Origin of the sequence: Rhodococcus sp. JVH1, assembly GCF_000280725.2 — a bacterium.
Classification (GTDB): Bacteria; Actinomycetota; Actinomycetes; order Mycobacteriales; family Mycobacteriaceae; genus Rhodococcus_F; species Rhodococcus_F jostii_A.
Genome location: NZ_CP166289.1, coordinates 6,180,919 through 6,238,589, shown reverse-complemented (window position 1 = coordinate 6,238,589; position 57,671 = coordinate 6,180,919). Strand labels below are relative to the sequence as shown.

The following is a 57,671-nucleotide window of genomic DNA, read 5'->3' as shown; positions in this document are numbered from 1 at the left end:
TCTATACAATAACGACATCATTCCCGTATCTGCGGTTAGACGGGAACCGGAGGCCCCGCCACTACCTGATTTTGATTCCCTAAAGCCCTGGATTGCTAAGGCAATTGGGAGAATCATGGAGCATAACAAGAATCCGGTCTTGGTGGTGAACAGCGACAAGGAGATCCAGCAGCAGCAGCAGCTGCTCGACTTCGACCGCTATAGCACGTGGAGGGTGTTGGTCGGTGGCGCAAAGTTGAGCCGTGGGTTCACTGTCGAGGGTCTGACAATTACTTACTTCAGGCGAGCCGTCACGATGAGCGATTCCCTCACTCAGATGGGCCGCTGGTTCGGGTTTCGTAAGGGGTATCGGGATCTGGTGCGCCTGTTCATTGATCGAGATGCAAAGTTCGGCGCAAGACGTGTGGACCTGTACAAGGCATTCGAGGCGGTTGCGCTCGACGAAGCGGCCTTCCGCGAGCAACTCAGCGTCTATGCCGAATGGGATGGTGACAAGCCCCGAGTCCTGCCATCCCAAATTCCACCACTGGTATCGCAGCACCTCCCGTGGCTCAAGCCGACGGCTAGAAACAAAATGTTTAATGCGGCACTCGAAGAGCAGAGCGACCAGATACTCAGCCCTGCTGGCTATCCGAACCACATCGATGATCAGATTGCGAACCTAGAGCTCTGGCGTAAACTCCTAGCCAAGAGTGACACCAACATTGCATTCCCTGCAGCCGGACAGACCAGCCTCCGCGCATTTATTGGGGTCGTCGACGCTGCGGCGTTTGTGGACCTCATCGAAAAGATGACTTGGATGTATTTCTACGGCGCTCGATCAGTGACACCAAAATTGAAGTATTATCGACGCCTCCTCGAAATGGCATCCCCGCCTTTGAGGGATTTCTTGATCGTCATGCCACAACCAGGCGACAAGGTCGAGAATATCGCTGGAGTCGGGAATCGGAAAATCATCAACCGCGACCGGCGAGCCCGCGGTGGCGATGTAGTCCCGAAGTTCGGTGAAATCACAGACCCGAAACACCGGACTCTCATAAAACCTCTTCTTGGGTCGAAGGCGCCCGTCGGCAGACCGCTTGCCGACCAGTGGGCAGACGGTCGTGGAGTTGTTCTGGCGTATCTCGTCAGAGAACAACATCCGAAGTTCGATGCCACACCCAAGGCCACCCTCGCAACTTCAGCACCCGAGCGTGGACTCATCATTGCCTTCTCCATGTACCTGCCAGACGCAGCTGTCGGGAACGACACCGTCTTACGGTTCCGAGTCCTGCATGGCGACGATCCGTCGATTGTTTCTGTCGACGTTGATTCCGATTCGGAACTCCGACATCCTAGGGGGATTATGCCAATGAACCTGCCCGCATAGAAGCAGGCCTATGTAAGCAACTGCGGGAGTACAGACCGGACGACTTCGAACTGACAGTCATCCGAACTGGCCAGATCGCGCGCAGTTGAGGTTCGCCCGTCAGCCTCGAATGTAATGGTTGATGGGACCTCACGACGAGTCGGTCCGCCAGTTGCTGTTTGAGCAGTACGCAGGAGGATGCCAGATCTGCAGTGCCACCATTCCGAGGCGGAACGGTGAACCTTACCTTCACTTCGCCGAGCGGAACCTCAGTCAGCTCGCGGATCCCCTGGTGCATGGGATGCTAACTACGTGTACCCACGCTTCGGTGACAGCAGACGTTACTCGACCCACGTCGCGTCACGGTGCGCCCAGTCTGAGGGAGGCATTGACGAGGACGCTTTGACTTTCAAACGCTGCGGTTACGCCGCTATTTCCACCCAAACCACAAAGCACTTCTTGGACCTGCAAGTTCTACTCAAGTCAGACGGTATTTGGACAATCGAGATCCGGCAATTTGACGGCGCTCCCGATGTCAATATTCGCTGATAGGATTTTCGATCGTTAACCTGGACATCCCACGAACGGACCACCGCGAATGATTGCACAAGGAGAAGCGTTCGGCCCCTGGTTAGGTCGGCAGCTTCGACGAGCAGGCAAATCCCAGGCTCAGTTGGCGGGCGACTTGGGTATCACTCGTGCAGCGGTATCCGCCTGGATCACGAACCGCGCCGAGCCCCGGGACGAGATGAAGACCAAGATCGCGACGGTCCTTGGCACCGACGCGTCCTCGGTTGCGAACCGGACCACCGATGTTGACGCTGAGCTTCGACTGCGATGGCATCATCGCCCGGCTCATGCAGACGGCGGACGCGAGTACGGTAACGCTGCCGCGTTCGCCTTCCAGGCAGACCTATCAGTCCTTGCCCGTGAGGCCACCCAAAACTCTCTCGACGAACGCTTCGACGCCACAAGTCCAGTCCGTGTCGATTACACGTTGCACGAACTGACCGGCGAGCATTTGACCTCGTTCCTCGCGGCGATTCAGTGGGGTGAGTTGGAAGCCCATCTAACGAGCGCCGCATCAGCCGAGCAGAAGGTCTCACGAAGTCTGCGAGCTGCGCTGGACGATCTCGAGGAACAACAAACGCTCTTGCTCCTCCGCATCGAGGATTACAACGCGTCAGGGCTCACCGGGCCCGAGTACAGCGACGGTCGATTCGCTGCCGTTGTGCGCCGCCAACTCGACAGCCACAAACAGTCCGGACTGCGGGCCGGCGGGTCCTACGGCCTTGGTAAGGCGACACTATGGGCCACCAGCCGATTCGGTTTGGTCCTCATGAACTCGACGCTCTCAACGCCGCACGAAGGCCGCACGGAGCGACGACTAGTTGGACGCCTCGACCTCCCTTGGCACGAGGTCGACGGAACTCCCTTCGCGGGGCCAGCGTGGTTTGGTGAGCCGGACACGGAACCTGATCACCGCGGCACCTCCCGATCGTGGTGGGCGGCTGAGGAATCCGTTCGCCGCCTTGGCCTTGATCGGACATCGACTGAACCCGGTACGTCTTTCCTCATCGTGGGTGCCCACGATGCATCAGGCGATGCCGGCACGCTCGAAGAAATGCACGACAAACTCGTGCGATCGCTGGCCGACGGATTCTGGGCAGCGATGGTCGGCGGACTTACGGCGGGCCCGTTGATGCAAGCCAGCGTCACAACGCGGCGCGACGGCAAGGTGATCGTCGCCAAAGAGACTGTCGACCCGAATAGCCACCACCCGGCCCTGAGCCGCGCCATGCGCGCTTACCTCGACAATTCAACAGTCAGCGAGCTGACTGCGGCCGATCAGGTGGCGCGCGCCGAAGTTCCGCTCGTTGTAACGCCACTGAAGGGCCAGGGGCGCAGAAACGGGAAAGGCGTACTTCACAATTCGGTCCTCCTTGTAACCCCTGCGGCGGAAAGCGCGGAGTCCACGAACCGCGTGACGTTCATGCGCGGCAACCGCATGACAATCGTTGAACATCGGCCTCGGGAGATCCCGTTAGGTACTCCTCCATTTCAAGCCGTCCTTCTCGCTGGCTACGCCACCGGTAGAGAGGACGACGACGTTTCTGTTGCCGAGGCGTTCCTTCGCGCATCAGAACCGCCTGAACACGACAAGTGGGATCGCACTGAAGAACTCACATCCTCGTATCAGAAGGGCGCAATCACCAGGCTGAGGGAGTTCCGCGCCGAGATCGACAAGGCCGTGCGGGGACTGGTCGGGGAGCGCGAGGTCGAGCGCGGCGGTGGCCCCAAGGCCCTCCGTGAACTCCTACGTTTGGACGCTCCACACCCATCATTCATCCGCAAGTCACTAGGGGCACCAACGGTCCGAGGAGTGACTGGACAGATCGATCACGCGGGGGCCTGGCATGTCGCTGTAACCCTTAGAGTACCGGAATCAGACAGTGAACGGCTCCTTACTCCTGTCGCCAAATTCGACGTCAGATCAGGAGGACGCCCGATGATCCGGTGGCAGGAATTGGACGCAAGTGAAGGCTGCCGGATCGAGGGAGGTAATCTTGTCATCGAGGCGGGCGTGCGGTCAGCGACGTTCGTCGGCGTCACCGATCCTTCCACACACCCCGTCCACGGACGTCATGCGCGTCTGGTCGTCGAGGCCCAGGCTGCCCGCGGTGGCGCTTCATGAAACCGGTCTTCTCGTACCCCACACTATTCGGTGACGCCGATCTGGAAGTCCTGTCCGTGTCTATCGACGGTACTCAATTGCCGTACAAGCAGATTTCAAGACCCCAGCGGACGGTTGCCCTGCACGAAGCAGGGAGGGCCAATTGGGACATCGCGACTCTCAAGCTGACGGCGTCGTTGCCTGAATCGGAACTCGCTGACCGAGACTGGACTGAAGTCGTCTGTCTTGCAGTCCTGTCTGAGAAATCGACTAACAGCCGTTCGTCCGTGCGTCTGAGCCGACACCCTGATGGAAGCTGGCAGGGGACCATCGATCTTTCGCGCTCGCGGCATATCCGACGCGCGACACTCGCCCTCACGGTTACCGCTGAGGTCGAAGGAGTGGCGGGGCGTGTTGTCGGTGGCACTCAGGAGCCTTGGTTCATCGACCTGACATCGACCAAACCAATCCGCCAACGTGATGTCGACATCGTCGAAGAAGACTTCCGCGATGGCAGCCAGACCTGGCTGAGGCCGTTCAAGGATTCAGCGTGGATCGTTGACACATCCACTGACACACCTCGGGTGTACCTCAACACGACCGCAGTTGAAGGACTCACCGATATTCTCGGCGCCACGGGTGGCTCGACTGAGGAGAAGTTATTGCGGGACATGGCTGCAAGCCAAATCGCTCAGGACGCATGGATCGCGATGTTCCACTCCGCGGTGAGCGCCTTGGAAGTCGATGATGATGGGACTCCGATAATGCCCACCGGATGGCGCGAATCCGTACTCAGAATGATGCTCCCCGACGTCATTCCTGATCGACAGCTGACCGACGCGCTGTATGAGATCGAGCGCCAACGAGTCGATGGCGGAGGATGGGCCGACGTTCAGACGAGGATCCACTTCGCGGCGGGCCGCCGAAGCCAGATCGCGAGAAAACTATCCTCAGCTGTGCGTAACATCCACCAAGGCGGACGGAGCAGCCCCTAATGCATCACGCTATCCCTGAGATGCTCGGATTCCTGTCCAACGGATCAGCAGCCAAGCACCTCAGCCGAGGGATCCAAGCGGGACTGGAGCGACCTCCCATCGCTAGTCTTACGAAGGACGCCGCCTACAACGACGGAACTGGATCACGTTGGCGGGCCGAACCAGTGCGTGAACTGCTCGTCGAGGCAATGGACCGCTTCGAGTCAAAGAGGGCAAGTGCAGATGGTTGGCTTGCGCCGCGCCTCCACGCCACATTGCGCCTGACAAGGGCAGAGGCAGCCGAGATGGAGCTGTGGAATTACATCGCCCTCGTTGTTGCTCCTGACTACGTCGTCTGGCGCCACAAGGGAACCGACGTGGCATTGCCTGTTCGATTCAGCGGCCCCCACTACACCCAGGCGTTCGCCCGTTTATGGTGGGCCGCCGAACTCTTCAGGAACGGTGAGGACTACCGCCCGGTGGAGGTCGCGTGTCAAGTTCAAGATGTCCTGAACACGACGATGCGCCTTGATGTCATCGATCACCGGCCAACGGCACTCGCCATCATTCACATCCTCGAAGACTTGATACAAAATGAAACAACACATCTCGGCGACCACATCAATGCCCTCTCATCCGCGGTTAATACCGCGGGCAGCACAGTGGTTTACGACGTGTTGGCTCCCGACCTTCCTGCTGATGACGACGCCGTCCGCGAATGGATATCGGAAGCTGAAGGCATGTCATCGGTACCGTGGGACCGGCTGCCTGACGGACCGGCGGACGGAACTATAACCGCGGGCGCACTTCACGCAATCGTTCCATTGTTCGAAAACCTCCTCGCCGAGGCGCCGAGGCGGAAGCGACCGCGACACGCCGCGGGCGATGATGGGGACACAGCGTCCGCGTAATTGGGCCAGCTATTCATCCGGTCGATTGCGAGGACAAGGCGGGAATCCCAGCGTTGCCGCGAAGCCACAGTCGTCGTACTGCCGCATCGAAGAATGTCTCGTCTAGATCCAGATGCAAGGCGGCCGCGAGTACATGGGCCGCGAGACGGGGGGGAATGGCATTGCCGATCTGCTGAGCAATGCCATTGCCCGACCACGGGTAGTCCTTTGGGAACGTCTGCAACCGGCCGGCCTCGGAGTGGGAAAATCGCTCGAGTTCCGAGTTGCTAGGGGTCACCACACGATTGCGCGATACTTTCCCCGTAACCGTTGCAGAAGGTTCATCAGAGGTACGGCGCCCGCGCGCTTTTGGATCTCCGCCGGAGCCATAGTTTGAGATCACGACAAACGGTTCGCGACGGTCCAGAGCTGTACCCATCGTTTCCCACGCGAGGCGCGTCTGGTCGCCTGCGAGCCTCGGGATTCCCTTCCGGTATTCGCGATGTGTCGGCACCGGTAGCGATGGGGCGTCGTGACGATTCGCGATGAGGATCGCGCGACGCCGTGTTTGCGGAACACCGAATTCCTCCGTGCGAAGGACGCCACAGTCGACCTTGTAGCCGAGGCCCTCGAGCGCCTCCCCGACAGCTTCCCAGACAGGCAGCACCGCTGGGACCTGTTCGAGCACGACCGCATCATAAGGAATGCCTAATTCGTGAGCCTCAAGTACCCACCGCAGCGGCTGCAATACCAGACCCGTACGCTCGTCCTCCAGGCGAGCGACGCTGGACGCGATATCAAACCCAGCAGCCATCTGCTTGACGAATGAGAGCACCTCGTCCAGCGCTCGGCGACCAGTGCCGGAGCCGGCCAGGGTGTACGTCTGGCAGGGTGGGCCGCCCGCGAGAACGGTGGCGTCAGGGAAGTCGCGTGGGCCGACACTCCGCACGTCGCCCTCTTCGGTGCTGAGCCCGGCCGCGCGGCGAGTGGCGCAAGCGTCCGCGTCCCATTCCACGCCATGAACAGGTATCCCGAGCCAATGGGCAGCTACATCGAGGCCGCCCGGCCCGGCAAACAAGTCCACCATGCGAGGCTGCGATGAGTGCGCTGGACGTGACTGATCGGGGGCCATGAGGATGGAGCATATTACGACCCACCGACGATCTCTTAAGCCCAGTATGTGTCGGCATTCACACGGGTTTGACACTCGCCCCCAAAGTTCCCGCTATGGCCGTTCCGAGTGCACGCGCCAGAGGTGGTGGTACCGCGTTCGCGACCTGGCGATATCGCGCTGTCTTCCGCCCCGCAAAGTGCCAGCTCGTGGGAAACCCCTGGAGTAGAGCCGCTTGGTCGACGGTCAACCTGATCATCCCGCTACGGCCGCCACTCGGTATCCACTGAAAATCGACCGGGGGCACTTCGTCGTCAATAGTGCCGCCATCAACGCCGATCCTTGCCCAAGCTTTCTTCGACCCAGTTGGCCCTAGATCTGCTCCCCCACGTTCCCATGATCCTCCGACCAATGTCGGAGCTAGTCGGTCAGCTTGCCTCGCCCATTCTCTGGCACCATGCCAGCCGCGGGAGGCCATCGAGTCGTGGAGTGTGCACCCCACCGTCAGGTGCGATGCCTGCACTGCGGGCGGCTCGTCGAAAGTGCGCACCAGACCCCCCTTGAATGCAACAAGGAATCCGTGCTTACGGTCCTGAGGAACCCCATAGTCAGCAGCATTGAGGACGAGCCATCGACAGGCGTACCCCAGGTGCGTGAGCTCGTCCTCGATGAAGCTCCGCAGATGCATGTAACTGTCGCTCGTCACCAAATCCGGCACGTTATCGACAAGCAGTGCTCTCGGTTGCACCCCGTGCATCAACATGATGGTCGCCTTCACCAAGTCCACCTCGGTGTTGCTGTCCCGGGTGCGAGCGACCGCCGCTGCCGCCTTCAGACGAGGAAGGCCTGCTGAAAGCAAGTCGACGTCGTAAACCTGCTGATCATCAACCGGATCGAAGTCGAGAAGGTCGGTTTCGCGAACATCCCAGCCAGGACGGTTCTCTCGCAAGGTTGCGCAGGCGACTGGTCTGTTGTCGAGTAGGAGCACCGGATCGAATCCGGCCTGCTCCAGCCCTAGGGCGAGCCCTCCCCCGCCCGCACAGATCTCCAACGACGTGAATCGCTTCCCCGGCTGGTCCCGTTCCAAGCGCCGGCCGTTTCCTTCTGGCAACACCAATTCCCCGCTTACGTCTCTCGAACTACCGACAACTCTTCCGAGCGCTTTCGAGGTTAGTCGACGTACTGACCCACATGATGACGACTCGGCCGACTTTCGTCGACGCGCCGGACTGATTCACGTCTTTCGACTTGTATATTGTTCGATCGACAAGAGCCGCATCATCTTGCATCTACCCCACTCTGCCCGCCGTTGGTGTCGGGGTCCTCCGCTATCGTCTGCCGTGTTCAGATAAAGATCACAGAATTTCAGGGACGGGTATGGCAGGCGACTGGAAGTTCGAAGTCCCAACGGCAGGCACAAAGCACTTACCACCGGACGCACGGTACATGGAAGCGTTGAGCAGCCAGGGTTACGGCTTCGAGGTTGCCATTGCGGATTTGGTCGACAATTCGATCGACGCAGGGGCGAAGGACGTCGTCATTCACTTCCTTAGGGATGGCGACCAGTTGGTCAGTCTCCTCGTCATCGACGACGGCGACGGTATGACGGACGAAGACCTCGATGTGGCGATGACGGTAGGCGGTCAGAGGAACTACGGCGCACAAGCGCTCGGAATGTTTGGCACAGGTTTGAAATCTGCATCCCTGAGCCACGCGTCTTCCGTGACGGTCGTCAGTAAGACGAAGCGCACGCGGCCAGCAGGTCGACGGTGGCTCATGGAACGCGCCATGGCAGATTTCCAATGCGACATTGTCGAGCCCGATTATTCTCAACTATTGATGGACCGTTATGCCAATTGTCCTATTGTCTGGTCTGGCACCGTCATTAGATGGGATGCAGTCAAGAACTTTCCCCAGCACGGCGGCGGCGGCCAGACCGATCGATACCTGCACCGAACGATTAACAAGGTCGGTTTTCATCTGGGCCTCAATTTCCACCGATTCTTGACTCGCGAAAACTTTAATATCACAATTGCAGTAGAAGATGTTGCAACTGGTGTCGAGTACATGAACTTCGGTGTCGTACCGCTAAATCCCTTCGCTTACCCCGTATCCGGTCACCCCGACTACCCGCGCCCATTCGTCGCGGAACTCCCATCGGCGGGGTCCGTGGGCTTCGACGCTCACATCTGGCCGCCGAAATCCACACTCGACGAATACAAGGCAGTCGGGTCCGTCATGGAACGCCAAGGCTTCTACTTCTACCGACACAATCGTCTTGTTCAGGCCGGCGGATGGAACAATTTTCGGCAACCCGACCAACACCTCGCCTTGGCCCGCATCTCCATCGATCTTCCTGACGACTCACGGAATGTTTTCCGACTGAGTGTCAAGAAAGAGGGCGTAGAGATGTCTCCAGAGGTCGTGGCGGCGCTCGAGGATGCACGAGATGGCGACGGCCGGCTCTTCACCGAGTACTTGAAGGATGGCGAGACGGCATATCGCGAGGCTCGCAAGACCTCAGGAACCATCCGCAAACCGGTCATACCACCCGGAAAGGGTATTGACGCCTCGGTGCGCGAGACCATCGAAGAAGAGCTGCCTCTAATTCCCGGAGAAGACCCGATCTCCGTCCGATGGCAGACCCTCGACAACAGCACCTTTTTTGAGCTAGATCGCGAGAATCGAACGATCCACCTGAATCAAAATTACCGAGCGGCAATTCTGGGTGGACGAAAAGGCACGCTCAATGACGCACCCTTGCTCAAATCGCTCATGTACCTGCTCCTACACCCACTCTTCGAGAAGGAGTACAGCGGCAAGCGGGAGAAAGACAACCTGCAATTGTGGCAAGCCGTGATGGTGTCGGCGGCCCGAGCCGAACTCGAGCGTGTAGCAGACGGTGAGTAGTACGAAATCAGCATGAGCTGATGGCCGTGACCGAGCCGGCTGGCACCTTATTACAGCCTTTGCCCCGTAGACCGCTCCGGGAATATAACGATGAGGAACCTCGAATGACCAACGCCGATGCACTGCGGCTCGATCTGCATGGCGCCGCCCTCGCAGACATGCACGGCAGCAAGCCCAAGAGGCTTGTCCGTGCACTCTCTTACCAAGCTGAGGACTTGCCGGCCGAGGCGGCGGAGTACGCCACAGAGAAGGACTTCCAGCAGTACCTGGAATCGGCGCCGACCACCGACCCGCTCATAGAAGCGTGGAGGAAACAGCTCGCTCGGTGGGATTTTGCTGAAACTCCAGTCTGGACATCGGCCGAGGCTCACTCTGACGAACGCCGTCGAAATGTTTACGATCTTCTCGGACTAGAGCCGCGAACCTGCGAGCTACTCACTTCAATCGTGCCCGTATATAAGGTTGCCCCACCGGTCGTCATCAGCACGAAGTTCACGCCGTGGTACACCTCACAGTCACAGCACGGCCGACCTTGGTACTGGCCCGCGTACCGCAAGCTACTTGCCGAAAAGGGCTGGCCGGAACACGCCGTGGCTGGGCTTGACATCGCCTCCGACCGAGTTGTGGAGCGCCTGGCGGACCCCTCCAGTCCGTCTATGTACCAGTCCAAGGGCCTCGTTGTTGGTTACGTCCAGTCGGGCAAGACCGCAAACTTCACAGGCGTAATCGCGAAAGCAGTCGATGCGGGCTATCGACTTGTGATCGTCCTTGGCGGCACTCTCAACCTGCTGCGTGGACAGACCCAAAGACGTCTCGACATGGAGCTCGTTGGCCGAGAGAACATCCTGCGTGGAGCAAGCGAGGATGAGTCCGACTACGCCGACGATCCGGCGTGGGGACAAGGCAAGTTCCTCAAATTCGGGGGCCTACCCTCCGCGTTGGGCGCATTCGATATCGTTCGAATGACCACCCGGGACAACGACTACAAGAGCCTGCTTCAGGGAATTGTGGCCCTCGAATTCGAGAAGCAAGAGCCCGCGCTCCCCCTATACGACGCACGAAATCTCCACCGCTCATCTGCGCGTCTTATGGTTGTCAAGAAGAACAAGACGGTGCTGACCAAATTGGTCAAAGACCTCAACAAGATCAAGACTCCTCTGTCCGAGATTCCGGTCCTGATCATTGATGACGAGTCGGACGAGGCCTCGGTCAACACCGCTGTCCTTGCGAAGCCGGACGCCGAACGTACCGCGATCAATCAGAAGATTTCAGACTTGCTGAAGATGCTGCCCCGCGCGCAGTACGTCGGGTATACGGCGACACCATTCGCGAATGTATTCGTGGACCCCAGCGACACCGAAGACATCTTTCCCAAGGACTTCATCATCTCGCTTCCACGGCCAGACGGCTATATGGGTGCTCCCGACTTCCACGACATGGATTCGGTTGTTCCTGACGATGAACGGAATCCAGCCAACTCCAATGAGAAGGCTCACGTCCGCGACATTCTGGTCGACGGCGACGATGACGACAGATGTTTGCAGCATGCGATGGACATGTTCGTTCTCACTGCCGCCATCAAGCTCTACCGCGAGGACAAGGGAGGCCTAGGCGACCGTCACTTCCAACACCACACCATGCTCATCCATGAGTCCATGCGAACCGACGCGCACCGCGAACTGTTGGGTCGAGTTACGCGGCTGTGGTGGAATGCAGGCTACATGGGTTCGCGTGGGCACGATCGATTGCGTCATCTGTTCGACACGGACGTCGCGCCCGTCTCCGCCGTGCGTGCGGATGGATATTCTGTACCCACCTCCTACGACGAGCTCATACCTTACGTGGGTCCCGCTGCGATACGCATCAGCGGCGACGACCGTCCCATCATCGTCGTCAACGGTGACAAGGACCTCGAAACCGGCGAAGCGGACTTTGACAAACGATCAATTTGGAAGATTCTTATCGGCGGCCAAAAGCTCTCCCGGGGATTCACGGTGGAGGGATTGACCGTCACCTACTTTCGACGCCGTGCCGGAAACGTTTCGACCTTGATGCAGATGGGACGTTGGTTGGGGTTCCGGGATGGATATCGAGATCTCGTGCGGCTCTATCTCGGCCGTTCGGAGACAACCAGCAGCAAAGAGGTCGATCTGTACGAGGCGTTCGAGGCGATCTGCATGGACGAAGAGAGCTTTCGTTCCGAACTGGCTCGATACTCGGTGATGGTCGATGGCCAGCCTCAGATTCTTCCGGCCCAGATCCCTCCCCTCGTGTCGCAGCACCTGGCGTGGCTCAAACCGACGAGTCCGAACAAGATGTTCAACGCGCGCTTGGTAGAGATCGGATCCGCCGGCGAGTGGCGGGAGCCGACCGCATATCCGACCAAAATCGCTGATCTCCGGCACAATACCGCGCTCTGGACACCTCTTCTTGAATCCCTGTCCGAAGTCCCCACCACATTCGCCTATCCATCCGAGAAGGACGGGGCGCGCGGACCACACCTACTCAAGGCGCTCGCCGGTCGCATCTTGGCACCCGAATTCTTCGACCTCGTCATAAAGATGAAATGGCAGGAACCCACCCAGGTCGCGCCCTATCTGACCTATCTCCGTGAGATCACTGCCGAGCGACGGGTTGAGGACTGGATCGTGCTTGCTCCGCAGCATGGTAGTGGCGTCGGCCAGACTGTTGAAATATCCGGCGGTCGGTCGTTCTCGTGGTTCAGTCGAGATCGCCGACGCGGAAACCTGTTTGGCGCGATCAGTGATCCCAAGCACCGGGCTGTCCCGCTGCGCATCGCGACACCCCCGGCTCGGACGGGGAGTGAAGGTGATTTCGAAGCTGATCGGGCCAAGAACTTGCGAGCAATGTCTGACGAGATTAGGCATGCGGTGGGAGAAACGGAGAAACTTGCCGCGGACCGGCGGGGGGTCATTGTAATCTATCCTCTCATTGAGACAGCCGTTCAGAAGAAGTACGATGCCAAGAACCTGACCGGAGTCGAAAGTCTCGTAGTCGATCGAGGCGAGATGGTAATGGCCTTCGCCTTCGTAGCTCCCGCTTCTGCGCGACGTGGTGACAATCGGGTTATTCGATTTACAACCATCGACTCGTCGCTCGAGAATATTCCGATTATCGACGTAATTAGGCGACGATCTGAAATGAAATAGTTCCAAAATCACGTTGATGGTCTGTATTCGAGCACCACCGGGATCAGTTAGATGAGGCCGATCGGGTTCGACGACTGCGCCAAGCAAGGACCTACCAACGCCTGGGCCTTTCGAGACGACACAGCCCGAATGCGGCTATTGTTATGGCGAGCTAAGCAATACGCGGCGGCGACGATCGGTCTCCGTTCGCAGTCTCGAAAGGACTAACCATGGGCGTCACCCTGGCCAAAGGCGGAAACGTTTCGCTGTCGAAGGCGGCACCGAACCTGACAACGGTGTCTGTGGGACTCGGGTGGGATGCGCGTAGCACCACCGGCGCACCCTTCGACCTCGACGCAAGCGCCCTAGCCACCGGCCAGGACCGCAAGGTGCTCTCCGACCTTCACTTCGTGTTCTACAACAACCTCCGCTCCCCCGACGGTTCGATCGAGCACACTGGTGACAACCTCACCGGTGAGGGAGATGGCGACGACGAATCGATCAACGTCGATCTCTCCGCCGTTCCCCCGAATGTCACCAACATCTTTTTCCCCGTATCTATCCATGACGCTGACAGCCGTGGCCAGTCCTTCGGGCAGGTCACCAATGCCTTCATCCGCGTCGTCGACAGCACCACAGGCATTGAACTCGCTCGCTACGACCTCACCGAAGACGCGTCCAGCGAAACCGCGATGCTCTTCGGCGAGGTCTACCGCCACAACGGCGAATGGAAGTTCCGAGCCATCGGTCAGGGCTACGCCTCCGGACTCGCCGGCATCGCACGCGACTACGGCGTCAACATCTGACAACTCCGTCGAGCGCCGGGTTCATCACGCCCGAACGGGCCCCAGCGAGAGGGTGCAACCAAGTGGGCACCTGACTCGCTGGGGCGCTGCGGCCCGAACGCATTCGCGTCGATGCGAGCGTCGTACCATCGGGCAATATCGCTCAGCTGGTCGACAGAGTTAGGCGGGCCTCTTCGCCGTCGCTAATCGACTCGTCGTCGTCCGGCCCGAACTCGGCTTCGAATTCTGCGTCGAGGTCGCCGCGTAAAATATCGTCACTGACTACGTCATCGACAGGTATCGACTTACCGGTCGCTTCCTCGATGAGGGATACAAGCTGACGCTGCCGATCAGCCATGAACGCTTCGAATTCGTCTGACCGAAGCATGTTCGGATTGATCAGGTGACTCGAGAGATACCCATCCATCGTCTCGGCAGCGATGACCGGCGCGTTCCCCTTGCCTCGTTCGAGACCTGCCAGGTAATGCGACGGAGCCTCGCCGCCAATGATTCTGTTGGTCCTGAAAGACAGCGGGGCCTTGTTGATGATCGAGTCATACACGGAAGGCTGGATCCCGTTCGTTTCACACCACTTCTTTGGAAAAATGTGGTGGATGTCCACCTTCTCGCCGAAGAACACCGTGTGGTCGAACTCCTGACCTGATCGAAAGTCCTTCGCGCCCTTCAACATAAGCAGAGCATTCACACCCTTGTACGCCGAGGACAAACGCATCCTCATCGTCTTCAGCCGCTCCGCGCGGAACGATGCATCGAGCACTGTCGGCTCCGGACCTCCGCGCATCCACTCAGCAACCTCGATAAAGTCCTTAGCTGGGACCGGTGCGTTCTGGGTGCCGTGATGCTCTCCAGCTGTCTTGCCGTCGCCTAAGCAGGTAAACGGGAAGCCCTTCGGGCGCTGGGACCAGCGGCTATCCTTCGTCTCTCGCCGTACGCCACATATCTTCCTCAGCCTGCTTGCGGGTCTCAGCCTCCCTCTCCCGCCATCCTGGGTCAGTTTCGTCGAGCGCTTTCGCGTCCTTGCCGGATTCGACCATCACCAATGCCATCCAGACGACGAAGGCAAGTAGCAACCCGAGAAAGAACGCCACGTGGACGAAGATTCCAAGGATCACCGACAACACAGCGATGAACATGGGTGGTGCCGTGACCGAGGTGTCAGAACTTCCGTCACGGCGAGAGGACGGATGCAGGGGAAGGGAGCCGAACGCCGTCACCAGAGGCCACTTCCGCGTTGCCGCCGACTGGAGTCTGTCAGCGAAGAATCGAACCTGCTTCTCGTTGGCAGTCGGCAGGCTCTTGGTGACAACTTCACCATCTGGAGTGACGACCGAGATGTAGATCTTCGACGTGTCCGTCGACTTCTTGGCAGCCCCACCGAGGAGTGCTCCGCCCACACCGGCGACGAGACCGCCGCCGACTACCCTAGTGATCGTGGTGCGCGACGTACTCGTCTGGGCGCCCGTGATCACCTCGGCAGTGATCATGTTGATCGGGTACTCCTTGCCCCTCACCTTGAAGACCGGACCGTCGATCTCGAAGCCCATGTACTTCATGTTGTACTTGTTGACGATGCTCGCCTCCGCGCGGCGCTGGGCATCGCTACGACGGTCGTTCTCTGACATTGTGAGTCCTACTTTCCTTGCGCCCGCGGTGAGGCGTGTGACGGTTCCTCGGCGTATCAAATCAGACAGAAGACGTAGCGATGCAGTGGATCCCGCAACTGCGAGACAAATGTCGGCTATTTGAATGACACTTGGTGTGGTCGACACCTGCCGACTCCCGCAAGGGAACCTGGCCCATGCGGCGTCTTGATGACGCCCTGATCGCTGTGATCAGGAAGAAATTACTCAAAGGAACTCAGGCTCATGGCTTCGCGACCGGGGTGTGGACCCTGGGCCGGGTCGCGATTGTGATCGAGCGGCTCACCGCGTGACCTACGGCCCCACTCAGACGTGGACGACGATCCGAGAAAGAATGGGACGAACGCCAACTCGACGGTCTCATCGGGCAGGTTGAACAGCAAGAACGGCGAATCGTCTGCGTTGTTTGTATCCATGTCGTCTCCCACCACTACACCCACACCCCCCGCTGCGCGAGGATCCAGCGAACCGGGTCGAGGCACCGGAAGGGTGAGATCCCGCTGTCGTGGAGTCGATCTCCGACCGGTGATTCGCCGAGTGCCGAGACGGCGAAGAACCGGCTCGGCAGGGCGTTGCCGGTGGCCGGTTGATCCACCGACATCACCATCGACCGCGCCTCGAGCTTGTCGAGGAGGCTGCGCACCTCTTCGTGCAGCAGCTGGCCGTCGACCTCGTGGTAGGGCGCGCGCTGGAGGCTGGGGTCACGCAGGAAGGCCGCGCCCCGCTGGGACATGATCTCGCTCCAGTCGCTGCCTTCGACGCGCTCGAGTGCTTGCAGCGCATCGAACTTCGACAGCACCACGGCCAGGTTCGGGGTCCCGGATCCGATGATCGACAGCACGGTGCGCAGCACGGACCGCGGGTCGCCGCCCACCCGCTCCTGCGCCGGCACCAGGTCGTGCAGCTGCTGCCGCACCGATTCGACCTTCAGCGGATCGAACATGAACACCACACCGTCGGCCTGCGCGAAGAACTGCATATGCGTCGCATCCACGTTGCCGGGGTTCTCGAGGTCCTCCCCCGCCACATCCCGGATCACGAGGTACTGCCGGGTGTCGTCCCGCAGGCCGGGTCCGAGGCTGAAGATCAGCGGCTCACGCTGATACGGGTTACCCGTGTGTGACGCCGGCGTCGACTCGAGAATGCCCCGCTCCTCGAACAGCGGCCGCTCGTAGTGCTCACGGAAGTTCACCTCGGTCCCACCCGTGGCAGGCTCGACCACCCGGTTCAGCCGCTCCCCCAGCAACTGCAGGGTCTTCACCAAAGCCGCGATGTACACGGTCTTTCCGGTGGCCCGGGCGCCGGCCATCGCGATGCACGCAGCCCGGCCGTCACGCCAGCCGACGGGCAACCGGAAATGGCACTGCGGGCACACCTCCACTACGGGGCCGCCGGCTTTCCCCGTCGCGTAGTCGTCCTCGGGGGCCCAGTCGTCGGCGGCGTCGGCCGGGCGTTGGAGTTCGATGATCTTCCCGGACCGCACGGGGCTGCCGTGGTACTTGGTGGCGACGTCGTCGACCTCGACGTCATTGGGGGCGACAGCCGTCCACGCAAACCGGTCGCCGGTCAGGGCCGTGAAACACCGGGGGCACTTCGTCATCGTCGTACGCCTTCCGAAAACAAGCTCGCCGACACATCGGCCAGAAGCGAGGTCACTATTGCAGAGAGATTCGACAGCTCGGGCTGCGAGCCGGACACGGCAGTCGACGGCACCGCGGTGACGCCGGGCCCACCCTCGGCCGTCTCGCCGACGAGCACGAGGTGACGGATCACCGTGTCGGTGCATTCGCCGGACCAGTCGGCGGGCACCGCGTCGGTCACCGTGAACGCCAGGGTGCGGGTGTCGCGTTCACTCCGGTCGACCGCCGCCGACCGGAACCCCATCCCGAGGGCGGCCGAGTCGAGCTCGGCCTGAACCTGATTCGCGACGTCCCGCAGCTCGGTGACGGGCAGGGTGGTCACCGAATGCCCGATCAGCTGGACCGCCAGCTCCTCGCGGGCGCCCACCACCGCCGCGACCCCGGCGAGGACGTCGATCACCGTGCGGATGCTGCCGTCGTCGATACGCGCCAGCATCGACATGGTGGTGTCGACGTCGACCTCCACATCGAAGCGGCGCGGTTCGGGCAAACGGTCGAGGGCGAGGGCACTGCGCGCGGCCGACCGCGCCCGGGAACCCACGTCGCTGAGCGACACATCCACGGCGGTGCGGCGGGCGGTGATCGCGACCCGCGGCCCCGCCGGGGCGATCGTCGCCAACTCCACCTGGTGCAGCCCCGACACGTCGACGGGGGTGAGCTCGGCACGCTCGGAGTCGAGGTCGCGACTGCTGTCGACGCCGATCGTCACCTGCAGCACCGTCCCGTCGGGGAACGCGGCGCTCTCGCCGTCCGGCCGCGCCACGACGACGATCTCGGAGTCGACCCGCGGCAGGATCAGCAGCCCGACCCGCGGATACAGCGCCGGTTCCGCCGGCCTGCCGTCGGGCAGCGTAGCGCGCACCGCGACGGCCGTCGTGGCCGCGGCCACGGTGACCGCGAGCGGCCGATTGGGCAGTTCGACGCGGCCCGCACCGTTCAGCACATATCCCGACATCAGTTCGATCCCTTTCCCCTGCATGCGTTGCGCATGCGTACTGTCGTCCCGCTCATCGCCGGCCCGACCGTTCGTGAGCGAGCAGCACGAACCCTGATTCGACGTCCTCGAGCCAGCTCGACGCGAACCGCGCATACGCGTCACCGGCCCGGAATCGGTCGCCGACATCGTGGCGTTCCCGCATCTCGGCGCGCAGCGCGGCAGACACCTCGTAGGAGCCGACGGGACCGCGGTAGTCACCGTCACCCATGATGATCGACGCGACCTGCTCGAGCAGCGACCGCCGCGCCTGCGCCGGCCCGACCTGCAGTCGGCACAGCAGGTCGTCACGGCTCAACACCGATTCGATGTGCGGGGCCACCGGCGAGCTGAGGACCGCCGACCGGACCACCCAGTGCTCGTTCAGGGCACCACTTCTCACCAAATCGACCAGAGCGGTGATCGCGAAATCCGAGTCCGCGTCCACCGCGCGCGCCAGAGCGTCGACGTGTTCGGCGGGCATCGTGGGCATGTAGGTGCCGTTGTGCGGCGGGAAGAACTGGAACCCGGCGACAGCGACCACGGCGAGCCGGACGAGCAGATCCGGCGGAAGCTGCGCGGGGCAGGCATCGCCGTAGTCCTTGAGCACCGGCCAGCCGTGCCGTTCGAGTGCGCGTCGGAGCCTCGGGTCGTCGATGCTGTCCCACTGATCCTGTGCCCGGATGAGCGCCCACGACACCGCCAATGCGTCGACCGGGTGCGTGTCGCCGGAGACCGACGTGCCGCCGCGATTCGCGTCGATGTGCTTGACGAGCATCTCCACCTCGGGGCCCCACGGCTCGAGCACGAGAACAGGCAACAGGAAGCGGGGTGCGACGTGATCGGGGAACGCGCCGACGAGTTCGCACCACTGCGCGAGAGTCCAGGGGTAGGCGTCGACGAGCGCATCGATGTCGCTCGACGCCCAGCCGCCCGCACTCGCTTCGTGGAGCGCCCGCCAGAGGGCCAGCAGGGCATAGCCTTCCCACGCCCGCTTGTGGTCCTCGCTGCCGCTCTTCACCACCGAGAACACCGCGTCGGCGACGATGGCACACAGCGGTTCGGCGCTGCGTGACGGTGCGGCGGTCAGTTCGTCGGAGGTCGGTACGCGCACCTCGTCGACGAGCCAGCGCAACACCTCGGGTGCGAGCCGGGCGCCGAGCGGGCGTCCGGCGAAATCCGGGTGCCCTGCCACGGCCGACTGCATCAGCCGATACGTGTCGGTTCCGACGGCGCCGAGCCCGATGACCAGAGCCGGGCCCGCCACGTGATCACACAGGATCGGGACGACGACGCGGTCGAGCAGCTGGGCGGCAAGGTCGTGCCTGGAGTCGCCGACGAGGTGTGCGTGCAGGAGCAGATCGAGCGTCTTCACCGCATCGTGCGCGGCAGCGGCGGGGTCGGCCACCTGACTCAGCTGGAGCGCCGAGAGGATCTTCTCGGCTTCCCGCTCGAGATCCTTCGAATGCGGCCACGTCTCGAACAGGGCGAACTCGGTCGGACCGGAGGCTCGGATCCACTCGCGGTCGGCGAGGGCCCGATACGTGAGAACCCGGCCGGCCACGTCCCACACCACCGGTGCGGGTCCGCCGCCGCGTTGCCACTCCGCGATCACGCGGCAGGCCTCGTCCATGTTCCCGGGCAGGTGTTCGTCCACGACGTGACCGACGACCGCCAGTTCGTCGGGGAACGATGCCAGCGCGTCCGGTGACTGCGCGAGCACGACGGCCGTGGCTTCGGGCAGGGCGTCGTGCAGCGCGGGATTCGCGATCACGGCCATGGCGAGCGGCCAGGCGCCGGCGAGGTCGCGGTCCCCCACCGCGGTGGCCAGGGTGTCCTGGTGGTCGAGTGCGCGTCGGGCGCTGTCGGGATCGACGAGCACGGTCTGCGCGAGCACCGACCACGCCGTGACCGGCACGAGCTGTCCGGTCGCGGTCCGGTGCGGTTCGCCGCCCCACTCGCCGACGTCGGGGGTGTCGGTCTCGCCGAGAACGACGCATCCGGCGATACCGTCCACGGCGTCGCCGGGCGGCACGCATGCCAGATGCACTCCTCGCGACAAGGTGTCGACGACGGTCGAACTCCGGTCCGCGGTGGACCACCCGAATTTCCGTGAGGCACCCGGCGACATGAAATGCGAGACCGCACCGATCCACCGGGCCGCGTTGTCCGAGTCGGCGGACCCCAGCACGACACGAGGGCCACCGTGCATCGCCTGATCCACCGCGTCGAGGAGAACACCGAGCACACCGACGCGCCACGTTCCGGGATCGAGCAGGAAGTCGAGTACGGCTGCGCGATCGATGATTCCGCCGGGTGCGGGCGCGTTGTCGGGGAGTTCGGCGGCCGCGACCGCGTCCGCGCCATACGGTGCGAGCCAGTCGGGCGAACCCCACCGTTCGATGGGGCGGACGGCGTCGTCCGACCCGCGGTCGACGACGACGTGCGCGAAGACGTTGCCGGGACGTCCCGACGCATCGGCACCGGCGGGCGCCGTGTGCCAGTAGCAGCCACCGGTCTCGGTCGGTGCGTAGACCAGGCGCCGCGGTCGGGCCGCGATGTCGGCCGGTGTCGGGAACTGCGGAAGTGCCTGCACGGAGTCGAACCGGGTCGCGACACCGGCGCGCATGAATTCCTGCTCGGCAGCGCTGACGCCGTCGCTGACGTCCTTGACCTGCCAGCCGCCGGCCGCCCGGCCCCGATCGGGAGCGTCGAACGACGTGTAGGTGAGTTGACCGAACCGCGGCGGCCCGGGTGTCTGCTGCGGTGCGCTCATTCCACCGGTCCGGGCGGAACGTCGAGCAGGCGAAGCTGATCGACCGGCGGATCGATCAGCGCGAGAGTCCGGTTGGTCTCCGGCCGCACATCGGCGAAGACGCGCAGGAATCCCACCTTGCCGGTGACGTCGGCCGTCCAGGGCTGACCGAATTCCTTGCGCAGACCGCGCGGGTGGAAGCTCCGGGCACCGGCCGTGGTCTGTCCTTCGCCGCGGACCTCGAGGGGTTCGCCGTCGCGGGCGCTGAGCGGGAGCCGCCCGGCATTGAACACGACGACGAACGGCGGTGCCGTCGGCAGCTCGAGTTCGGACGCGAGCCGGATGACGGCGGTGGCGGCGCTACCGGTCGGTGCGCGCTTGGTCTCCAGTCGGTACTCGATGCGCAGCAGTCCCGAGTACTCCACGGTGGCCGGGATCCCGCCTATTCGTTCACCTGCCGTGTAGGCGACGGGGACGACGTGGACGGAACATCCTCGCGGCGGCAGCGGTTCGGGCAGATGCAGTCCGCCGTCACGGTCGTAGGTCGAGCGGGAGATCTCGGCCATCGGTCGCTGCTCGATCGCGTGCTCGGCGGATATCTCCGGCGCACTGAGGTATACGGATACCGACGCCGCACCCTCCGGCCACGGGAAGGTGAGCACCTGCTCGGAGCAGCGTTCGACGATCCGGACGTCCCGCAGCGGCGGCAGCGGGCGCGTCGCGATGAACGTGCGGCCCACCTGAACCTGCCCGTCGAGCGCGGTCACCGGGGTGAAGTACGCGCGCACCCAGCCCCGTGGCCACGACACATCCGTCATCCGATGTGTGCCGTCCTCACCCGCGACGGCCGGGTGCACCAGCCGCGCGGAACCGGGCAGTCCACCCGACAATTCGAGGGCGTCCGCGGCGACCACCGCGCCGTCGAGACCGGCCCGCGGCGCCGACTCCGTGCGATACAGCACCACGGAGCCGATGCCGGGTGGGGTCCACTGCAGATCGAAGCGCAGGTTGTCGCTGTCCCCGTGGGTGGTGACGTGCAGGTCCTCGACCTCCTCGAGCACCGCCGACACGGCGATCTCGGCCTGCGCGACCGCCGACAGACGGGTGTGCCCGTCCACCTCCACCTCGCAGATCGCGCGGTAGAGGTAGCGCTGCCCGCGGCGGGCGTCGCGATCGACGAACCCGCCGAGATTGGCGTGGTCCGCGAGGATGCGGTGCCGCTGGTCGTTGTCGACCCGGACGCTGCCGTCCAGCGGGATGCGCAGCACGCGGACGGTGCTGACGGTGGGCCAGGCACTCCACTGGCCGATGACGGCGCCCTCGTCCTCCATCACGACGACATCGGTGACCGGGCTGAGGATCTGGCCCTCGGCGATCAGGGCGGGCTGCCGGCGGACGGCGTCCCGCTCGTCGCGTCCGACGTGGCACCAGACCTGCAGGTGCCGCACCGCGGCCGCCGGGGGTTCGGTGTCGACGAGCAGCGTGCCCCGGGTGACGCCGACGAGTCGGCCCCCCTCCGGCTTGTAGGCGCGATGGTTCTCGCCGGACACGACCCGATACAGCACCGTCTGCCCCGCCTGCACCGGCAGGGGCTCCCACTCGAGCAGATGTCCGCCGGTGCGCTCGGTGCTGATCGTCACCGCGCCGACGGGGTGATCCGAGTCGGCGTGCAGGAATTCGCAGAAGTCCTCGGTGCGCAACGACACCACGTGCTCGCTGCCCGGCGCGGGTGCGGCCGGCGGTGGTGGAGCGGCGGGTGCGGTGGGTTCGGACGCGCGGCCGGCGGTCGCCGCGGTCGGTGCCGACGTCAGCACCGCGACGACGTCGTCGACGAACACCTTCGCCTGCCGGGGCAGCATCGGCTCGATCTCCTCGGCGGTGCGCCGGTTCGATCGGAGGATCTGCTGCAGATGCGTGTCCTTGACAACGCCGGGACGCAACCGGCCGTCGGCGATCTGCTGCTGTCGCCACTGCTGCAACGCCGCCAGGGCACCATCGGACACTGCGGGGGAGGCAACCTCGGTCACGGTTCCACTCGCTTTCAGAAGTTGAGGCCGTCGACGACCGGGACGACGAACGGAGTTCGCGCGACGCTGTCGTGGCTGGTGGAAGTCTGCCGGGCCGGACGCAACTCGAATTCGGGAATCTGCTGCATCTCCATCACGTCGGCGCGACGAACGTGGGTCGCACGCAGATCCTCGTCGGACAGTCCGTCGGTGTACTGGGTCGTCACGGCCACGAGCCCGCAGCCGACGCGCACGCGGGTCACCGTCTCACCCGACACCGCGGACAGGCCCTTCGTCGACGCCGTGTCACTGAAGATGGACCGGTCGAAGAACGCGACCCCATCCGACCTCGTGCCGATCCCGGCGACGAATTCGTCGACCCCCACCCGCCTCGGCACGCCGCCGTCGAAGAATTCGACGGTCTCGAGCAGGCCGTGGGCGAGTTCCTCTCGGGTGCCGGTCAATTCGGCGAGTGCCCGCTGCCACAGCACGGCGGCACCGGTCGCACGGATCGTGCCCTGATCGAAGCGCAGCGACCACTCGTCCAGCGCCGAACCGGAACCGGCACCGGGCTTCGCGGCCAGCAGACCCGGGTCCCGGTCGATGTCGTGGCCGGCGGTGCCGAGCGCGGCACCTGCCGAGCCCAGCACCGTGTCCCACGGGTCGGTCAGCCAGCCGACCGTGAACAGGTCGCGGCGCAGGGCCTCGGCCACCCGTTCCACCTGCTCCGGGCTGGGTGTGCCGGATGCGATCGCGGTGTGCCGGGGCAACCCCCAGCCCACGGTCCGGGACGTCGTTCGAGTCTGCTCACTGGCGCCGAGCGGCTCCACGAGGAACGCACCGAGGGCGCGGCTCCACGACAGGAACTGCCGGTAGGCCCCGGTGAGGTGCTCGATCTCCCGCAGTGCGACACGCAGATTGGCCCGATCCGCGGCATCGGCCCGCGCGGCCGCGTCCCGCTCGACCAACAGCCGTTCGAGGAATTGCTGGGTGCGCTGACACACGATGGCCACCACCGCGGCCCAGGCCAGCACGCACACGGCGATCGCCGGGCCACCCCACCACCAGGAGATGATCTCCCGCCATGCGAACACTCCGGCGGCGACGGCGAGCAGCAGGAAGAGCACGGTCGCGATACGCACGCGACGGAACATGTGCGCCTGCTGCTCGGCGCACGCCTCGGCGAGGTCCTGACGCTGCTCCGACGTGTCGAGGCGCTCGAGCAGCACCCGGGACTCGTTGACGGTGGCTTCGAGGCGGCCTGTCAGGATCGACCCGAACGACACCGCGAAACTGCGCTGCTTCCGGCTCCACCACGCGGCCAGGGCGGAACTCGTCCGGCGGGCGTCGAGCCCGATCGTCGGGTCCTGCTCCAGTTCCCGCAGACGATCCCGGGTCTCCGTGACCCCGAGGATGTCTGCCGGCTCGACGGCGTGCAGGCTCAGTGTCGCCGACACCATGCCCGGGATGTCCGTGAACCGATCACCCGGGCCGGGAATGACATCCGCCGCGGTCCGCAAGATGGCCCGATGCGCGCCCACCTGCACCGGCGGCAGTCCCGCGGAACGCTCACTGGCGTCCGACAGCGTGAGGGCGGCGCGGGCGTAGTCGCGCCACAGCGCCGACAGGTCCGGAGTCACCGGCTGCGGGGTGGCACCGGCCGCATCGAGCATCGCGCCGATCTGCTTGGACGCCGCCTCGTAGTCGGTCCACGCGACCTTGTGTCCGTCCGCGTCGACACCGCCCACGACCACCCGATAGGCACCCCGCGTGGAGGATCCGAACAGGGTGGTCTGCGTTGCCGACGCCACCGACGCCGACGCCCGGTTGGCCACCCGCGCGACCCACTGGGCCGGCGCATTCCGCAGCACGGCGAACAGGAAGGAGAAGAACATCCGCAGGGCCTGCACGAATCGGATGGTGCGCGGCTCGACCGCGCCCGGTGCGTCCGCGCGTTCGCCGCTGAGCAGCGCACTGTGCTTGCGCCACAACGCCCGAGCCATCGTCGACGTGGCCGACGCGACGTCGTCGGCATACAGCACGTTGGTGCCGGCGTCGTGCGGCAGCGGCATCAGCCCGCCGAAATCGAGCAGCTCCGAGCGGAGGTCGTGCTCGGCCCGGGCGGTGTCCAGGCGCCGGTAATAGGACCGGACCACGCGCAGCGCGTTGCCGGGGAGCACGGGTTCGTCGTCGAACGGGGCGTGCTGCGCGTCGTTCCACAGCCCGGTCACACCCGCGATCACCGGGGCGGCGTGCCGCCCGACGGCGAGGGGATCCGCTGTTGGCGCGAGGGATTCGTGCCCCATGCCCGGTCCACGCGAGTCCTCGGGGGCGATGAGCAGGTTGTGCCAGCCGGCGAGCGTCGTCGCGCCCCCGTCCTCGGCCCCGGGTCGGCGCAACAGCAGTCGCAACCGGCTGGACCGCGCTCCCCCGGAGTTGGACGTGAGCAGCTCGGAGACGAACCGCACCGACTCGGGATCGACCTGGGTGGCGCCGGCGACCAGAACGCAGATTCGCACCCGGTCGATGCGCCGCGAGGCGAGCACGTCCTGCAGGACCACCGCCGTGTCGCTACCCGCGCTGGTTTCCCGCGCCCGCAGTCGGGTGCTGTCGGCGACCACCGCGGAGTCGTCGATCCACAGGAACGGCGACACCAGTCCGGCCGCGGACAGATCTCGGAGCACGTCCCGCACACCCTGCGCCGGACCGTCCGCGGCGAGGAACACCGTCAACACGCTCATGTCAGAACTGACCGGCGTCGGGGAGGACGAGGGCGTGCGCCATCGCGGTCGGTGCCGCGGCGTGCACCGGAGCGTGGTTCGGCTGCTCCGGTCGCTCCGCGCGCTCCTTGCACTCCTCGATCAGAGTGATCAGTTCGCCCGTCGCCCAGTACACGTCCGGTGCGATGTCGCGGAAGATCGGCGTCTGCGAGGCGTGTTCGCGCAACCCGACCACCGACAGTGCGCCACCTCCGGGTGCCCCGTCCTGACCGGGCTCCATGTAGTGCTCGCCGACGAGGTCGCGGATCTTGGACAGCCAGGCGACGGCATTGCCTGCGCGCTCGGCCACGGAAACGTCCGGTCCGGTGTTCTCCACCTGCGACTGCCATCCCGTGACGGGCACACCCGTGCGCAGCCAGGCGGTCAGCCGCGCCTTCGCGGACACCTCGTGGATGCCGCTGACCGGGTCTTCCGCGGACGAGTCGTAGACCGCCCGCAACGCCCGGTAGGGCAGCATCGAGTGCATGACCGGCGGCTCGTGCGACTGCGCCATCGCCAGCAACACCGATTCGAGCACCGCCGGCAGCCAGTCATTGCTGACCGTGAACCGCGACGGCGGGGTGAGCAGCGGATTCGGGAAATCCACCCAGTCACCGATGCCGGCGTCCCACACCCGGACCGGTTCGTCGTACGGGGCCGCGGGCAACCGCACCTGCCCGATCGCCAACCCGAGGAACCAGCCGGCGGTCATCGCGCGCCGTTCGTCGCGGTGCATCGGCAGCGATGCGGCGAGCGGACGCGACCGGCGCCACCGCCAGAACGACTCCTGCTGCGCCGGGGTCGAATCCGCCCACTGCTTCGCGGCGGGCCCGAGCACGGAGTCGTACGCCAGCGGGGAGTAGTTGGGGTACGAGCCGAAGATGTCGATGCGGGTGAGCCGGTCCTCGTCGGACAGCAGTCGCGCGAACTCCCCCTCCGTCTCGTGGTCGATCATCGGATCCTTCTGCAGCACCTGCGACAGGGTGTCCGCCACCGGCAGGTTGAGGAACGGCACCGACGTGAACTTGTAGCGGTACTCCACCTGCTGTCCCGGGTGCAGGGCCTCGAGCGCCTGCTGGTTGACGCTGGCCAGCGGCCGGGCGAGCGAGAGTGCCTCGGTGAACTTGCGCTGCAGTCGTTCGCGCCGCTCCTCGATCGCATACGCGGGCACGGTGTGATCCTCGATGTACTCGCGGAGCGACACCCGGCAGAACCGGTCGAACGATTCGCCGGTGCGTCCGACGAACTTCCGCGCCCGATCGAGCAACTCGACGGGGCGGACATGCACGTCGTAGCGCGCCGACGACGGCACCAGCGCCTCGCGCGTGTTCGGGTCGATCGGGAACGCCCGCGACCGCCAGGCCGCGGTGCGCTCGACGAGGGAGTGGTCCTCCCCCGGAGCCCGGGTGCCGTCGACCGTCGTCCACAGCCCCGTCACGACGCTCGCGACGGCCTGCTCGACCGCCGCGGCGAACGGCGGCGTCCCGGTCTCGGAGGCCGTGACGGCAAGCGGCAGATCTCCCCGGTACTGATCCATGAAGTCCGCCGACGGGGTGAGCATCACCTCGTTGTTGGCTTCCGCGAACCGCTTCGGCACCCGATCGGCCTTGTCGGCGGGCCACGCGCCATACTGGTCCGTCGCCAGCCGGGCGAGCCCGACATCGCTGGCGGGCTTGTTGCGGGCGCGGCGCAGGGCGGTCTGCTCCTCGTTCAACGCGTCGAGCAGTGGCTGCAGGACCTCCGGCACCAGCGCGGCGATCACCTCGGCGACCTTGCCGGACAGCGACGCATACAGCTGGCGGTAGACGTTGTCGCGGCAGTCGGCGACGATCCGATCGAGGATCTCCGCGTCACTCTCGATGCTGCCCTTGAGGTTGGTGAGCACCTGCGTCGCGTCGGCGGTCTGTGCCGTGATGTCCTCGGGCGCCCGGCGAGACAGATCCTCGGCACCGGTCCGCACCGAATCCTTGCAGTACGTGAGCAGACGGCTGACCAGCGCGGTGGCATACGGGAGACCCAGCTGGGCGATCGACCTGCCGACCGTCCCCTCGATCCGGTCCACCAGACCCTTGTGCCACACGTACGCGTGCGCGACCGCATGCTGCTCGGCCGAACTCGTCAGCGCCTGACGACGGCGTCCCAGCGCCTGCCGGATCTCCGGAACCCACTGTCCCGCCACCAGGCCGGAACCCGACGGGAGATGCCCGCGCAGTTCGAGTTCCACCGTCTGGCCGGCCATACGGTTGGCATCCGTGGACGGCAACACCACGGACGTGAGCCAGGCGCCCACCCCCATCTGCGCGCCCCGCGCGTCGGCGTGCGCGATCGGGAGTCCCATCGCCGCGAGCAGGCTGTTCCACTGACCGTCGAGAATCGAGTTGACCTGATCCTCGTCGGACACCGGGCTACCGGGTGAGCGGTGGCCGTCGAGCAGCCGGTCGACGGCGCTGCGAGCCAGCCGCTGCGCGGAGTACTCGGCGTAACGGTCGCGGCCCATGCTCAGGCTGGAGAAACCGTAGGTTCCCCACGGCAGGTTGTCCCACTGACCGCCCCACCCGATGTTCTCCCGCTGGCCCGGCAGTCCCGCACCGTTGGTCAGGTCGTACTGCACGAACTGACGAGTGGCCGCGCCGCTCATCATCATCCCGGCGAGGCCGCGGGCCAGGCCGCGGTAGATCGCCTTCTGTGAGCCGTCACCGAACGGTGCGCCCTCCACACCGACCTTGCGGCCCACCGGGAACACCCGCGCGAACGGAACCTTCTCGCCCGCCCCGTGCTGCTGCCCGAGTGCGCGCAGGATCTCCACGTCGTGCTCGCGCGCCGAACCGAGCTGGCTGGCGACGATCTCGCCGAGCATCGCCAGCGCGTTGGCCCGGACACCGGTGGTCGCGCTCTTGCCGAGACCGTCGAAGATGTCCGGGGCCACCATGAACACGCCCATCAAACGCGGGTCGAGCCCCGGGATCAGCGTGAGCAGGCGGCACACGTCGAGGGCCATCGACGCACCGGCGCCGCCGGCCATCGACGACACGACGAGCACGATCGGCGACTCGCCCTGCTCGAAGGAACCGCCGCCGGGCACGTTCAGCGAAGACATCTGGCTGGCCGTCTCGACCGTCGACAGCTGATCCCACGCCCGCTGCAGGGTGTCGCGGATTCCGCCGGCCTTGCTCAGAGTGATCATGCGACCGAGTGAGCGGTACTGGCCCGCACCGGATCCGATGGGCACCGTCACCGACGACGGGTCACGAGGTGCCCACGTGGCGATCTCGTCGAGGCTCTGTTTCGAGGTGAGCTGGTTGGTCAGCGCATTGTCCAGCACCGCGTACGAATCACCCTGAGGGCCGCTACCGAAGTAGAAACCGCCCTGATCGCGGACGTTGTCGAGGCCGTCCGGTCCCGCCTCGGGTGCCGTCGGCACGTCGACGCTCACGAACTGCCACCCGCCGGGGATCCGGTCGATGCCCGTCGCCGCGAGATCCGAGCGGAGCTGATCCATCATGTACGCGAGGGTGACAGCGCCGGAACCACCGCAACCGACTACGAGAAACCGCCTCATTACGGTCCTTTCACAGAAGAGAGAGCTAGAAGTCGAGGACGATCCATGTCAGGACCCGGGTGGCCGGAACGGATCGAAGAGGTCGCCGGCGGACGAGCGGGCCGGGGCAGCCGAGCCGCTCGGCGCCGTCCCGCCGAACGTCGGAGCCGCGTCCCAGGCGGGTGCCGCACCGAACGTCGGGGCAGACGGAGCACCGAAGGGGTCGGACGACGAGGGCGCGCTCGGGGTCGTCGCGGTAGGGGTCGTGCCGGGGTGATCGGCCCTCAGGTCGGCCACCCGGCCCGGCAGCTTTCGCACCAGATCGGCGACCAGGCGGCGGTTGCTCTCGTCCGTGGCGTCACCGCCGACGAGCAGCAGCACGGTCGCCAAGTTCGCCGGTCCGTCCGGATCGTGCAGCACCACCCAGTTGTTGTGGATGGCCAGGGGAAGTCGCGCACCGCCCGTGCGCCTGTCGACGCCCGGTTCGGCTCCCGAAGCCGCGACGAGGCCGGGCTGCTGCGCGACCACGTATCCCGGCCCGAACGGCGACAGACCGATCCGCGTCCGCAACTCCACGCCCTCGACATCCAGGCCGCGAGCGGGTTTGTTGAGCCCCCGCACGAGCTGACTCAGGTCGCTCTCCCGGATCCCGAATTCGACACCGTCCCGCAGAACCTGCCCGCCCTCGATGGTGACTCCGACGCGCATCGCCTTGAGCGTCTTCGCCGGAATCCGGGCGGTCCACCACTTGATGCCGTAGAGCACGAGCGGCGGCACTGCGATGCTGACCAGGAGCACCAGCACGAACACGAACCAGAACCGCCCGCTGTTGAGCGGCTTCTGCAGCTCAGCGGTGAACGGGACGGTGATCGGCAGGGCGCGGTCGGGCTCGCCGGGAGGGGACATCATCAGCGGAATCGACCCGTTGAGGGAGCCGTTGCCGGCTGCCGGAACAGACAGGTCGACGGGAAGATTCGCCTGCTGGCCCTCACCGATCTCGAGGCAGTCTGCGGCGGACGGCGCGGTGCCGGCGGAGACACCGACGTCACCGACTCCGTCGGGCACGGCGTCGAGCGCGACCGGTGCAGCCTGGTCGAACCACACGCAACCGGGCCCGGTGATCGGGATAGTCGCGGCGAACTGGCCGGCGCCTTCGACGGTGCCGAAGTCGACCTTCGACGGCACGACGGGGTAGCCGATCGGCGGAGACACCGTGAGCGGGACATCGACGAACTGCGGTGTCAACGTCGTGCCCGGGGCGATGACGTCACCGGACGCGGATCGGGCGTCGGCCGTCGTCACATCGAGCGTGAGCCGCAGTGTCGCCGCTCCCGGCGGAACCTGGGTGAAATCGAGTTCGACCGGATCGCCGATGCGCTCCTTGGCAATCCGATCGACCAACGGGTGATCGACATTTCCCGCATCGGTCAGCGACACCGACAGGGCGGCGCTACCCAGCAGAGCCGAGGGGTCGATCTCGTTCCGGTCGGAGTCGACGATTCCCAGGCGGATGGCGGACGTCTTCTCGCCGCTGTGCACGGCTGTCGTATCCATGCCGAGCCAGGCCGGGAACAGATTGCCCGAGATGTGGATGTTCGTCTTGGAGCGGGCCAGCGGGCTGGAGCCGTCCGGATCGACGAACACGAGTGCCCACATGCCCTGCCACTGGGCGGAATCGTTGGACTTGGTCATCGTGAAGCTGACCGAGCGAGGCGACATCCACCGGTACGCCACCTGGGCGCCGTCCAGGGTCGCGGTCCTGGGTGCGCCTTCGCGGTCGAGTGCGAGCTGCGCACCGCTCGGAGCGACCAGGGTCGGGATCAGCCCCTCCGCGTCGGCCGAGCCGAGCACGGTGACCGAGCTGATCGAGTCGTCGAGCACGAAACGGTGCTGCGCCTCCTCGCACACACTCACCACGCAGACACCCGTCTCGCCCTCGATCGGGGCCTGACCGGGTGTGCTGAACGCGTCGAACGCAAACAAGAGGTCGTCGATGTTCTGTGCGAGGTAGAAGTCGCCGGGTGAGGGTGACGTGGTCTTTCCGCACGCCCTGTCGCCGCCGGTCGCGATCGACCGCATCAGGTCGAAGTCGCTGGGCTGCGCGGTCCCCGCGGCGAGGCCCACCGCGAACGTGACGATCCCCGACGAGCGCAGCTGATCGGCGATGCCGGCGGGACGACAGATCGATTCCCGGGCGGCCGCCACCACCTGTTGGACGCCCTGATCACTACCCAGGGAAACTCCCTGCGCGTAGGGCTTCTCGGCGTCGCGGACGGTGAAGTCCAGCTTTCCGTCGGAGAACCACGCCACCGCCTGGCAGCGGTTGGCCTCCGATTGGCCGTCGCGTTCCGCGAGCGTGCGGCGGGCACCGTCGAGCGCGTTCCAGTAGTCGGTATCGATGCCGTCCGTGCGAGTACGGAACCTCTCGACCTCGCCCTGCAGGGCGGGCAGCGAACCGTCGTCGAGTCGGGTCCACGGTGCGTGGACAATGAAATTTTCGGAGAATCCCGCGATCGCGACGTTGAGCTCCACACCCGCGGACCCGCCGAACGTGTTGAGCTGTTCGAGCAGGTAGTTGGCCGCAGACACGCGCGCCGCGTCGGGGTCGGAACCCTGGAGGCTGCCGGATTGATCGACCATGAGCAGCAGGTCGCCCTGTTGCTGCGAGGCGAGACAGCCACCGAAGTCTCCGACCGCTGCGGTCGTCGGGGCCGCCGACGCGGACGGGATCGCCAGCATCAGGTGCACGAGCGTCATGGCCGCGAGGGCGGCTACCTTCTTCACAGTCGACCCGCCCATTCCGCAATGTGCCACGCGCTCGCCACGATTCCCGCCCCCGCGAGGGCGACGACCACCCAATACCCCCGCTGGGCGGCCTTCGATCGGGCGTAGACGGGCTTCGCCCGCTGCGCCGTGTCGAGCACGGTGAACCGTGAGAGGAACACGAACGCGAATCCTCCCGCCAGCCCCCAGGCGAGGAAGGCGACGGCCGTGAACGAACCCGCCGTGATCGCAAGGATCAACCCCGCCGCGGCCGCCACTGCGGCCAGTGCGAGCCAGATGACAGGGGGCTTACCCTGCGCGATCGCGCCGCCGGGTCGCTGACTCTGTGCTGCAGCGAAGGGCTCCGCCGCCGCGGTCGGCGCGAACGCGGAGGGCTGATATGCGAAGGGGTCGGCGGACGCCGAGCCGAACTGATTTGCAGCCGGCCACGACGAGGCCGAGTCGGTGGACCCGCGATCACGCGAGGTGTCGTAATCGCTGAAGTCGAAGGGATTGGTCATCGAGGCACGGATTTCTCTCGCGGTAGGGCGCAGACGCACAGGGAAGCAGGTCTGGTGATCGAACATTCCATCGCGACATTGCGACGAGCGTTACAAGAGCGATGATGAAACAATAAGCGGCACAGCGCGTTGCAGATACCACTGCCGAAGGCATCGCCCGGCGGACGGCACGTCGGCCACATCCGAATCGGCGGCGTCGATCACGCGCGCCCGTCCCCCTCATTTCCTTGAACGTTGAACTATGCTGCTGAAATTACACCCCGCCCCCGACACGTTTCTCGACCGACGCGGGTTAGGCGACGAGATTCATTCAGACGAATGACAAAACCACCCGCTTTCGGTCGACAGTCCACCCCGAGCGCGTTAGTTGAAACTAGTACCAGACAAACCCGACGTAACACATAACCGTGCCCGCGGTGGTGAGCTAGCTAAAAAAACTGCGCCCCAATGAATCCGAGTCAATACACCGTTCAACCGACACCACCAGGGACAAATAGGGACTTCGGACCTAGCGGTGTCGGCATCAGCGCGTCAGCAATTGTTGGGCTCGCCGATCTTCACAACCGACAGCACCGCGTCACCCTCCCCGACCAAGGCACCGGGCGACGGCTGCTGACCCACGACAATCCAGTTCGAGTCGAGCACCTGCATCCGTCCAGCACCGGACGCATCGGCGCTGCGCGAGAAGAAGACCCCCGCCGCCTGGATCGTGTTCTGCGCGGTCTGCAGGTTCATGCAGACCACGGCCGGCATCGGCACCAGAACGGGGGCACTCGAGGTCGGCGCCACAGGCGCAGCCTGTGGCGGAGCCACGGGCGCAACCGCGACCGGAGTGGTCACGGGTACCGTCGCCGTGGGCCGCGTGGTCGTGGTCGTGGTCGTGGAGGCGACTGTGGTGGGGGTCGCCGAGGCCGTCGACGAGGACTCACCCGAACCGCAACCAGCGAGACTGGCAGTCGCCAGGACGACGCCGGCGCATCCGACGATCGAGGAGAACAACGGCCGTCGCGCGTTACGCGCCCGGCGTACTGTTTGCGAGTTGGCAGCGGCGGGTTGAGTATCGATCGACACGGCAGTGCCCTTTCAGAGGTGCGGGCGACCTGCCCGGAATCTTGCCGATTCTCGCCTGGGTAGTCGCAGACGAAACTGTGCATGCGCTCGCGCGTCCGATTTCCTATCCACCCAGCGACAGCACGATGGTTGAAACTAATACCAGACTGCCCGGACTTTCACACAATTCAGCAACGGGTCGCCAACCAAATGCATGGGCGTTACACAATCACCCGCGCGTCAACGCATCCGAGTCAATACACTGTTCGATCGACACCCCGAATAGGCGCCTCCGCTGATTTGTCGGTCCCCCAGGACAAAATGTCACCGTGACCGCACTGTCCTGTGCAAGGAGCTCGCGGGTCCGTCATCGCCCGACACCATCGGCGTCACGCAGTCGTGGCCGCTCACCGAACTTCCATCTGTCGCTGTCGTCGAAGCCTGCGCGGGCGTCGTTCTTCCCACCATCGCAGGTCGAGTCGATAACGAGGTCGGCGGCCGACTACTGACTCCGCTCCTCGAACATCCTGCGAACTTCGACGACCCGTTCGCCCGACGAGACGAGGCGTCGCACACCACGGCGGCCGCGGCGCGTGTGCTGCTGAAGTCCGCCGGCAAGTGCACAGCCTGCGGAGAGACGATCGACTTGCGTGGCAGTGCCGCACGGGAGCGCGTACACATTCACACGGCCGAGAATGGCGTCGACTACTGGAATTATTACGGGCCGGCGCATGACTGGCCGGCTGCCTTGTGCACTGGGTGCCAGACTGCGATGAGCGAGGGCGGATTCTCCACCCTCCTCGACTACCGCTTCTCCTTCCACCCGAGCTGCCCGCGATGCGCGGCATCGCAAACCCGGTCTGCAGTGATCGGCATGCCGATCCCGCGCGAGCCGTTGCCGCCGTGGACCATTCCGTTGGGCTGCATCGTCACCGACCCAGTGCCGGACTGGATCTGCGGCGCATGCGGGTACCGCTGGGCAAACTAACGGGGCGACATCAGATCCCCATCCGTTTGGCTAACTCCGCTCCCCCGACCTCCCGGATGAAGGCCGGATCGCCACACACCACCAGCTGGTCACGGGCTCGCGACAGCCCGACGTACAGCCGCTCCCGCGAACGCTCCTGCACCACTTTCTCATTGAGCGCCAGAACGACGGCACGGCGTTCCAGACCCTTGAACCCCAGGACGTGCCCGTAGAACACCTGCTCGGTGTCCCAGAAGCTGTCCCAGTAGGCCACGTTGCCCTCCGCCTGCCGGCCGACCTGCTCCGGATGACGGCTGCCCGTGGCAAGCAACGCCAGGTCCGCGGGACGCCACCCCTCATCCATCAACGAGTCGATCTGGTCGTCGGCCACCGTCAGCGCATCCTCTGCGGTGCAGGGCACGAAGAGCACCTCCGGGCCTTCCCCACCGAGCAGACGCATCCGCTGGCCGACCAACGGCGTGAACGAGTCCGCGATCTGACGGGTATTGCGCAGATTGTGGTCGAGCACCAGCGGGACCAATTGAATCGGCGGAACACCCTGCCGGTCGAACACCCGCTGCCCCTCGTCGCTGAACACATAGATGCCGCCGGCTTCCTCGTCACGCAGCGCCGCCAGCAGCGGACCCCACCAGTCATCGGCAAAGTCCTGCGCCTCGTCCACGACCACCGCGTCGAACCGGTCCCGCAAAGGCAGTTCCGACGCCAACTCCGCCATATGCCGCGGAAGGTCGTGTTCCCAGAACTGCACAGTGTCGGTGTTGCGGATACTTTCATCCGGCCCCTCGGGCGCTCCCCACCGCTGACCGAGCGCATGAAACTCCCCCACGTATGCGGGACGCTCCTTGTAGGACCAGGTGGCGGTCAACCGCTCGAGATACGACGCCAAACCGTGCGAATAGCAGATGAGTGCCACCCGCTGCCCCTGCTTCGCCAGCCGCCGCGCCTTCTCGACCGCGAGGAACGTCTTGCCGCTTCCGGCGCCGCCCCGCACCTCGACACGGTGCAATAACCGGATCGCGTCGAGGATCACCGACTGCTGGGCGGTGAGTGCGTCCGCCGCGTCTTCGTTCGCGTTTGCCCTCGCAACTACGTCGCGTTGCGGGAGGCCCCGTCCGGAGAGGACCGTCGTGAGCTGATCGACCCCGTCCGCGGGCAGCGCCGGGCGGTCCAACTGTTGACCGGACAGCACCTTCTGCAACCGCGACACCACCTCACCCAGGTTGCTGCGATCAATCACCTTCCAGCGCGGGCATTCCGGTAGGGCGAAGTCGTCGGCGATCGCCACATTGGGGAACACCACCACGTGGTCCCATCGCAGCCGCCCGTGGCTCCAGCGCGGGTCGGCCTCCACGTAGCTCCGCAGGGCATACAGCGAGTCACGTGCTTGCCGGACCGGGTTGATGACCGTTGGTCCTTTTCGCTGCTCTTGGTACCAATCGTTGCCGTCGTGCCAAATCTGCCCGCCCTTCACCTCCAAGCAGACGATTCCGTACCCCTCGAGCGCCACCACGAAGTCGATCTCGTGATCCTTGAGCCGGTCGGTGACCCGCTGATTTGCCACTACCAGGTCACCGTCGCCGAGCTGACCGAGAAGCGCTTTCCACACCGATTCCTCGGAACCATTCACCAGACGCGGATTCTCGGGAATACGGATCACCATGCCGATACTGTCGCACGCCGACTCCGGTTGAGCGCGGCGATCCCCGGCTGACATCCACGGTCAGTAGTAGTTTGGCGATGTGGACACTACGTGGCAGGACCCCAAAGCCGTCTCGTCGATGCTCGACGACTGGGAGACGTGGGCAATCGTCGGGCTCTCCGGAAACCCCGACCGGACGGCGTATCGGATCGCGGAGCTGTTGCAGCGCCGGGGAAAGCGCATCGTCCCGATCCACCCCGACGCCCCGATGGTGCTCGGCGAGCAGGGCTATCCCACTCTCGCGGACGTCCCGTTCCCCATCGACGTCGTCGACGTCTTTCGCCAGTCAAACGCGGCCGGCGAGTTCGCGGACCAGGCCGTCGAGATCGGTGCGAAGGGTGTCTGGTTCCAACTGGGAGTCATCGACGAGGCCGCCTTCCAGCGAACGACCGCGAAGGGAGTTGCCATGGTGATGGACACGTGCCCGGCGATCGAGTGGAGTGCACGGGAATCAGCGTGACCGTGGTCGGGCTGAAGTCCGACCACGCGACTACGGCTACTCTGGACCGAAATCGTGCAAATCGGACAACAGTCTGACGCGCTCAGTCAATCGGAAGGTTTCCCACCTGTGGCCATCGACTACACCCGACGCCCGTCCACTCCTGCCGCACCGCAGGGCGGGGTGAGTCTGAGCAAAGTGACCTTGTCGAAGGCCGCGCCATCGGTCAGCCTCACGAAGTCAGGTGAGCGGCAGGGTGCGATGCGGGTCAACCTCAACTGGTCGACGGGCGTAACACCGCAACCGAAGAAGGCCGGCTTCTTCGCGAAGCTCGCGGCCGCCGCGGGCGGCAGCAACGGCATCGACCTTGACCTCGGCTGCCTCTACGAACTGGCCGACGGGTCGAAGGGTGTGGTCCAGGCACTCGGCAACAGTTTCGGATCGCTGCAGGACCCGCCATTCGTCAAGCTCGACGCCGACGACCGCACCGGCACCGTGACCGGGGGCGAGAATTTGCACATCAATCTCGACCGACCGGAGATGTTCAAGCGGATCCTCATCTTCGCGATGATCTACGACGGCGCACCCAACTGGGCGGCCGTGGACGGCGTCGTCACCCTCTACCCCACCAGCGGACCCGAGGTGGAGGTACGACTGGACACGTCGAACAGCTCCGCTCGCATCTGCGCCATCGCGATGCTGCAGAACACCGGGCAGGGCATCACCGTCACCCGCGAGGTGAAGTACATCGAAGGCAGCCAGGCCGATCTCGACAAGACCTACAGCTGGGGCATGAAGTGGGCGGCCGGCCGGAAGTAGCACGGCAGGCCTCGCAGCTTCCGATCGCTTGTCACAGGCTCGGGCGCTAACGTCAGAACCATGTTCAGTACTGAGATCGAGGTGCGGACCGGCGCCGAGCCGGTGGTGCACGACCTGACCCGTGAGATCGAGAAGTTCCTCGCCTCAGCAGGCGCCGGTGACGGCCTGTTGCATGTGTGGGTGCCGCACGCCACTGCTGGACTCGTCGTCATCGAGACCGGCGCGGGAAGCGACGACGACCTGCTGCGGGCGATCGACGAGGTGCTTCCGCGCGACGACCGGTGGATCCACCGCCACGGCAGCCATGGGCACGGCCGCGACCACGTGCTGCCGGCGTTCCTGCCGCCCTACGCGTCCGTGCCCGTCTTCGACGGAGCACTCGCGACGGGCACCTGGCAATCCGTGTGCCTCGTCGACACCAATGTCGACAACCCGGTGCGGCACGTCCGGTTCAGCTTCCTGGAGGGCTGAGCCGACGCCTGCGGACCGTCTCCGATCACGCCTGCGCGAGTCCCCTTGCCAAGGAATAGATTTCGGGCAGGCTCGCCGTCTCATCGGTGGACGATTGGTCCACCCACGTTTCCAACGCCGCACGGAGCACGGCAATCGACACATCGACTGCCAGTCGAACCTGCAAGTCGGCGCAGTCGAACCTCGTCGACACCACATCGACAAGCGCCGCGGTTCGCCGCACACTCTCGCGCGCCAGCTCCGCCCGCAGCGCCGGCTCCTTCTTGATGAGTCGGTTCACCCGCAGCAATCGTCGGCAGGCGATCGACAAACTGTCCGAGTACATCGTCAGAGCAGCAGCGAAGGCCGTTTCCAGCGCGAGCCTCGGTGAGACGTCCGAGTCGAGCTGGTCGAGCCCTCCCGCCAAGACCGCCTCGAAGGCCCAGTGGTCGCGGAGCGCGGCCTCTTCCTTGGTAGTGAAATATCGGAAGAAGGTTCGCTGCGACACTCCCGCAGTCTGCGCGATCTCGCCGACGGTCGTGCCCTCGACACCCTTGTGCTCGAACAGTGTGAGTGCGGTCTCGCTGATCTCGACATTCGTCTGCTCGCGTCGCCGCTCCCGCAGCCCCAGCGGGCCGGCGGGCAGGTCAGGCGACACGGAGAACGCTTCGAGTCTGGTCATCAACGGCCTTCGCAATCGGTAGGAGCACCCACCAGAGATCGTTCATATCTGGTCAGCAGTTGTCAAGATGGCAGCGTGTGCCATAATGTATGTGAAGGGTAGGTAATCTATGAATCTCAATATCGGTGATATTTTTCTGTACCCGCACCACGGGTCGGTGACCGTCACAAAGCTCACGACCCGGATGTTCAACGATTTGCCCACCGAATACGTACAGTTCGAGGTCGCTCAGAACGGGCTGTCCATCGAGATCCCGGTAGCGAAAGCCGAATCCATCGGCGTGCGAAACGCGATCAACAACGACGAAGTCGGTCGAGTCTTCGACATCCTGCGCGGTCCGACGGTCGACGACCCGTCGAACTGGTCCAGGCGGTTCAAGGCCAACCAGGAAAAGCTGACCGTCGGCGGAATCTTCACGGTGAGTGAAGTCATCCGCGATCTGATGACGCGTTCGCAGGTCAAGCCACTCTCGGCCGGCGAGAAGCGGCAGCTCGAGCACGCAATGCAGCTCGTCATTTCCGAACTCGTCCTCGCGATGAAGTCCGACCCCGACGAGACTCGGCGCCGCATCGAAGCGATCTATGAACCCGCGTCCGCCTCTACGACGGCGGCTGTCGCAGTCTGAGAACACCATCGGCAGCAGCCCTGAACGAAAGTTCAGGACTGCTGCCGATTTCGTGTGTCATTTCGCGGCCTATCACGACTCCAGCGTGGAGTCGAGATCAGCTGCTGCCGAAGAGGTTTCCGAGTGACCCCGTTCCCGAACCGGCCCCGTACGTGATGACTACCGACGAAACGGCATCCGTCCCAGCGATGCTGAAGGTTCCGGCGGGCGCGTGGGACGATCCGCCACCGCCTCCGCCACCGCCGTAGTTCTCAGCGCCACCTCCGCCGCCGAACCAGCCTCCGCCGCCACCGCCGCCCGTTCCTGCACCGGCACCACCGACACCGGCCTCACCCGGCGAGCCATGTGGTTCCGATCCACCGTTGCCTCCGATGCCGCCAGCGACGTCCGTGCCGCCGCCGCCACCGCCGCCCCCGCCGCCGGGTCCGCCGGCAGGTCCCATCAGGTTGCCTGCGCCACCGATATAGGTGTCACCCGCGCCGCCTCCGCCCGCGGCGACGATCTGACGATCCGCCAGCTCACCCGTCCCGGTGCGAACGTCGGAGGCGCCACCTCCGCCGCTTGCGCCGGTGCCGCCGGCTCCACCGCCGTTGTATCCGGCCTGGCCGTTGCCGTCGCCACCGTTGCCGCCGACCTGGATGTACAGCGCGTCACCCGCGGCGACCGTCAGCTGTCCGGTTGCGACGGCCGCGGCGCCGCCGAGGATGGTCTGACTGTTTCCGCCACGTCCGCCCGTCGCCGTCACCGCCAGGCTGGTAATGCCCTCGGGAACCGTGAACGACTGCGCACTGCCGGTGAATGTGAACGTGCAGGTCACCTGGGTGCCGACGCCCTGCACACAACCGGTAGGCAACGCTGCCGGCGCTGCAACCGCCACGCTGGGGGCAAGCAGTCCCGAGGCACCCACTACGGCGAGGCCACACATTCCGGTCGTGTACCACCGGCGGCGTGATCGAACGAGGTTCGTGGTCAAAGCAGTCTCCTGTCGCAGAGCGAGCATGTGAAAGCTGGTCCGGGTGGAGCATTCCACAGCGTCCGGCTTCCAGTGGGTGTTCCGATCTGGCGGTCGGCATTCATACCAAAGCACCTGGTCACGGGGCATGCCGTTCCGCTAATCGGGACCCGCGGTATCGCAAACCGCGCCGAAAGGTCAGTATGAAGGCAAGTAGAACTAATTTGTTCATCTAGGCAACGAGGTATGCACATGAGCTACGCAGCGCCCATCGGTGACGGGATCTTCCAGATTCCGGTGCCGATCACGGACAACCCCCTCGGTCACACCCTGGTGTACGCGATGGAATCCCCCGGCGGTCTGATCCTCGTCGACGCCGGTTGGGACGACGACAACGCTTGGAACGGCCTCACCTCCGGACTCGAGGCCATCGGACACTCGGTGAAGGATGTGGAAGGCGTCGTACTCACGCACTTCCACCCCGACCACACCGGTCTGTGCGGGCGAGTCCGGGAGGCGTCCGGGGCATGGATTGCGATGCACGAATCCGATCACGGGATGTTCGAGCACATGTCGACCGGTCACGGTCCCGAGTGGTTGGATTTCCAGAAGGCCAACATGACGCGCGCCGGTGCCGCCCCGGCAGATCTCGAGGCATTCGAGAAGGCAACGAGCGGGAAGCCGCCTGCGGGTCCCGAGTCTGCGCCCGATCGTGTCCTCGTCGACGACGAGCTCATCGCCCTCACCGGCCGCAGCCTGCGCGCCGTCTACACCCCCGGCCACACTCCCGGCCACGTCTGCTTCTACCTGGAAGACGCCGACGTGATGTTCACCGGCGACCACGTCCTGCAGAAGACGACGCCACACGTCGGCAATTTCGTGTACCCGCTCGAGGAGCGCGACGGCCTGGCAGAGTTCATGGACTCGCTACGCCGCGTGCAGACCATGGACATCACCCGGGGACTCGGCGCCCATGGCATCCCGATCGACGACGTCGCGGGCCGCGCCGGCGAGCTGATCGAGCACCACGAAGAGCGACTCGACCACCTGTACAAGGCTTTCGGCGACGACCAGATCACGGTGTGGCAGGTGGCCGAGCGCATGAAGTGGTACAAGCCGTGGGCCGACATCTCCCCCATGGGCAAGGGCATGGCGCTGTCCGAGGCGGCGGCTCACCTTCGGCACCTCGTCGCCCGCGACCTCGTCGCCCAGGTCCCCGACAGCGAACCCGCAGTCTTCGCCCGTCGCTGACACGTGAGTGGCAAAGCGTGCCCGAGCACACTTTGGCACTCACGTGGGCGGGGTCATTTCCAGCCGCACGCCGAGGAGTCGCACTTCCCGGTCGTGGTCGAGCCTGTCGACCAATGCTGCTGCCGCATCGGCGATCACGTCCGGATCGAATGTCGGCTCCGGCAGTGGTTTGCTCGTCGTGTGGGTGTCGAACGGGGCGTAGCGCACCTTCAACGCCACTCGCACCGCCTGCCGGTTTTCTGCGAGGATGTCCTCCCTGACCCGGGCGGCGAGGCGTCTAATTTCCTCGGTGACGGCCTCCCGGCCGGCGAGGTTCTGCTGAAAGGTCGTCTCCCGGCTGTGCGACCGGGCCACCCAGGGTTCCGCCGAGACCGGGGAAAGATCGATGCCACGACCGATCCTGGCGTACCACGGTCCCATGTTCGGACCGAGGGTCGCGGCCAACTCCTGATCCGAGGCGTCGGCGAGTTCCTGCACGGTACTGATGCCCAGCGCGGCAAGCTTCTTCGCTGTCTTCTTGCCGATCCCCCACAGCGTGTCGGTAGGGCGCTCCCCCATGACGGCGAACCAGTTCTCCTCCGTCAGCCGGTAGATGCCCTGCGGTTTGCCGAAGTCCGTCGCGATCTTGGCTCGTAACTTGTTGTCGCCGATACCGACTGAGCAGTGCAGCCCGGTCGCGTCGAGGACGGCGTCGTGGACGGTTCGAGCGAACGCCTCCGGGTCTTCGGTCTCGACACCCAGAAACGCCTCGTCCCAGCCCATCACCTCGACGACGACGTCCAGTTTGCGCAATGTGTCCATCACGACGCCCGACACCTCGGTGTAGGCCTCGGCGTCGACGGGCAGGAACACCGCGTCGGGGATCTTCCGTGCCGCGATCCGCATCGGCATTCCGGAACCGACACCGAATTCCCGCGCCTCATACGACGCCGTCGACACCACCGCACGCTCGGTGGTATCCCCGCGACCGCCCACGACGACGGGGCGTCCCCGCAGCTCAGGGTGCCGCAGCACCTCGACTGCGGCGATGAACTGGTCGAGATCGACATGCAACACCCACCGACGACGCGGCGGAGTGCTCATGGAACCAGTGTGCCGGAATCGTCGAACCGGGACCCTCGAATCCTCGAGTTCGGCCGCGCTGGAGGTCAGAACACGTCGTCGGCGTCGACAGACGGAATCAACTCGTCGGGGAACCGATACGAGCATCCGAGTTCACTGGTGGACCGCGTGCCCCAGTTGTCCCGGAACCAGGCTACGCAGGTGTTCGCGATCAGGTTCACATCGCGACTGAAGAGATAGCCGTCCGTGCAGTCTTCGAAATGGCCGTCGAAATGCCACCTGTCGAGGGTCAAGTGCTTGGCGGAATAGTCGGCGAGCAGCAGGTGCCCGAGTTCGACGCGTGATCGACGAAGCATCAACACACCGTCCGCCAGTACCTGAATCTGCGCGCAGACGACTGCTTCGTCGTCGTCCTCACTGACGTAGCTGTTCGGGCCGATCTCGACGATGAGCGCAACTGGTTGATCGACCAGCGAGCCGGTCAACCACTCGACCATTCCCGCCCACGAAACCTCGGGCACCTCGGTGGAATCGACCATCGTCGTCAACCTCCCTCGCTCGCGACCGACTATTGCATGGACGTATCAAAGCAGAAGATTCCGACAGATGTGGCCCGAAATCGTTCTGCATCGACGAGTGTCGTTTGCGTGACCGTCCGGCGACGCGTGGATGCGTCGGCACCGCGCGATGCCATGCGTATCGAAAGCATCTGTACCCGAATGTGTTCAGGCGAAATCCAGAACTGTGGACCTACATCGACAGCACCATCTGCGCGAGGAGCCGCCCCCATTCGGGGTCCATAGGCTGGTCGCGTTGGACGTAGCCCTCGACCATTGCGCCGATCAGTTCGAGGAACGAGATCGTGGGACGTCCCATCCAGAAGACTTCTTCCCGGCCGACGATCGTCCCGTCGCTGGTCTGCCAGCCGAGGGCGGCGAGTCCCTCGGCGATCACGTCCCGTCGTTCGTCCGACGACGTGCCTGCGGCGAGTGTGAGAAGCACGAGGTATCCGGCCTCCCGCTCGATCTGTTCGGTGCCCAGCGGCAGGCGCTCGAGCAGGTGACGCCACATCTGGTTCGCGTTGTCCGCCATCGCCGTTCCGAGATTGGTTCGAACGAGTTTTCCCTTGTACTTGCGCACCAGTCCGAGGGTCTTGGCGTACTCCCGGAGCACGTGGACCGGCCGTTGGTCCGTCTCGCGGTTGCTGGTGGCGGGCCAGTCGTCGAAACCCGGCAGCGCCTGCCGCATCTCCGCCACCACGGCCGGGGGCAGGTAACCCGCCTGAGTCAACGTGATGCCGTCGGATCCGATCCGCTGGAGAAGCCACCGCAGATGAAACGTCGCCGCTTCCTGGGCCGCAGGAAAGTCACCCTTCCGCGTGGTGAGCTGGGCGTGCTCGAGAAGCGAAAAGACGTGCGGGGCAGCCTGATGGGGTATTCGTCGCAGCAGGTCGGCGAACTTCGAATCCGTCACCGGCCCGTGGTCACGGATCACGACCTCGATCCGCAGATTACGGTTCACGGCGTCGACGCCGAACGATTCGGGCGCGAAGCCGGGCCCCACCCACGCTCCGGCGTCGTGATGACCGGGGTGCGACGGTGTGGCCAGGACCGTCAGCAGGTCGGCGTATCCGCCCGGTCCGCCGCAATCCTCGGGTGGGCAGGCGCGGGCGCCGGCGAGGCAGGTCACCGTCGGCGCGGGCCCGCCGGCCTCGATCCGTTCGAGGACGATCGTGTGGTCCCAGCCGTCGCCGAAGTCGTATTGATACGACAGCAGCTCGCCGGGCTCGGCCAGAACCTGATCGAGCCGCACGGCGTCCTCGCACAGCTCGTCGTCCTCGTCGGCGAAGCCCTCGTCGATGCTCTCGCGCATCTCGTACCGCTCAGAGGCGGGCGGCTCGCCGCCGACCCACGAATGCAGGTGGCTGTCCTGCCAGCCCATGACCGTCTGCACGATCGGATGCAGCTCGTTCAGCCGCAGGTTCGACGGCACGACGAACTGTCGCCAGATGGTCGGCGACACGTCGTCGAGCTCGATCCGCAGGTGGAAACTCGCGACGTCGCGGCGACCCGGCCGCTCGGACGGCCGGACGATTACCGGTGCGTCGGGAACGACGGACAGGTGTCGGCGTTTACCTGAAGCGGTCATGGCGTCATGGTAGGTGGGAGGCAGCGGTGTCCGGCACAAGTGCTGACGATAGCGTGAGCGCATGTCGGTGTCCGCAGTTCTCGCAGGTCGGTACGAGTTGCGGGGAATGCTGGGGCGCGGCGGAATGGCCGATGTCCACGACGGATGGGACCTGCGCCTGCAGCGACCCGTCGCGATCAAAGTGCTGCGCCCGGAGCTCACCTCCGTCCCCGACACCCGCCGCCGGTTCGAGGCCGAGGCCCGGCTGGCCGCCACGTTGAATCACCCGAACGTCGTCGCGGTGCACGACTGCGGCGAGGACGCCGGGGTGGCGTACATCGTGATGGAGCGCCTGCCCGGGCGGACCCTCGCCGACGAGATCGCCGCCGGGCCAGTACCGGACGCGCGGGTGCGGTCGATCCTCGCCGACGTGCTCGCCGCCCTCGGCGCCGCCCACGGAGCCGGGATCCTGCATCGCGACATCAAACCGGGAAACGTGCTGTTCACCGCCGCGGGTGCGGTCAAAGTCGCCGACTTCGGCATCGCGAAGAGCGCCGCATCCGACCACACCGCGACAGGTCAGGTGCTGGGCACCGTGGCCTATCTCAGCCCGGACCGCATCCTGGGCACACCCGCCACCACCGCCGACGACCTCTATGCCGTCGGCGTCGTCGGCTACGAAGCCCTCGCCGGGCACCGGCCGTTCGCCGGCGACAACATCCTGTCGCTCGCCCGGGCCATCACCGACGGGGCGGTCCGACCCCTGCGCGACGCCCGCCCGGACGCCGATCCGAACCTCGTCCACACCATCGAACGGGCGATGGCCCGCGACCCGCAGCAGCGGTACGCCGACGCCCAGAGCATGCGGGACGCCGTCCTCGGGGCGCCCGGCCCGCATCCGCCGCCGACGAGAACATTCACACCGACGACGGTCCATCAGCTGCCGCCCGAGCCTCGGCGGCCACGGCGCACCGGGCTGATCATCGCCGCGATCGCCGCCGTGCTGGTGGCCGTGGCCGTGGCGGCGCTGGCCATCGCGTCGCAGAACCGGGACGGCACGGTCGGTCCCGGGCCGAGCACGACCGCCGTCGTCCCCGCCCCGGCACCCGTCTCCGTCCCGAGCAGCGCCGTCGAGGTCAACCCGGTTGCGCCTCCCCCACCAACCGCCGCACCGGTACCGAAGCCCGGACCGGGAAACAACAACGGCAACGGGAACGGGAACAACAAGACCAAGGAAAAGGACAAGGAGAAGGACGGCAACTGAGCGAGTCGCGGTGGCGTCAGGCGTGGGCACCCACTCCACGGCGCTCATCTACGGCGGCTCGAACGGCCGGCGCGACATCGGTCGCGAATCGTCGGACCTGGGCGAGGTTGTCGCCGTCGGTGCCGAAGACGAACGTGTCCATGCCTGTTTCCACCGCGAGTTCCGTCAGTTGGCTCACCCACTGCTCGGCGGTTCCGCGGAACAACGTGTCCGACGGTGTGTCGCTCACCTGACCGAACACGTTGTAGGCGCGGACGATCGAGCTCGGGTCCCGGCCCGCATCCGCCGCGCCGGCGTCGATCCGCGCGTGCATGCCGGGCAGGACGTCGGGCGGAAAGTACGAGCTCGACGGGACCCACCCGTCCGCAGAGCGTCCCAGCGCCCGCAGCATTCGGGGGCCACCGACGCCCAGCCAGATCCCGATCCTGTGCGCCGGGACCGGTCCGGGATGCACACCCTCGAGGCGGTAGTGCTCACCCTCGGAGTACACGGCACGCTCGCCGGACCACATCAGTCGGATCACCTCGACCGCTTCCTCCAACGCCTTTGCGGCCTGCCCGGGCGTGCGCACGTCACCGCCCATCGCCCCGATCGCCTCCCAGAACGCGCCGGCACCCAACGCCAGCTCGAAGCGGCCTCCCGACATCACATCGAGGCTGGCCGCCGCCTTCGCCATCGTCGCCGGCGGGCGAAGCGGCAGGCACGCGACGTCGGGAAACACACGCACCCGCTCGGTCCGGGCCAGCAGCGCGCCCATCAGCGACCAGCAGTCGAGGAATTTCGCCTGGTACGGGTGGTCTTGCACGCCGATCAGGTCGAGGCCGGTCTCGTCGGCGAGGGCGGCGAGTTCGAACGTGTTGGCCAGCAACTCCACCGACGGGGTGACGAACGCCCCGAACTGCAAGGCCCTGCCGTAATCGGTCATGGCGGTCGCGTCTCCTCTCGGATCCTGGACTCTTTCGATCATCCACCTCCGCGACGTCCGGGAACACCCGCCGCGCAGTCGGAACCCCGCCGCGCGGCATAGTGGGTCCATGACAGACGACACGAAAGACGGCCCCGCACCCGACGTCCGGAACGCCCCCGAACACCACCGATTCGAGGTCCGCGTCGAGGGTGAACTGGCCGGGTTCACCGAGTACCTCGACGACGGGAATCAACGGATCTTCTTCCACACCGAGATCGGTGAACAGTTCGGGGGGCGTGGCCTCGCCAGCACCCTGATCCGCAGCGCGCTCACCGAGACCGTCCGAGACGGCAAGCGGATCGTGCCGATCTGCCCGTTCGTCGCCGGTTACCTGAAGAAGCACGACGACTTCGCCGACGACGTCGACCCGGTAACCCCCGCCGCGATCCAGGCGGTGCAGCGTTCGAAGGGTTGATCAGGGTGCGCCGTCGGCGCCTCGCGCCTCTTCGAGCTTCCGGATGAGGGTGGCGGCGTCGTAGGGGCCGCTGTGCCGGGCGAGGTCGGTGCCCGTCGCGCCGAGGTAGAACGTGGGGGTCCCCCGGAAATCGCTCGACTCGGCGTCGAGTTCGTCGTCGTCGATGCGGTGAACGTACGTGCCCCTGCGGATGTCTTCCTCGAACCGGTCCATGTCGAGCCCCAACTCGGCGGCGTACCCGAAGATCTCGTCCTCGGCGAGGGCGTCGCTGTTGGCGAACAGGTGGTCGTGCATCTCCCAGAACCGGCCCTGCGCGGCCGCCGCTTCGCTCGCCTGGGCGGCGAAACGCGCGTGCGGATGCACGTCGTCGAGGGGGAGATGCCGGAAGACGTAGCGGAGCTCGTCCCCGAAATGGGCCCGCACGTCCCGGATGCTGCCGGTGGCCTTGCTGCAGAACGGGCACTCGAAGTCGCCGTACTCGACGAGGGTGAGCGGCGCATCCGCCGGCCCGCGCAGGTGATCGCGGCCGGGGTCGACGGGCCGGAGCAGGGTGAGTCCGACGACCTCCGTCGGCGGGTGCACAGTGTCCGACAGCCGGAACAGCGCCCAGCCGAGGACGGTGGCGATGACGGCCGCCGTCAGGACACCCACCCGAGCCTCGTTGGCGAGCTCGGGTGAGTCGATGGCCAGGTCGACGATGAACAGCGAGATCGTGAAGCCGATGCCGGCCAGCGCACTGCCACCGGCGATCTGTGACAGCGTCAGCCCGGGCGGCAGGCTGCCGGGACGCAGCTTCGAGAACAGGGCCGTGGCCGCGGTGATGCCGACGAGCTTACCGACCACCAGGCCGAGCACGATGCCCCACGCCAGCGGAGACCGGGCCGCGTCCGCGAGGGTCTGCCCGGTGATGACCACACCGGCATTGGCGAGCGCGAAGATCGGGACGACGAGGAACGCCGTGTAGGGCTGGTAGAAGCGCAGCAACCGCTCGTTGACGGACACCGCGCGCAGCACACCGAGCTGGGCGGCGCGGGCGTAGTCGGAGTTGGGTGACTGCCGGAACGCGCGCGTGAGTTCACCTGCCCGTTCCACCTCGCTGCGCCGCGGCGGATACACGGGCAGGATCAGCGCGATCAGCACGCCGACGAGGGTGGGGTGGACGCCGGACTCGTAGAACGCGACCCACGTGCCCGCCGCGACGATGAAGTAGGCGACGCCACGCCACACCTCGAGCTTGCGCAACTGGATGATCAGCAGCAGCCCGACGCACCCGAGTAGCAGCGGTCCGAGCCGGAGGTCGTCGGTGTAGAAGAAGGCGATGATGGCAAGGGCGCCGATGTCGTCGGCGACGGCCAGGGTCAGGATGAAGACGCGCAACCGGGCGGGGCACCGGGGTCCGACGAGTGCCAGTGCGCCCAGCACGAACGCCGTGTCGGTGGAGACGACGACGCCCCACGCAGTGGCCTCGTCCCCGCTGGGGTTGAGGATCAGGAACAGGACGGCGGGCAACGCCAGACCCGCGATCGCGGCGAGGAGGGGGACGGCGGCGCGGGCACGGTCGGTGAGTTCGCCGATCGTCAGCTCACGTTTCACCTCGAGCCCGACGACGAAGAAGAACAGCGTCATCAACCCGTCGTTGACCCAGTGCTTCAGGTCGAGGCTGATGCTGTTGTCGCTGATCTGGATGGTCACCGGGGTGTGCCAGAACGACTCGTACGAATCGCCGATGTTGGCCCACACCAACGCGAGGATCGTGGCGACGAGCAGAAATCCGGCCGACAGCTTGTCGTCGTCGGTGTCGTCGCGGATCAGGGCCAACCGCGCCGACAGTCGCCGAAGTGTGGTGGGGCTGCTCTGCTCGACCGTCATCGGGTCCTCGTCAGACGTAGTTCTCGAGAACGAACTTGGTGAATCCCTTGCGGATCAATCGCACGGCCTGCTTCTGGCCCTGACGCAGCACGGACTTCGGCACCCACACCTTGGGCTCGACCGACATCGTGAGGTGCACCGACGTCCCGCGCGCGGTGGGGGTCAGCCGGTACTCCCCCTCCTGGCACTTCTGCTTCTCGCTCTCGAGGAGCGTCCACGACATCTGCTCGTCCCCCAGCCACTTGTGCTCGGCCAGCTGCGTGTCCGCGACACCGAGGACTGCGAGCGTCATCCGCACGGTGCGGGGGCGTCCGTCGTCGAATCGGGACTCGACGACCACCTTCTTGTGCACCGCCGACCACTCGGGGATGCGCTCGACGTCCGCCAGCGCCGCCATCACCTGGTCCTGGGGAGCCTCGATCTCGAACTCGCCCGATACCGACAACGCCATCGATTGCTCTCCTTCTCGTCAGATCCACATGCCCTACAGTTCGGACGCGTAGCGCTCCAGCATGGCAGCAAGTTCGCCGGGGCGCGCGAGTGCCGCCAGATGACCGGTGTCGATGACCTCGGGTGCGATGCCCAGCCGCTCCCGGACGATCCGCTGCATGAAGTCGAGCGGGAACAGCCGATCGCGCCTCCCGGCGACGACACGCGTCTTCACGTGCGGCCACGCGTCCGCCTGCCACACCGTCTCGAACGGGGTGTTCGAGACGACGGGCTCCTCCTGGCTGAACGCCTCCTCGGTGACGTCGTCGGGCACGTCGTGGAAGAACAGTGCCCGCAGGTCGTCGGGCGCGTCCGGGTCGCGACCCTCCAGCACGTCGAACGCCCGTTTCGCCTCCGGCTGACCGGTGGTCTCCCACCACTGCCCGGGTGCCTCCCCTGGCGCGGGCAGCATCGGTGCCAGGAGAACCAGCAGGTCGACGTCGACCTCGCCACGCTGACAGACGATCGCCGCGGTGAACGCGGACATGGACTGCGCGACCAGCACGATCGACCCCTCGACGTCCTCGACCGCATCGACGACGACGTCGGCGAACTCGTACTGGCCCGCGTCGTCGTCGCCGTACGGAAGGTCGACGGCGATCACCGAGTGCCCGCTCCCCTCCAGGATCGGTGCGACGCGGTGCCAGTACCACGAGTCCGAGCCGGCGCCGGGCAGCAGAACGAAGGTTGCGGGCATCTCGACTGATCTCCTGTTTCCGGGACACGAACGGTCGAGTCGAGCCTAAGCGCTACGTGCGCGGGAATGCGCGCCCGGACACACCTTGCCACTCACCTGCGGGGATCTGAAACGGAAGCGCCGCCGAGGGCGATACACCAGTAGGTCGGACAGGAAGCTCCGACCGTGCCGGGATCCACCACACGTTACGAGAACTGAGCTGACATGTTCACCAACCATCTCTTCGGCGGAATGACCGAACAGGAAATCGACATCGAAATCGCCGACGAGCTGGCGGCCTGACGCACGGTCCCCGCACGTGAGTGGCGATGTGCACCCCGGCACGCTGCGCCACTCACCTACGAATGACGTTCACGCTCAGCCCTTCGCAGGCTACCGGTGTCGTTGACCCTCCCGGTTGCCGCCCTCACGGGAGTTCGCCGTCAGGCCGGCTCCCGCATCACGCCGAAGTGGCGCACCGTCCCGGAAACGCCTGGAAGCTCTTGCACGGGCGACCAGGTGCGCAGCCCATCCGTGCTGTCGGAATAGAGATACTTTCCTTCGGTATAGGCGTCGAGATAGATCCGCCAGGTGTCGTTCGGCAACTGAACCAGGGCTGGGCCCTCCACCAGCGAGCCCCAATTTCCAGGCGGGACGAATGAATAGGGCCCCGTCACCGACGACGCGACCGCATGCTCGACGACCTTCTTCGTCTCGTTCTTGGTAAACGCATGGTAGGTCGATCCCACCTTGACCACGGTGGTGTCGATATGGTCCGCGCCGATCCCGGCGAGCGGAACAGGCGGGCTCCACAACCTGAGCGATGGTTCCAGCGCCGTCATCAGATACGGCACGAATCCTCCCCCGGTCGACAGCGACAGGATGACGTTGACCCGGTCGCCGTCCACGAACCATTCAGGTGCCCAGGCCTTGGTGGTGAACGGCGACAGCGACGGTCCGTCGCTGAACCCGGCCGACCCCGAGGAACCCGGCGGGCTCGCTGAGCCCGTTCCGTCTCCCGTGCCCGGCAGGAAGGCACAGCAGAACGGGACAGGCCAGGCCCCAAGGAACTTCCAGTCCATGCGGTCACTGCTGCGTGCGAAGCCGATGTTCGCCCCGTCGACCGTCGTGTAGGTGAGGTAGTAGAACCCGTCCGTGTGCCGGAAGATGCTCGGGTCACGCACCACCCCTGACGGAGGCCGATACGCAGACAGTCGGAGGGGCTGGAACCCCGTGCCGTCCTCAGACTCGTATACATCCAGGTCGCGGTCGCTGACGTTGCTGAACGCCACCATCGTGGTTCGCCAGGCGAGCGGTGCGGCGCCGCTGCTCCCCGGGGCGGCGACCAGCAAGCCTGCGACAGCGAGCATCACCATCGATAGGGCGGAAAAGCAGGTTCGTTTGGGCAGCATCACCGGTGCAGTATCTATCACAGCAGGCGCACCATGCGTAACTTTGGCCGCAGGCAGCGGATCGTTACCGACGGCCGTGCAATGACGCCGTAGACGAACCCGAGGGCGCCACCCGCAGCAGCGGCAATCAATACCCCTGCGGCGCGGTCGGTCTACGCGCGCGCCTTATGCATGAGGGCATCCCGGCGTAGCGTCACGGGGACACTGTAGACGGAGGAGTGCTCATGTCGGGCGAACTGTCGTTCTTCGAATTGGGTGTGGCCAACGCGGAGCAGGGCCGAAAGTTCTACTCGGCGTTGTTCGGTTGGGAATTCGAATCCGGGCCCGGCGGGTCGGGTTACTCCATCAACACACCGAACGTCCCGGGCGGGATCCACGGCGGCGACGAGGGCGCCGGCCCGTATGTCTTCTTCCGGGTGCCCGACCTCGACGCCGCGGTCGAGCAGGTACTGGCGCTGGGCGGCACCGTCGACGCCGTCGAGCTGGGCGAAGACACCGAGTCGGTGGCGAAATTCGGGCGGTTCAAGCTGTGCCACGACGATCAGGGTTCCGCCTTCGGGCTGCACGAACCGCCGTCCGGCAACTGAATCAGCGCGCCCCGGAACGGAGACTCCCGGGGCGCGCTGATTCGGATCGGTCGGTTACGGCTCGTTCGGCGAGTCGCCTCCGCCCTCGTCACCGCTGAAGGTGGCCGGTTGCGGCAGACCGTCCTCGGGTCCGTCGCACCAATTGTCGTACTGGTTGTACGGTTCTGCGCCCCACGCCGGGACGTTGTTCTCGTACGGTTCCGCCCAGTCGTCGCAGCCGGCCGGGCCGGTCGGCGGAACACCAGGAGGCAATGGTGCAACCGTGTCCGGTGCGCGCACCGGTACGACCGCCGAGTCGAGCGCGTCACCCCAGGCGACACCGGATGTTCCCAAACCGATCGAGGCCGCGAACACAGCGACCGCAGCCAATCTCGAGCCGACCTTCATCGTTGCCTCCCATAAGTGAATAACGCTGCCTAAGGGCTGTACCCAAAGACAACGTAAACAATCCTCGGAGGGCGAATTTCGTGAATGAAATTTGACGGACGGTCGGTTTCAGTTCACGACCGAGCTACACGACGGCACATGCCTCGTGCGAACATTCACCGTCGAATCAGGGATTGACCGTCCGGCCCTGCTGGTCATTGACCGGCGGCTGCTGCGCGGAAAGGCCGTCTTCGGGGCCGTCGCACCAGTTGTCGAATTGGTTGTACGGATCGGTGCCCCACGCCGGGACGTTGTTCTCGTACGGTTCCGACCAGTCGTCGCATCCGATCGGACCGTTCTGCGGGAATCCGGGTGGCATCGGCTGAATGACGTCCGGCCGACGCACCGGAACCGCCGAGTCGAGACTGCCGCCCCAGGCGACACCGGATGCTCCCAATCCGATCGAAGCCGCGAATACCGCCACCGCGGCCACTCTCCTGCCCATTCTCATGACTGCCTCCGTTGGTTACATGGCCTCTCGGGGCGGTACCCAGAAACCCGGAAAACAATCCTCGAAGGTAGCGTTTCGTCCAAGAATTTCGACGATCAGTCGGTTTCCGGTCGGCAGCGCATGTACATCTCGGTGACCGAGGTCAGGACCTGCTTGCCCGACCCGTTGAGAATCTCCGCCGCGACCGTCACCAAGGCCCGACCGCGATCGTCAGGCGTCACCTCCTCCACAACCAGCTTTCCGGTGAGCACATCACCCGGCTTCACCGGCCGGAGGAAGTTGACGTCGCGCATCCGCACCCCCGCAATGACGCTCCAGCCTGCATAAAGAGTGGTCGCGGACAGTCGCTGACACACCGCGATCGTGTGCACACCACTCGCGATGAGCCCCCCGAAATAGCCACCATCTGCAGATTCACGGTCGATGTGGAACGACTGCGGATCCCACTGCCCTGCGAACTCGACCAGCTCCTCCTCCGTCACCGTGTACGAGCCCAGCTCGAACTTCTCGCCCACCCGGAGGTCGTCCGCATAGACGACGTCACATTTGCTGTCCACTACCAACCGTCCGATCATTCGCTCACGCCTCCACCGAACACGGAGGCTGACGTCGAGGATATGACTGGACGCCGGCAGCGGCGACAGTGCCCTACCGCCGAGGGTGGAGGTCGCCGTCAGTTCTCGTCGTAGCGCGGCCAGCCCGGATACGGGGCAAGCGTCGAGTAGGGGGTGTCGTGTGGGAGGTTCGCTTTATGCGGTCGCCCAACCCTCGCATCGGGCATGCGCGAGTCGCACTCCGCGTGTACGTTCTGATCGCGCGCGGCCGGCACATGCTCACTGACCGTCCAACCAGCGAATACATCCGCTGATGGAGCACGCTCTGCACCCTCGGCAACAATTCGTTCGGAAGCGACAGACTGCGTCTGCTCGGGTGCCACTATTCTTACCGTTTCCGCTTGCGGAGACGGACCTGTCAGATTGAAGTATCGGCCGTCCTTCTTCGCCATCACGGTGTAGTTACCCGAACACACAGTGGCGACCCACCCGTCCTCTGTCGGTGTCAGTGCCAGGAGGTGCTCGAATTGGGTTCCGACGAGTTGTTCCAGCTCAGGGTCGTTCGAATGGTCGAAGTCGACACGGTCGCGTTGCTGTGACGTCGCCTCAGCGAAACCTGGGTAGCCCGCCGACAACGCGTGACCATGAATCGCGAGGTAGTACGACTCCATGTACGCCCGGGCCACAACCGCAGGCCTGCTGAGCAGATCGATACCTGGATCTGCTGACCACCGAACGTTGTAGTCGACGTTCTCGGGGACGCTATATCCGGCGACCACGCTTTCCGGAGTATCGATCGACGTTTTCGCTTCATCGGTGCCGCAGGCACTAACCGACACGACAACTGCAACAAGGACAGTCGAAATCTGAGCCCTCATCGCCCGAACTCCATGTTCTGTACCTGCTCACGACCGGCATTCATGGCGTCGACAAACTCACCAACTCCGGAAAAGCCTGCTTCGGTGATGTATCCGGCCAAACTCGATGAAAGCAGCGGGGTTGTAAAGCTGGGACGATCAGAGACGATCTCGTCATACGGCAGCAAGGGGCCATTCACTCCATCTCGAAAATCCTCGAGACCGACATATGGTTCGAGCGAGCCGCCATTCGCCGCCTGAAGACCGAGAGCAATCTGGTAGTAGTGCTTTGCGAGAAGGGAATCCTCCGCGAACTGAGTGTTCGGCTGGACGGTGCTGTCGGGTACCGCGCCCATGACCGCGCTCTTGAATGCTGGATCCGCGAGATCGATTCCGCTGGAGATGATTGGTCCGGCGCCGGGGATGAACTCGACGCCCTTGCTGACTACAGTTCTGATCGTGTCGTACGCGACACCCTTGCTCTCGAAACCGGCTGAATATTTTGATGATTCGTCGCCAACTCGGTCCGAGAATTCGAGATCGAGCCCCTTGTCGACCACACCCTGGATACTCCCCGCCCACGAACCGTACTCGTAGTGCGGCATCTGCGGAGTGAGACCTTCCAACGCCCACGCCTGCTCGAGCTGAGCCGACATTCCGAACGCCTGCGCGTTGAAGTAGCTTGCCGCATCGGCATTGGAGTCGATGACCGAGAAGAGGCGGGGCGCGTTTTCGAGCCCGAATTCACCGCCGGTCGGGCTGGTGAAACCCGAAGTGCCTGCGAAGTCGCCGGGCACCCCCACCATGTTGCCGATGTACGGCGCGAGCGTTGTGCCCAACGCCCGCGTGATTTCGGGGTTCACCTCACCGATTGCCTGCCCGTTCATCCCGGGGATGTCGAGTAGCTCGGCGTCTTTCGCGGCGAGGATTTGTGCGAGGCCGAATGCCGATTCCCCGGCTTGTGTCGACCGGAATATTTCGCCGGGATCGGATGGATCGGAGGGCCTGGCGTCGTCGGCGATCCAGTCGAACATCCCGGCGACGTTCTGTTCGCCTCCGTCGGTCCAATCACGTTGGAGCAGGGGCATGATGACGTCGTCGCGGTTGTAGTCGGCCGGCATGCCTTCACCGGACAGGATGTTGTGGACGGCGGCATGGTCGCGGCCACCGACGCCGACCATGTCCTGCAGGAGGGTGTCGACGCCGTCGCGGCCCAGCGCGTTGTGGTCGAAGGAGTCCCCGATGAGGAGACTCTTGTCGTTGGTGGCCGAGGCGATCTCGCCGGCACGGGAGACGAGGCTCTCGCTCAGCTCACTGCCCTGCTGAACGCCCGGGTTCGCGAGACCGAACGCCTTGGTGAATCGCGCCAGGTCATCTCCGTTGTTGACGACCACAGACGGTTGCGGGGCGTCGTGCGCGCCCTTCATCAGGTTGCCGGTCGACGTCACCGGGCCCTCGAACAGTCCTCGAAGGCTTTCCGGAATGTGGCTCTGGCCGCCGACGTCGCCGCTGGCACTACCGATGTTGTAGTTCGACACCACGGCGAGGCCGTTGGACAGCGCGCTCGCGGCCTCGGTGCGCCCGTTCTCGCTGTACTGCTCGGACAGTGCGAGGAACCCTTCCTTGCCGGCCGCCGTATAGAACTGTTGCAGGAAATCGATCGTTCCCTGTGGCAGATCGGTGACCTTGCCGCCGTCGGCCAGCGTCTGCACTTGTGCGGGAGTGAGCCCTGCGGCCACGATCTCCCGGGCAACACGGTCACGGACGTCCTGTGCAATGTCGGAACCACCCCGCGCGACCTGCTCACCCAGCGCGGTGCCCTCGTGCCCCGACAGGCCTGCGGCCGCCGGGGCACTCGCCGCCACGGCCCCGAGCGCGTCCCGGATCGCCGTCGCCATGTCCCGGTCGGCAGTGTCGAGTTCCGTCAGCGCTCCACCGAGTTGGCTGCGCCAGTACTCCATCAGCTCGGCACGCTCGGCAGCTTCGGTCTCGCTCATCGTCTTCGGCGGGCTGACGATCTGCCAGTCGTCGGAGACGGTGAATCCGTCGGTTGCCGCCTTGTCGATCACGGTGGCGACGTAGTCCCGCGCATGCCCGAGGCGATCGGCCCCGCCCGCAAGCGCGTTCGACAGATCCTCCAGATCATCTGCGAGCCTGCGGATTTCCGTGCACTCACTGTTCGCCCGCTGCTCGGCGGCCGCCTGCGCCGGACCGCGCCAGTCGTCATGTCGACCCAGATCCGCGACAGCACGCTGGACGTCGTCCGCCCGGCTCCGCGTGTCGTCGGCGGTCCGTCCGATTTCCTCGCCCGCCAGTGTCAGGTCCTGCGGGTTCCACACATGCAGTTGCGACCTACGCGGAATCACAGCTCCCCCATCGCCGACAGCTGCGACGCGAACGAGTTGTCGGTGACCTCGTAGTTCTCGGCCCCGTCGCCCGCGATGAACGCCATCTCGTCGATGCGACTGGCCGCGACTCCGAGCGCGGATGCGAGGATGTCGCCGGCGTCCTTGCATGCCGCCGCGGTGTCGGACCCCTCGACGGCCCGGACCGCGTGCTCGAAGCTCCGCCGGCCGCCCAACGCCTCGACCTCACGCGCAATGGCGCCGAGCGCGGTGGACATCGCCCGCAGCATGTCGGGATCGACCTTGACGACCGCGACGTCCGGTCCACCGAGCACCGGCGGCAGCCCGGGGACGGCGGCCAGCGGAGGCTGCGTCGCACCGGTCCCGTCCAGCGACGCAATGACACTCTCCGGCCATGACATATCGCCCTCTGACATCGACATCTCCCCCTGATAGCCGCATCGAGATCCACCCCCGGATCCGGGTCACCGACACGCTCGGCGACCGTGGAGACAATAGCGGACGCCGTCACACGGACGTGTGACCACAACACGGTTGCGCAACGGTTCGGCGGATTCGCTGATTGAGAATCGGGTGAACCGGGTATCGAGACCAGATGGCCATCACCGATATCAAGGAGTACAGCCACCTCACCGATGCGGATGTGGAGGCGCTGGGCGCGGAACTCGATGCGATCCGGGCAGACATCGAAGAGTCCCGCGGCGCCCGTGACGCGCGGTACATCGACCGGACGATCA

Annotated in this window: 48 protein-coding genes (2 of these 48 only partly in view); 18 read left to right on the top strand and 30 right to left on the bottom strand. The window is 65.2% G+C overall.

Annotated elements, in window-relative coordinates; translation table 11 throughout:
- From JVH1_RS28955 to JVH1_RS28940, 4 genes are all read left to right on the top strand, one after another.
- Positions 1–1,369, top strand: partial view of a Z1 domain-containing protein gene (locus JVH1_RS28955; RefSeq protein WP_009474364.1) — the 3' end only. 1,664 nt of this gene lie to the left of the window's left edge; only the last 1,369 of its 3,033 coding nucleotides appear in the window; the start codon falls outside the window, past its left edge; its stop codon occupies positions 1,367–1,369.
- Positions 1,370–1,946: 577 nt separating this feature from the next.
- Positions 1,947–4,043, top strand: coding sequence for a helix-turn-helix transcriptional regulator (locus tag JVH1_RS28950; protein ID WP_009474365.1), 2,097 nt, complete (start codon positions 1,947–1,949; stop codon positions 4,041–4,043).
- Positions 4,040–5,017, top strand: a complete 978-nt coding sequence (locus tag JVH1_RS28945; protein ID WP_043778581.1) for a hypothetical protein — start codon at positions 4,040–4,042, stop codon at positions 5,015–5,017. The genes JVH1_RS28950 and JVH1_RS28945 overlap by 4 nt, the downstream gene beginning before the upstream one ends.
- Entirely contained in the window at positions 5,017–5,907 is an 891-nt protein-coding gene (locus JVH1_RS28940; protein WP_009474367.1) for a DUF6339 family protein, read from the top strand. The genes JVH1_RS28945 and JVH1_RS28940 overlap by 1 nt, the downstream gene beginning before the upstream one ends.
- Before the next feature lie 13 nt (positions 5,908–5,920).
- Here the strand turns inward: JVH1_RS28940 and JVH1_RS28935 are convergent, their stop codons facing one another.
- The gene (locus JVH1_RS28935) at positions 5,921–6,973 is read right to left on the bottom strand and encodes a DNA cytosine methyltransferase (protein WP_085998400.1); all 1,053 of its coding nucleotides are present in this window, start codon (positions 6,971–6,973) and stop codon (positions 5,921–5,923) included.
- Between the two features lie 103 nt (positions 6,974–7,076).
- Positions 7,077–8,084 (bottom strand): DNA cytosine methyltransferase, encoded by a 1,008-nt coding sequence (locus JVH1_RS28930; RefSeq protein ID WP_009474369.1) that lies wholly within the window; start codon positions 8,082–8,084, stop codon positions 7,077–7,079.
- A gap of 359 nt (positions 8,085–8,443) precedes the next feature.
- Here JVH1_RS28930 and JVH1_RS28925 point away from each other — a divergent pair, with 359 nt between their 5' ends.
- From JVH1_RS28925 to JVH1_RS28915, 3 genes are all read left to right on the top strand, one after another.
- On the top strand, positions 8,444–9,907 hold the full coding sequence (locus JVH1_RS28925; RefSeq protein ID WP_371113055.1) for an ATP-binding protein: 1,464 nt from the start codon (positions 8,444–8,446) through the stop codon (positions 9,905–9,907).
- 104 nt (positions 9,908–10,011) lie between these two features.
- Entirely contained in the window at positions 10,012–13,077 is a 3,066-nt protein-coding gene (locus JVH1_RS28920; RefSeq protein ID WP_043778587.1) for a Z1 domain-containing protein, read from the top strand.
- 209 nt (positions 13,078–13,286) lie between these two features.
- Positions 13,287–13,862 carry a TerD family protein gene (locus JVH1_RS28915; RefSeq protein WP_009474373.1) on the top strand — a complete coding sequence of 192 codons (576 nt, stop codon included), beginning with the start codon at positions 13,287–13,289 and terminating at the stop codon, positions 13,860–13,862.
- Between the two features lie 142 nt (positions 13,863–14,004).
- Here JVH1_RS28915 and JVH1_RS28910 read toward each other — a convergent pair whose 3' ends face one another.
- A complete protein-coding gene (locus tag JVH1_RS28910; RefSeq protein WP_202803478.1) occupies positions 14,005–14,619 on the bottom strand; it encodes a hypothetical protein in 615 nt (204 codons plus the stop codon).
- A 151-nt stretch (positions 14,620–14,770) separates the two neighbouring features.
- On the bottom strand, positions 14,771–15,484 hold the full coding sequence (locus JVH1_RS28905; protein WP_009474375.1) for a hypothetical protein: 714 nt from the start codon (positions 15,482–15,484) through the stop codon (positions 14,771–14,773).
- A 176-nt stretch (positions 15,485–15,660) separates the two neighbouring features.
- Between JVH1_RS28905 and JVH1_RS28900 the strand changes: the two genes are divergently transcribed.
- Positions 15,661–15,795 carry a hypothetical protein gene (locus JVH1_RS28900; protein ID WP_009474376.1) on the top strand — a complete coding sequence of 45 codons (135 nt, stop codon included), beginning with the start codon at positions 15,661–15,663 and terminating at the stop codon, positions 15,793–15,795.
- A gap of 137 nt (positions 15,796–15,932) precedes the next feature.
- On the opposite strand, the gene JVH1_RS28895 is transcribed toward JVH1_RS28900, so the two are convergent.
- From JVH1_RS28895 to JVH1_RS28855, 9 genes are all read right to left on the bottom strand, one after another.
- Complete coding sequence (locus tag JVH1_RS28895) at positions 15,933–17,102, bottom strand: hypothetical protein (RefSeq protein WP_009474377.1); 1,170 nt, start codon at positions 17,100–17,102, stop codon at positions 15,933–15,935.
- A complete protein-coding gene (locus JVH1_RS28890) occupies positions 17,099–18,121 on the bottom strand; it encodes a hypothetical protein (protein WP_043778589.1) in 1,023 nt (340 codons plus the stop codon). The genes JVH1_RS28895 and JVH1_RS28890 overlap by 4 nt, the downstream gene beginning before the upstream one ends.
- 28 nt (positions 18,122–18,149) lie before the next feature.
- Positions 18,150–20,891: a hypothetical protein gene (locus JVH1_RS28885; protein WP_009474379.1), complete on the bottom strand. Its 2,742-nt coding sequence runs from the start codon at positions 20,889–20,891 to the stop codon at positions 18,150–18,152.
- Entirely contained in the window at positions 20,888–22,897 is a 2,010-nt protein-coding gene (locus JVH1_RS28880; protein WP_237735118.1) for a hypothetical protein, read from the bottom strand. The genes JVH1_RS28885 and JVH1_RS28880 overlap by 4 nt, the downstream gene beginning before the upstream one ends.
- A 14-nt stretch (positions 22,898–22,911) precedes the next feature.
- Complete coding sequence (locus JVH1_RS28875; protein WP_009474381.1) at positions 22,912–25,617, bottom strand: hypothetical protein; 2,706 nt, start codon at positions 25,615–25,617, stop codon at positions 22,912–22,914.
- 1 nt (position 25,618) lies between these two features.
- On the bottom strand, positions 25,619–29,194 hold the full coding sequence (locus JVH1_RS28870; protein ID WP_009474382.1) for a tubulin-like doman-containing protein: 3,576 nt from the start codon (positions 29,192–29,194) through the stop codon (positions 25,619–25,621).
- 48 nt (positions 29,195–29,242) lie between these two features.
- Positions 29,243–31,957, bottom strand: coding sequence for a vWA domain-containing protein (locus JVH1_RS28865; protein WP_009474383.1), 2,715 nt, complete (start codon positions 31,955–31,957; stop codon positions 29,243–29,245).
- Positions 31,954–32,457 carry a hypothetical protein gene (locus JVH1_RS28860; protein WP_237735119.1) on the bottom strand — a complete coding sequence of 168 codons (504 nt, stop codon included), beginning with the start codon at positions 32,455–32,457 and terminating at the stop codon, positions 31,954–31,956. The genes JVH1_RS28865 and JVH1_RS28860 overlap by 4 nt, the downstream gene beginning before the upstream one ends.
- Positions 32,458–32,988: 531 nt before the next feature.
- Positions 32,989–33,192 carry a hypothetical protein gene (locus JVH1_RS28855; protein WP_016882973.1) on the bottom strand — a complete coding sequence of 68 codons (204 nt, stop codon included), beginning with the start codon at positions 33,190–33,192 and terminating at the stop codon, positions 32,989–32,991.
- On the opposite strand from JVH1_RS28855, the gene JVH1_RS28850 reads away from it, so the two are divergent.
- A complete protein-coding gene (locus JVH1_RS28850; RefSeq protein WP_016882972.1) occupies positions 33,191–33,514 on the top strand; it encodes a hypothetical protein in 324 nt (107 codons plus the stop codon). The genes JVH1_RS28855 and JVH1_RS28850 overlap by 2 nt on opposite strands.
- 991 nt (positions 33,515–34,505) lie before the next feature.
- Here JVH1_RS28850 and JVH1_RS28845 read toward each other — a convergent pair.
- Entirely contained in the window at positions 34,506–36,155 is a 1,650-nt protein-coding gene (locus tag JVH1_RS28845) for an NERD domain-containing protein/DEAD/DEAH box helicase (RefSeq protein ID WP_043778599.1), read from the bottom strand.
- A gap of 79 nt (positions 36,156–36,234) precedes the next feature.
- Between JVH1_RS28845 and JVH1_RS28840 the strand changes: the two genes are divergently transcribed.
- The 3 genes from JVH1_RS28840 to JVH1_RS28830 all read left to right on the top strand — a co-directional run bounded on the left by JVH1_RS28840 (position 36,235) and on the right by JVH1_RS28830 (position 37,923).
- Positions 36,235–36,654 (top strand): CoA-binding protein, encoded by a 420-nt coding sequence (locus tag JVH1_RS28840; RefSeq protein WP_009474390.1) that lies wholly within the window; start codon positions 36,235–36,237, stop codon positions 36,652–36,654.
- A gap of 108 nt (positions 36,655–36,762) precedes the next feature.
- Positions 36,763–37,452, top strand: coding sequence for a terA domain protein (locus JVH1_RS28835; protein WP_009474392.1), 690 nt, complete (start codon positions 36,763–36,765; stop codon positions 37,450–37,452).
- 60 nt (positions 37,453–37,512) lie between these two features.
- Positions 37,513–37,923, top strand: a complete 411-nt coding sequence (locus JVH1_RS28830; RefSeq protein WP_009474393.1) for a secondary thiamine-phosphate synthase enzyme YjbQ — start codon at positions 37,513–37,515, stop codon at positions 37,921–37,923.
- Positions 37,924–37,948: 25 nt separating this feature from the next.
- Here the strand turns inward: JVH1_RS28830 and JVH1_RS28825 are convergent, their stop codons facing one another.
- Complete coding sequence (locus tag JVH1_RS28825; protein ID WP_009474394.1) at positions 37,949–38,584, bottom strand: TetR family transcriptional regulator; 636 nt, start codon at positions 38,582–38,584, stop codon at positions 37,949–37,951.
- A 109-nt stretch (positions 38,585–38,693) separates the two neighbouring features.
- Between JVH1_RS28825 and JVH1_RS28820 the strand changes: the two genes are divergently transcribed.
- Positions 38,694–39,209 carry a CarD family transcriptional regulator gene (locus JVH1_RS28820; protein ID WP_005252596.1) on the top strand — a complete coding sequence of 172 codons (516 nt, stop codon included), beginning with the start codon at positions 38,694–38,696 and terminating at the stop codon, positions 39,207–39,209.
- A gap of 97 nt (positions 39,210–39,306) precedes the next feature.
- On the opposite strand, the gene JVH1_RS28815 is transcribed toward JVH1_RS28820, so the two are convergent.
- On the bottom strand, positions 39,307–40,182 hold the full coding sequence (locus tag JVH1_RS28815) for a glycine-rich protein (RefSeq protein ID WP_051033663.1): 876 nt from the start codon (positions 40,180–40,182) through the stop codon (positions 39,307–39,309).
- 231 nt (positions 40,183–40,413) lie between these two features.
- Here JVH1_RS28815 and JVH1_RS28810 point away from each other — a divergent pair, with 231 nt between their 5' ends.
- Positions 40,414–41,412 carry an MBL fold metallo-hydrolase gene (locus tag JVH1_RS28810; RefSeq protein WP_009474397.1) on the top strand — a complete coding sequence of 333 codons (999 nt, stop codon included), beginning with the start codon at positions 40,414–40,416 and terminating at the stop codon, positions 41,410–41,412.
- A gap of 39 nt (positions 41,413–41,451) precedes the next feature.
- Here JVH1_RS28810 and JVH1_RS28805 read toward each other — a convergent pair whose 3' ends face one another.
- The 3 genes from JVH1_RS28805 to JVH1_RS28795 all read right to left on the bottom strand — a co-directional run bounded on the left by JVH1_RS28805 (position 41,452) and on the right by JVH1_RS28795 (position 44,622).
- On the bottom strand, positions 41,452–42,495 hold the full coding sequence (locus tag JVH1_RS28805) for a DNA polymerase IV (protein ID WP_009474398.1): 1,044 nt from the start codon (positions 42,493–42,495) through the stop codon (positions 41,452–41,454).
- 65 nt (positions 42,496–42,560) lie between these two features.
- Positions 42,561–43,013, bottom strand: a complete 453-nt coding sequence (locus tag JVH1_RS28800; RefSeq protein WP_009474399.1) for a hypothetical protein — start codon at positions 43,011–43,013, stop codon at positions 42,561–42,563.
- A 211-nt stretch (positions 43,014–43,224) separates the two neighbouring features.
- Entirely contained in the window at positions 43,225–44,622 is a 1,398-nt protein-coding gene (locus JVH1_RS28795; protein WP_009474401.1) for a plasmid pRiA4b ORF-3 family protein, read from the bottom strand.
- A gap of 61 nt (positions 44,623–44,683) precedes the next feature.
- Here JVH1_RS28795 and JVH1_RS28790 point away from each other — a divergent pair, with 61 nt between their 5' ends.
- A complete protein-coding gene (locus tag JVH1_RS28790) occupies positions 44,684–45,865 on the top strand; it encodes a serine/threonine-protein kinase (protein WP_009474402.1) in 1,182 nt (393 codons plus the stop codon).
- Between the two features lie 16 nt (positions 45,866–45,881).
- Here the strand turns inward: JVH1_RS28790 and JVH1_RS28785 are convergent, their stop codons facing one another.
- Positions 45,882–46,790, bottom strand: coding sequence for an LLM class flavin-dependent oxidoreductase (locus tag JVH1_RS28785; protein WP_009474403.1), 909 nt, complete (start codon positions 46,788–46,790; stop codon positions 45,882–45,884).
- 109 nt (positions 46,791–46,899) lie between these two features.
- On the opposite strand from JVH1_RS28785, the gene JVH1_RS28780 reads away from it, so the two are divergent.
- Positions 46,900–47,247: a GNAT family N-acetyltransferase gene (locus tag JVH1_RS28780; protein WP_009474404.1), complete on the top strand. Its 348-nt coding sequence runs from the start codon at positions 46,900–46,902 to the stop codon at positions 47,245–47,247.
- Here JVH1_RS28780 and nhaA read toward each other — a convergent pair whose 3' ends face one another.
- The 4 genes from nhaA to JVH1_RS28760 all read right to left on the bottom strand — a co-directional run bounded on the left by nhaA (position 47,248) and on the right by JVH1_RS28760 (position 51,693).
- The gene (gene nhaA / locus JVH1_RS28775; RefSeq protein ID WP_009474405.1) at positions 47,248–49,116 is read right to left on the bottom strand and encodes a Na+/H+ antiporter NhaA; all 1,869 of its coding nucleotides are present in this window, start codon (positions 49,114–49,116) and stop codon (positions 47,248–47,250) included. It lies immediately after the preceding gene.
- Between the two features lie 10 nt (positions 49,117–49,126).
- Positions 49,127–49,567: an SRPBCC family protein gene (locus JVH1_RS28770; RefSeq protein WP_009474406.1), complete on the bottom strand. Its 441-nt coding sequence runs from the start codon at positions 49,565–49,567 to the stop codon at positions 49,127–49,129.
- Positions 49,568–49,600: 33 nt separating this feature from the next.
- Positions 49,601–50,302, bottom strand: a complete 702-nt coding sequence (locus JVH1_RS28765; protein ID WP_009474407.1) for an alpha/beta fold hydrolase — start codon at positions 50,300–50,302, stop codon at positions 49,601–49,603.
- A 422-nt stretch (positions 50,303–50,724) separates the two neighbouring features.
- Positions 50,725–51,693, bottom strand: a complete 969-nt coding sequence (locus JVH1_RS28760; protein WP_237724105.1) for an arabinofuranosidase — start codon at positions 51,691–51,693, stop codon at positions 50,725–50,727.
- Between the two features lie 224 nt (positions 51,694–51,917).
- Here JVH1_RS28760 and JVH1_RS28755 point away from each other — a divergent pair, with 224 nt between their 5' ends.
- Positions 51,918–52,280 carry a VOC family protein gene (locus JVH1_RS28755; RefSeq protein WP_009474409.1) on the top strand — a complete coding sequence of 121 codons (363 nt, stop codon included), beginning with the start codon at positions 51,918–51,920 and terminating at the stop codon, positions 52,278–52,280.
- A 54-nt stretch (positions 52,281–52,334) separates the two neighbouring features.
- Here the strand turns inward: JVH1_RS28755 and JVH1_RS28750 are convergent, their stop codons facing one another.
- The 6 genes from JVH1_RS28750 to JVH1_RS28725 form a co-directional block, all read right to left on the bottom strand.
- A complete protein-coding gene (locus JVH1_RS28750; RefSeq protein WP_009474410.1) occupies positions 52,335–52,667 on the bottom strand; it encodes a hypothetical protein in 333 nt (110 codons plus the stop codon).
- Between the two features lie 166 nt (positions 52,668–52,833).
- Positions 52,834–53,157: a hypothetical protein gene (locus JVH1_RS28745; RefSeq protein ID WP_011594651.1), complete on the bottom strand. Its 324-nt coding sequence runs from the start codon at positions 53,155–53,157 to the stop codon at positions 52,834–52,836.
- Between the two features lie 95 nt (positions 53,158–53,252).
- Positions 53,253–53,732, bottom strand: a complete 480-nt coding sequence (locus JVH1_RS28740; protein WP_009474412.1) for a MaoC/PaaZ C-terminal domain-containing protein — start codon at positions 53,730–53,732, stop codon at positions 53,253–53,255.
- 98 nt (positions 53,733–53,830) lie between these two features.
- On the bottom strand, positions 53,831–54,589 hold the full coding sequence (locus tag JVH1_RS28735; protein WP_009474413.1) for a hypothetical protein: 759 nt from the start codon (positions 54,587–54,589) through the stop codon (positions 53,831–53,833).
- Positions 54,586–56,934 (bottom strand): WXG100 family type VII secretion target, encoded by a 2,349-nt coding sequence (locus tag JVH1_RS28730; protein WP_009474414.1) that lies wholly within the window; start codon positions 56,932–56,934, stop codon positions 54,586–54,588. Before JVH1_RS28730 ends, JVH1_RS28735 begins: the two co-directional genes overlap by 4 nt.
- Positions 56,931–57,356: a hypothetical protein gene (locus tag JVH1_RS28725; RefSeq protein WP_337460321.1), complete on the bottom strand. Its 426-nt coding sequence runs from the start codon at positions 57,354–57,356 to the stop codon at positions 56,931–56,933. The genes JVH1_RS28730 and JVH1_RS28725 overlap by 4 nt, the downstream gene beginning before the upstream one ends.
- A gap of 173 nt (positions 57,357–57,529) precedes the next feature.
- Between JVH1_RS28725 and JVH1_RS28720 the strand changes: the two genes are divergently transcribed.
- On the top strand, positions 57,530–57,671 hold the 5' end (the start) of the coding sequence (locus JVH1_RS28720) for a fatty acid desaturase (protein WP_007300454.1). Its footprint extends 1,079 nt past the window's final position; 142 of the gene's 1,221 nt are visible here — the first part of the coding sequence; its start codon is at positions 57,530–57,532; the stop codon falls past the right edge of the window.

Coding starts and splice junctions, on each gene's coding strand:
- JVH1_RS28950 (WP_009474365.1), top strand. CDS start 1,947: ATGATTGCACAAGGAGAAGCGTTCGGCCCCTGGTTAGGTCGGCAGCTT.
- JVH1_RS28945 (WP_043778581.1), top strand. CDS start 4,040: ATGAAACCGGTCTTCTCGTACCCCACACTATTCGGTGACGCCGATCTG.
- JVH1_RS28940 (WP_009474367.1), top strand. CDS start 5,017: ATGCATCACGCTATCCCTGAGATGCTCGGATTCCTGTCCAACGGATCA.
- JVH1_RS28935 (WP_085998400.1), bottom strand. CDS start 6,973: ATGGTGGACTTGTTTGCCGGGCCGGGCGGCCTCGATGTAGCTGCCCAT.
- JVH1_RS28925 (WP_371113055.1), top strand. CDS start 8,444: ATGGAAGCGTTGAGCAGCCAGGGTTACGGCTTCGAGGTTGCCATTGCG.
- JVH1_RS28920 (WP_043778587.1), top strand. CDS start 10,012: ATGACCAACGCCGATGCACTGCGGCTCGATCTGCATGGCGCCGCCCTC.
- JVH1_RS28915 (WP_009474373.1), top strand. CDS start 13,287: ATGGGCGTCACCCTGGCCAAAGGCGGAAACGTTTCGCTGTCGAAGGCG.
- JVH1_RS28905 (WP_009474375.1), bottom strand. CDS start 15,484: ATGTCAGAGAACGACCGTCGTAGCGATGCCCAGCGCCGCGCGGAGGCG.
- JVH1_RS28900 (WP_009474376.1), top strand. CDS start 15,661: ATGCGGCGTCTTGATGACGCCCTGATCGCTGTGATCAGGAAGAAATTA.
- JVH1_RS28895 (WP_009474377.1), bottom strand. CDS start 17,102: ATGACGAAGTGCCCCCGGTGTTTCACGGCCCTGACCGGCGACCGGTTT.
- JVH1_RS28890 (WP_043778589.1), bottom strand. CDS start 18,121: ATGCAGGGGAAAGGGATCGAACTGATGTCGGGATATGTGCTGAACGGT.
- JVH1_RS28885 (WP_009474379.1), bottom strand. CDS start 20,891: ATGAGCGCACCGCAGCAGACACCCGGGCCGCCGCGGTTCGGTCAACTC.
- JVH1_RS28875 (WP_009474381.1), bottom strand. CDS start 25,617: ATGAGCGTGTTGACGGTGTTCCTCGCCGCGGACGGTCCGGCGCAGGGT.
- JVH1_RS28870 (WP_009474382.1), bottom strand. CDS start 29,194: ATGAGGCGGTTTCTCGTAGTCGGTTGCGGTGGTTCCGGCGCTGTCACC.
- JVH1_RS28860 (WP_237735119.1), bottom strand. CDS start 32,457: ATGACCAATCCCTTCGACTTCAGCGATTACGACACCTCGCGTGATCGC.
- JVH1_RS28850 (WP_016882972.1), top strand. CDS start 33,191: ATGCAGACCACGGCCGGCATCGGCACCAGAACGGGGGCACTCGAGGTC.
- JVH1_RS28855 (WP_016882973.1), bottom strand. CDS start 33,192: ATGAACCTGCAGACCGCGCAGAACACGATCCAGGCGGCGGGGGTCTTC.
- JVH1_RS28845 (WP_043778599.1), bottom strand. CDS start 36,155: ATGGTGATCCGTATTCCCGAGAATCCGCGTCTGGTGAATGGTTCCGAG.
- JVH1_RS28830 (WP_009474393.1), top strand. CDS start 37,513: ATGTTCAGTACTGAGATCGAGGTGCGGACCGGCGCCGAGCCGGTGGTG.
- JVH1_RS28825 (WP_009474394.1), bottom strand. CDS start 38,584: ATGACCAGACTCGAAGCGTTCTCCGTGTCGCCTGACCTGCCCGCCGGC.
- JVH1_RS28820 (WP_005252596.1), top strand. CDS start 38,694: ATGAATCTCAATATCGGTGATATTTTTCTGTACCCGCACCACGGGTCG.
- JVH1_RS28810 (WP_009474397.1), top strand. CDS start 40,414: ATGAGCTACGCAGCGCCCATCGGTGACGGGATCTTCCAGATTCCGGTG.
- JVH1_RS28805 (WP_009474398.1), bottom strand. CDS start 42,495: ATGAGCACTCCGCCGCGTCGTCGGTGGGTGTTGCATGTCGATCTCGAC.
- JVH1_RS28800 (WP_009474399.1), bottom strand. CDS start 43,013: ATGGTCGATTCCACCGAGGTGCCCGAGGTTTCGTGGGCGGGAATGGTC.
- JVH1_RS28795 (WP_009474401.1), bottom strand. CDS start 44,622: ATGACCGCTTCAGGTAAACGCCGACACCTGTCCGTCGTTCCCGACGCA.
- JVH1_RS28790 (WP_009474402.1), top strand. CDS start 44,684: ATGTCGGTGTCCGCAGTTCTCGCAGGTCGGTACGAGTTGCGGGGAATG.
- JVH1_RS28785 (WP_009474403.1), bottom strand. CDS start 46,790: ATGACCGATTACGGCAGGGCCTTGCAGTTCGGGGCGTTCGTCACCCCG.
- JVH1_RS28780 (WP_009474404.1), top strand. CDS start 46,900: ATGACAGACGACACGAAAGACGGCCCCGCACCCGACGTCCGGAACGCC.
- nhaA (WP_009474405.1), bottom strand. CDS start 49,116: ATGACGGTCGAGCAGAGCAGCCCCACCACACTTCGGCGACTGTCGGCG.
- JVH1_RS28770 (WP_009474406.1), bottom strand. CDS start 49,567: ATGGCGTTGTCGGTATCGGGCGAGTTCGAGATCGAGGCTCCCCAGGAC.
- JVH1_RS28765 (WP_009474407.1), bottom strand. CDS start 50,302: ATGCCCGCAACCTTCGTTCTGCTGCCCGGCGCCGGCTCGGACTCGTGG.
- JVH1_RS28760 (WP_237724105.1), bottom strand. CDS start 51,693: ATGCTGCCCAAACGAACCTGCTTTTCCGCCCTATCGATGGTGATGCTC.
- JVH1_RS28755 (WP_009474409.1), top strand. CDS start 51,918: ATGTCGGGCGAACTGTCGTTCTTCGAATTGGGTGTGGCCAACGCGGAG.
- JVH1_RS28750 (WP_009474410.1), bottom strand. CDS start 52,667: ATGAAGGTCGGCTCGAGATTGGCTGCGGTCGCTGTGTTCGCGGCCTCG.
- JVH1_RS28745 (WP_011594651.1), bottom strand. CDS start 53,157: ATGAGAATGGGCAGGAGAGTGGCCGCGGTGGCGGTATTCGCGGCTTCG.
- JVH1_RS28740 (WP_009474412.1), bottom strand. CDS start 53,732: ATGATCGGACGGTTGGTAGTGGACAGCAAATGTGACGTCGTCTATGCG.
- JVH1_RS28735 (WP_009474413.1), bottom strand. CDS start 54,589: ATGAGGGCTCAGATTTCGACTGTCCTTGTTGCAGTTGTCGTGTCGGTT.
- JVH1_RS28725 (WP_337460321.1), bottom strand. CDS start 57,356: ATGTCGATGTCAGAGGGCGATATGTCATGGCCGGAGAGTGTCATTGCG.